General features: G+C 67.9%; 45 protein-coding genes (1 of these 45 cut by a window edge). 22 read left to right on the top strand and 23 right to left on the bottom strand.

The window, feature by feature from the left end; all coding sequences use genetic code 11:
• A protein-coding gene (locus tag KDK82_RS16805; protein ID WP_034397412.1) for a DUF421 domain-containing protein crosses the window boundary here: on the bottom strand, positions 1-276 show its 5' portion. It extends 222 nt beyond the left edge of the window; 276 of the gene's 498 nt are visible here — the first part of the coding sequence; it begins with the start codon at positions 274-276; the stop codon falls past the left edge of the window.
• Between the two features lie 157 nt (positions 277-433).
• On the opposite strand from KDK82_RS16805, the gene KDK82_RS16800 reads away from it, so the two are divergent.
• Together KDK82_RS16800 and KDK82_RS16795 are read left to right on the top strand one after the other, a co-directional pair.
• Entirely contained in the window at positions 434-847 is a 414-nt protein-coding gene (locus KDK82_RS16800; RefSeq protein ID WP_088165667.1) for a YchJ family protein, read from the top strand.
• The gene (locus tag KDK82_RS16795; RefSeq protein ID WP_088165666.1) at positions 831-2690 is read left to right on the top strand and encodes a hybrid sensor histidine kinase/response regulator; all 1860 of its coding nucleotides are present in this window, start codon (positions 831-833) and stop codon (positions 2688-2690) included. The genes KDK82_RS16800 and KDK82_RS16795 overlap by 17 nt, the downstream gene beginning before the upstream one ends.
• On the opposite strand, the gene KDK82_RS16790 is transcribed toward KDK82_RS16795, so the two are convergent.
• Positions 2660-3397, bottom strand: a complete 738-nt coding sequence (locus tag KDK82_RS16790; protein WP_013800389.1) for a response regulator transcription factor — start codon at positions 3395-3397, stop codon at positions 2660-2662. The genes KDK82_RS16795 and KDK82_RS16790 overlap by 31 nt on opposite strands.
• A gap of 187 nt (positions 3398-3584) precedes the next feature.
• Between KDK82_RS16790 and KDK82_RS16785 the strand changes: the two genes are divergently transcribed.
• Together KDK82_RS16785 and KDK82_RS16780 are read left to right on the top strand one after the other, a co-directional pair.
• Positions 3585-4637: a hypothetical protein gene (locus KDK82_RS16785; protein ID WP_088165665.1), complete on the top strand. Its 1053-nt coding sequence runs from the start codon at positions 3585-3587 to the stop codon at positions 4635-4637.
• 99 nt (positions 4638-4736) lie between these two features.
• Entirely contained in the window at positions 4737-5429 is a 693-nt protein-coding gene (locus KDK82_RS16780; protein ID WP_012207775.1) for an HAD family phosphatase, read from the top strand.
• A gap of 19 nt (positions 5430-5448) precedes the next feature.
• On the opposite strand, the gene KDK82_RS16775 is transcribed toward KDK82_RS16780, so the two are convergent.
• Positions 5449-6114 carry a glutathione S-transferase family protein gene (locus tag KDK82_RS16775; protein WP_013800391.1) on the bottom strand — a complete coding sequence of 222 codons (666 nt, stop codon included), beginning with the start codon at positions 6112-6114 and terminating at the stop codon, positions 5449-5451.
• 75 nt (positions 6115-6189) lie between these two features.
• Entirely contained in the window at positions 6190-7266 is a 1077-nt protein-coding gene (locus KDK82_RS16770) for an AraC family transcriptional regulator (RefSeq protein WP_088165664.1), read from the bottom strand.
• A 136-nt stretch (positions 7267-7402) separates the two neighbouring features.
• Between KDK82_RS16770 and KDK82_RS16765 the strand changes: the two genes are divergently transcribed.
• The gene (locus KDK82_RS16765) at positions 7403-9121 is read left to right on the top strand and encodes an AMP-binding protein (protein WP_071956984.1); all 1719 of its coding nucleotides are present in this window, start codon (positions 7403-7405) and stop codon (positions 9119-9121) included.
• 44 nt (positions 9122-9165) lie between these two features.
• Here the strand turns inward: KDK82_RS16765 and KDK82_RS16760 are convergent, their stop codons facing one another.
• Complete coding sequence (locus tag KDK82_RS16760) at positions 9166-10899, bottom strand: Na+/H+ antiporter (RefSeq protein WP_013800394.1); 1734 nt, start codon at positions 10897-10899, stop codon at positions 9166-9168.
• A 92-nt stretch (positions 10900-10991) separates the two neighbouring features.
• Between KDK82_RS16760 and KDK82_RS16755 the strand changes: the two genes are divergently transcribed.
• The 5 genes from KDK82_RS16755 (at position 10992) to KDK82_RS16735 (ending at position 17296) form a co-directional block, all read left to right on the top strand.
• On the top strand, positions 10992-12599 hold the full coding sequence (locus KDK82_RS16755; RefSeq protein WP_088165663.1) for a carboxyl transferase domain-containing protein: 1608 nt from the start codon (positions 10992-10994) through the stop codon (positions 12597-12599).
• A gap of 34 nt (positions 12600-12633) precedes the next feature.
• The gene (locus KDK82_RS16750) at positions 12634-13419 is read left to right on the top strand and encodes an enoyl-CoA hydratase/isomerase family protein (RefSeq protein ID WP_012207769.1); all 786 of its coding nucleotides are present in this window, start codon (positions 12634-12636) and stop codon (positions 13417-13419) included.
• 66 nt (positions 13420-13485) lie between these two features.
• Complete coding sequence (locus KDK82_RS16745) at positions 13486-14235, top strand: DUF4126 domain-containing protein (RefSeq protein ID WP_043820273.1); 750 nt, start codon at positions 13486-13488, stop codon at positions 14233-14235.
• Between the two features lie 51 nt (positions 14236-14286).
• Entirely contained in the window at positions 14287-16305 is a 2019-nt protein-coding gene (locus KDK82_RS16740; RefSeq protein ID WP_065346949.1) for an acetyl/propionyl/methylcrotonyl-CoA carboxylase subunit alpha, read from the top strand.
• A gap of 70 nt (positions 16306-16375) precedes the next feature.
• Positions 16376-17296 (top strand): glyoxylate/hydroxypyruvate reductase A, encoded by a 921-nt coding sequence (locus KDK82_RS16735; RefSeq protein WP_088165662.1) that lies wholly within the window; start codon positions 16376-16378, stop codon positions 17294-17296.
• A 9-nt stretch (positions 17297-17305) separates the two neighbouring features.
• Here KDK82_RS16735 and KDK82_RS16730 read toward each other — a convergent pair whose 3' ends face one another.
• The 3 genes from KDK82_RS16730 to KDK82_RS16720 form a co-directional block, all read right to left on the bottom strand.
• A complete protein-coding gene (locus tag KDK82_RS16730) occupies positions 17306-18340 on the bottom strand; it encodes a tripartite tricarboxylate transporter substrate binding protein (RefSeq protein ID WP_088165661.1) in 1035 nt (344 codons plus the stop codon).
• Between the two features lie 116 nt (positions 18341-18456).
• On the bottom strand, positions 18457-19329 hold the full coding sequence (locus tag KDK82_RS16725) for a 3-keto-5-aminohexanoate cleavage protein (protein ID WP_088165660.1): 873 nt from the start codon (positions 19327-19329) through the stop codon (positions 18457-18459).
• Complete coding sequence (locus tag KDK82_RS16720; protein ID WP_047474196.1) at positions 19326-20288, bottom strand: 3-hydroxyacyl-CoA dehydrogenase family protein; 963 nt, start codon at positions 20286-20288, stop codon at positions 19326-19328. Before KDK82_RS16720 ends, KDK82_RS16725 begins: the two co-directional genes overlap by 4 nt.
• A 91-nt stretch (positions 20289-20379) precedes the next feature.
• Here KDK82_RS16720 and KDK82_RS16715 point away from each other — a divergent pair, with 91 nt between their 5' ends.
• The 7 genes from KDK82_RS16715 (at position 20380) to KDK82_RS16685 (ending at position 26250) form a co-directional block, all read left to right on the top strand.
• Positions 20380-21288 (top strand): LysR family transcriptional regulator, encoded by a 909-nt coding sequence (locus KDK82_RS16715; RefSeq protein WP_088165659.1) that lies wholly within the window; start codon positions 20380-20382, stop codon positions 21286-21288.
• Positions 21289-21397: 109 nt separating this feature from the next.
• Positions 21398-22339 (top strand): hydroxymethylglutaryl-CoA lyase, encoded by a 942-nt coding sequence (locus KDK82_RS16710; RefSeq protein ID WP_043820259.1) that lies wholly within the window; start codon positions 21398-21400, stop codon positions 22337-22339.
• A gap of 2 nt (positions 22340-22341) precedes the next feature.
• Positions 22342-22845 (top strand): YbaK/EbsC family protein, encoded by a 504-nt coding sequence (locus KDK82_RS16705; RefSeq protein ID WP_013800403.1) that lies wholly within the window; start codon positions 22342-22344, stop codon positions 22843-22845.
• Positions 22845-23087: a DUF1289 domain-containing protein gene (locus KDK82_RS16700; protein ID WP_049801477.1), complete on the top strand. Its 243-nt coding sequence runs from the start codon at positions 22845-22847 to the stop codon at positions 23085-23087. Before KDK82_RS16705 ends, KDK82_RS16700 begins: the two co-directional genes overlap by 1 nt.
• Before the next feature lie 23 nt (positions 23088-23110).
• Positions 23111-23746, top strand: coding sequence for a DsbA family protein (locus KDK82_RS16695; RefSeq protein ID WP_088165658.1), 636 nt, complete (start codon positions 23111-23113; stop codon positions 23744-23746).
• On the top strand, positions 23747-25600 hold the full coding sequence (locus KDK82_RS16690; RefSeq protein ID WP_071956978.1) for a DUF294 nucleotidyltransferase-like domain-containing protein: 1854 nt from the start codon (positions 23747-23749) through the stop codon (positions 25598-25600).
• Complete coding sequence (locus tag KDK82_RS16685; RefSeq protein ID WP_088165657.1) at positions 25597-26250, top strand: 3'-5' exonuclease; 654 nt, start codon at positions 25597-25599, stop codon at positions 26248-26250. The genes KDK82_RS16690 and KDK82_RS16685 overlap by 4 nt, the downstream gene beginning before the upstream one ends.
• 21 nt (positions 26251-26271) lie before the next feature.
• Here KDK82_RS16685 and KDK82_RS16680 read toward each other — a convergent pair whose 3' ends face one another.
• The 3 genes from KDK82_RS16680 to KDK82_RS16670 all read right to left on the bottom strand — a co-directional run bounded on the left by KDK82_RS16680 (position 26272) and on the right by KDK82_RS16670 (position 29163).
• Positions 26272-26907 (bottom strand): YbhB/YbcL family Raf kinase inhibitor-like protein, encoded by a 636-nt coding sequence (locus KDK82_RS16680; protein WP_088165656.1) that lies wholly within the window; start codon positions 26905-26907, stop codon positions 26272-26274.
• A 217-nt stretch (positions 26908-27124) separates the two neighbouring features.
• Complete coding sequence (locus KDK82_RS16675; RefSeq protein ID WP_012207754.1) at positions 27125-28858, bottom strand: cation acetate symporter; 1734 nt, start codon at positions 28856-28858, stop codon at positions 27125-27127.
• Positions 28855-29163 (bottom strand): DUF485 domain-containing protein, encoded by a 309-nt coding sequence (locus KDK82_RS16670; protein WP_013800408.1) that lies wholly within the window; start codon positions 29161-29163, stop codon positions 28855-28857. The genes KDK82_RS16675 and KDK82_RS16670 overlap by 4 nt, the downstream gene beginning before the upstream one ends.
• A gap of 303 nt (positions 29164-29466) precedes the next feature.
• Here KDK82_RS16670 and KDK82_RS16665 point away from each other — a divergent pair, with 303 nt between their 5' ends.
• The 3 genes from KDK82_RS16665 to uvrA all read left to right on the top strand — a co-directional run bounded on the left by KDK82_RS16665 (position 29467) and on the right by uvrA (position 38926).
• Positions 29467-31149 (top strand): MFS transporter, encoded by a 1683-nt coding sequence (locus KDK82_RS16665; protein ID WP_034397371.1) that lies wholly within the window; start codon positions 29467-29469, stop codon positions 31147-31149.
• Between the two features lie 396 nt (positions 31150-31545).
• Positions 31546-32535, top strand: coding sequence for a porin (locus KDK82_RS16655; protein ID WP_016450048.1), 990 nt, complete (start codon positions 31546-31548; stop codon positions 32533-32535).
• A gap of 433 nt (positions 32536-32968) precedes the next feature.
• Entirely contained in the window at positions 32969-38926 is a 5958-nt protein-coding gene (gene uvrA / locus KDK82_RS16650) for an excinuclease ABC subunit UvrA (protein WP_088165654.1), read from the top strand.
• A gap of 3 nt (positions 38927-38929) precedes the next feature.
• Here uvrA and KDK82_RS16645 read toward each other — a convergent pair whose 3' ends face one another.
• Positions 38930-40108 (bottom strand): MFS transporter, encoded by a 1179-nt coding sequence (locus tag KDK82_RS16645; RefSeq protein ID WP_012207748.1) that lies wholly within the window; start codon positions 40106-40108, stop codon positions 38930-38932.
• A 129-nt stretch (positions 40109-40237) separates the two neighbouring features.
• Here KDK82_RS16645 and KDK82_RS16640 point away from each other — a divergent pair, with 129 nt between their 5' ends.
• Complete coding sequence (locus KDK82_RS16640; RefSeq protein WP_088165653.1) at positions 40238-41203, top strand: LysR family transcriptional regulator; 966 nt, start codon at positions 40238-40240, stop codon at positions 41201-41203.
• A 21-nt stretch (positions 41204-41224) separates the two neighbouring features.
• Here KDK82_RS16640 and KDK82_RS16635 read toward each other — a convergent pair whose 3' ends face one another.
• From KDK82_RS16635 to KDK82_RS16625, 3 genes are all read right to left on the bottom strand, one after another.
• Complete coding sequence (locus KDK82_RS16635) at positions 41225-42085, bottom strand: hypothetical protein (RefSeq protein WP_088165652.1); 861 nt, start codon at positions 42083-42085, stop codon at positions 41225-41227.
• 181 nt (positions 42086-42266) lie between these two features.
• A complete protein-coding gene (locus tag KDK82_RS16630; protein WP_016450054.1) occupies positions 42267-43595 on the bottom strand; it encodes an MFS transporter in 1329 nt (442 codons plus the stop codon).
• Positions 43596-43643: 48 nt separating this feature from the next.
• Positions 43644-45296: a GMC family oxidoreductase gene (locus KDK82_RS16625; RefSeq protein WP_034397359.1), complete on the bottom strand. Its 1653-nt coding sequence runs from the start codon at positions 45294-45296 to the stop codon at positions 43644-43646.
• A gap of 165 nt (positions 45297-45461) precedes the next feature.
• Here KDK82_RS16625 and KDK82_RS16620 point away from each other — a divergent pair, with 165 nt between their 5' ends.
• Entirely contained in the window at positions 45462-46262 is an 801-nt protein-coding gene (locus KDK82_RS16620; RefSeq protein WP_034397356.1) for an IclR family transcriptional regulator, read from the top strand.
• A gap of 132 nt (positions 46263-46394) precedes the next feature.
• Here KDK82_RS16620 and KDK82_RS16615 read toward each other — a convergent pair whose 3' ends face one another.
• The 8 genes from KDK82_RS16615 to KDK82_RS16580 all read right to left on the bottom strand — a co-directional run bounded on the left by KDK82_RS16615 (position 46395) and on the right by KDK82_RS16580 (position 57220).
• Complete coding sequence (locus KDK82_RS16615; protein ID WP_047327929.1) at positions 46395-47681, bottom strand: TRAP transporter large permease; 1287 nt, start codon at positions 47679-47681, stop codon at positions 46395-46397.
• A gap of 19 nt (positions 47682-47700) precedes the next feature.
• Positions 47701-48216, bottom strand: coding sequence for a TRAP transporter small permease (locus KDK82_RS16610; protein ID WP_088165651.1), 516 nt, complete (start codon positions 48214-48216; stop codon positions 47701-47703).
• Positions 48217-48366: 150 nt separating this feature from the next.
• Complete coding sequence (locus KDK82_RS16605) at positions 48367-49353, bottom strand: TRAP transporter substrate-binding protein (protein WP_016450058.1); 987 nt, start codon at positions 49351-49353, stop codon at positions 48367-48369.
• A 231-nt stretch (positions 49354-49584) separates the two neighbouring features.
• Complete coding sequence (locus tag KDK82_RS16600; RefSeq protein WP_013800421.1) at positions 49585-49917, bottom strand: helix-turn-helix domain-containing protein; 333 nt, start codon at positions 49915-49917, stop codon at positions 49585-49587.
• Complete coding sequence (locus KDK82_RS16595; protein WP_013800422.1) at positions 49914-50258, bottom strand: type II toxin-antitoxin system RelE/ParE family toxin; 345 nt, start codon at positions 50256-50258, stop codon at positions 49914-49916. Before KDK82_RS16595 ends, KDK82_RS16600 begins: the two co-directional genes overlap by 4 nt.
• A gap of 152 nt (positions 50259-50410) precedes the next feature.
• On the bottom strand, positions 50411-51913 hold the full coding sequence (putP, locus tag KDK82_RS16590; RefSeq protein WP_012207739.1) for a sodium/proline symporter PutP: 1503 nt from the start codon (positions 51911-51913) through the stop codon (positions 50411-50413).
• Positions 51914-51992: 79 nt separating this feature from the next.
• The gene (gene putA, locus KDK82_RS16585) at positions 51993-56030 is read right to left on the bottom strand and encodes a trifunctional transcriptional regulator/proline dehydrogenase/L-glutamate gamma-semialdehyde dehydrogenase (RefSeq protein ID WP_088165650.1); all 4038 of its coding nucleotides are present in this window, start codon (positions 56028-56030) and stop codon (positions 51993-51995) included.
• 182 nt (positions 56031-56212) lie between these two features.
• Complete coding sequence (locus KDK82_RS16580) at positions 56213-57220, bottom strand: fimbrial protein (RefSeq protein WP_088165649.1); 1008 nt, start codon at positions 57218-57220, stop codon at positions 56213-56215.
• Positions 57221-57311 lie beyond the last annotated feature (91 nt).

Raw genomic sequence — 57311 nt, 5'->3', positions numbered from 1 at the left:
CCGCTCCAGCACCGGGAAGTGAAAGGTCAGCCAGGACAGCAGCAGATGGCACAGGATCAGCGTGGAGGCCGAAACCATGCCGCCGATCAGCGAGTTGTCCCCGGCATTCATGGAGTTCTGCACCGCATTCGACAGGATGAGCAGCAGTACCAGGTCGAACGGCGCGTACTGCCCCGTCTGGCGCCGCCCCGTCAGCCGAAGGAACACCAGCAAGAACAGGTAGACGGCCACGCCGCGCACCACGAACTCCCACCACGGGACCGACATTGAAAACATGGGCTCTCCTTACAGGCCCGAGGGCCCGCGGTCAGTATCATGGCCCGCCTGTCCTCCATCAAGAACCCGGTCGCAGCAAGGCGGCCGTGACTGACATGCATTCCTGCTCCCGCGCCGTCCTCCCCCAAGTTCCGCAAGTTCCGCAGGGCCAGCCGCTATGAGCGCTGCCGCCACCTCCCCGGCCTGTCCCTGCGGCCAGCACGATGCCAAGGGCCGTCCCCTGGTATTCGATGCCTGCTGCGGCCGCTACCTGGACCATTTCGACGACTGCCCTGCGCCCGACGCCCAGGCGTTGATGCGCTCGCGCTACAGCGCCTTCGTGCGCGAGGACACCGCCTATCTGCTGGCCACCTGGCACGCCAGCCAGCGGCCTGCCACGCTGGACTTCGAGCCTTCGGCACGCTGGCTGGGGCTGGCGGTCAAGGACTTCCGAAGCACCGGCGAGGACAGCGCCGAAGTGGAATTCGTCGCGCGCTACCGCGTGGGCGGCCGCGCCGTGCGCCTGCATGAGCGCAGCCGTTTTGTGCGCGAAGCCGGGCGCTGGCTCTACGTGGATGGCGACCAGTTCTGAGCACGGCGGCGGCCCTGCGGAGCCGCTGTGGAAACTGCAGCAGCGCCAGAGGCTGCTGCTGTCCATCGCATCGCGGGGCTCGTCCGAGGCGGCGGCCCTCATCATCCCCGGCATCGTGGTCTGGCTGCAGCGGCACGAAACGGGTGCCTTCCAGGTGCCGCTGCTGCTGTGGTGGCTGGGCATGGCTTTCATGGCCTGCGTCTTTGTCGGGTTGCGACGCCAGTTGCGCCGGGACCTGGGTGCTGCCGTGCCATCGGCCGAGTTGCCAGCGCGGCTGCAGCGCTGGGAGCACGTGATGGGCCGCATGGCCCTGCTCAACGCCGGTTCCTGGGCGCTGGCGATACCGCTGACCCATGGCAGCGGCCATGAATTCCGGCTTTTCATCTACCTGGTGCTGTGCGGCGTCGTGGCCTCGGCCGCCACCTTCCTGGCGCCGGCGGCTGCCGTGTTCAAGCGCTTCTTCGGCGTGCTGTACGGCGCCATGCTGCTAGCCGTGGTCTGGTACTTCCCGAACAGGGGCCTGTACCTGCTGCCGCTGCTCATGCTGTATGGCGCCACCATCGCGCGCCATGCCTGGGGGGCGCGCCAGCTCATGCTGCAGCAATGGGCGCAGGAGCGCGACCGCCAGCTGCTGGCCGAACGCTACCTGGCCGCCAAGGAGCAGGCCGAACAGGCGCTGGAGGCCAAGAGCCGCTTCCTGTCGGCCGCCAGCCATGACCTGCGCCAACCGCTGCATGCCCTGGGCCTGCTGGTGGAAACCGCCCGCCAGCGCAATGCCGACGGCGCACTGGCAGGCGTGCTTGACGATGCCCAGGCCTGTGCCCAGTCGCTGGGCACCATGTGCAACGACCTGCTGGACCTGTCGCGGCTGGAGAACGGCACCTGGGAGCTGCGCGCCCAGGTGATGGACCTGCGCATTCTGCTGGGCGATGCCACGCGCCTGTTCGCGGCCGAGGCGCGCCAGCGCGGGCTGGTGCTGCGCTGGCGCGTGGCGCGCGGCATGGACAGCCGGGTGCGTGCCGACGAGGCCCTGCTGCGCCAGATGGTGTTCAACCTGCTGCACAACGCCCTGCGCTACACCCAGCGCGGCGGGGTGCTGCTGGCCGCCCGCGTGCACGGCGGGGGCTGGCGCATCGAGGTCTGGGACACGGGCCTGGGCATTGCGGCCGAAGACCGGCCCCATGTCTTCGCACCGCACTTTCGCGCGCGCTCAGGCCAGGCGGCCCGGCGCGCGGCCCAGCCTGCGGCCGACCACCTGCCCGGCGTGAGCAGCCAGGGCCTGGGCCTGGCCGTCGTGGCCGCAGCCGCGCGGCGCATGGGCGTGGACCACGGCCTGCTGTCCACGCCGGGGCGGGGGTCCTGCTTCTGGCTGCAATTGCCGTCCAGCCTGAATGTGCAGGCGGCCTTGCCGCAGTCCGAGGGATCGTCCGAAGGATCGCAGGCGCAGGCGCAGGCCCGGCCGCCCCTGCTCCATGGCCGGTGCTGGGTGGTCGATGACGATGCGCAGGTGGCGCGGGCCCTGGCCGGCCTGCTGCGCGATTGGGGGCTGCAGGTGGATGTGGCTGCCACGGGCCGCGAGGTGGCCGACTGGCTGGCGGCGGGGCAGCACCCCGATTTCGTGCTGTGCGACCACCATCTGGCCCGGGGCGAGAACGGCTTTGCGCTGCTGCAGAACGTGCTGGCGCAAGCGCCGCAGGCGGCGGGTGCCCTGCTCAGCGGCGAGCCGTCACCGGCGCTGGAGCAGGAGGCGCAGGAACTGGGCTATCTGCTGCTGCGCAAGCCCGTGGACCCGCTGGCGCTGCTGGCCCTGCTTCAGCGCAGGCTGGCCGTGGCCGGCGCCTGAACCGTATCGGTCGGCGGGACGGAGGGCGGCAGCTCCAGCGCAATGCCCTGCATGCGCGTGATGGCGTCGATGCGGCTGTGCACGCCCAGGCGCTGCAGGGCGCCGGCCACATGCTCCTTGACCGTGTGGGGCGACAGGTGCAGCAACTGCGCAATGCTGGGATTGGGCAGGCCGCGCAGCACCAGGTCCAGCACCTGGGCCTGGCGCGGGGTGAGGCCCAGCTCGGCCGCCGTCATGCGGATGGCATGGGCGCCGCCGGGCGCCTGCGGCGCCAGCGGGGCGGCGGGGAACCAGGTCTCGCCGCGCAGCAGGGCCGCCACGGCCTGCTGCAGCACCTGCGGCGGCTGCGACTTGAGCACAAAGCCATGGGCCCCCGCCGCGCGTGCCTTCAGGGCAATCGCGCCATGCGTGTCGCCGCTGGTCATGAGCACGCGGCAGGCGGGCGCCAGCGTGCGGATTTCGCGCACCACGTCCGTGCCCGCGCTGGCACCCAGCCAGAAATCCACGATGGCCAGATGCGGCGATCCCCTGCCGGCCATGCACTGCAGGCCTTCGCCCGCATCGGCCACGGCATGGACTTCGGACAGGCCGAATTGTTTCAGGAACTCGGACACGCCCATGGCCGTCAGCGGGTGGTCGTCGATCACCAGGGCATAGCGCCCCGATTGGAGACAGGAGGAATCGGTCAGGAGGGGATGACTGTGCATGGTCCGCGCGAAGGCATGTCGAAAGGGCTGGAGCGCCAGGGCGCGCCCGGATACACCTTGCGCACATCGTAACGATTACCCCCCGGCCGGGGGGTGACCGGATGTCGGCCAACTCCCCAAAATCGCCGCCGATGCCCTGAGATTCCGCATGGAACGGGCACGTATTCAACGAGAAGGGGAGATAGTCATGAAGATGGTACAGCTCACGCGCCGCAGTGCGGCATTGATGCTTCTGGGAACCCTGGCCGCCTGTGGCGGCGGCGGTGGTGGTGGATTGGGAGAACCGGGCGGCGGAGATCCCGGCAATGGCGGAAATCCCGGCAACCCCGGCACGCCCGGCAACCCCGGCGGCGGCACGACGACCCCGGTGACCGGCCAGTACCGCATGGAGACGGCTGCCGAGAACTTCGACGCGGCCCTGTCCGCCATGAACACGCTGGGGGCGCAAGGCTATGCCTTCACCTACAGCCTGGCCTCGGGCGGCACGACCTTCCCCGTTCCCATCGGTGACTTCTACGTCACCGACACGGCCCACACCGGCACGCGCCTGGACTACCGCATGGTGCCCGACGTGGCTGGCGTCTCGGCCCTGGTGGCCCAGCTCAATGCGCAGGGTGCGCAGGGCTACCTGTACAAGTCGGGCATGGCGTTCCCCAGCAGCACGCAGGACCTGCGCAACCTCTATGTGCGCAGCAGCAGCGCCGCCGCCACCTACAGCTACGAGACGCGCCCCGCCGTGGGTGCGCTGGACACGTCCGGCTTCACGCAGCAACTGGCCGAGATGAGCGGCCGGGGTTTCCGCTACATGGGCCCGCTGATCTCGGGCGACGAGATGTTCAACCTCTACGTCAAGGACTCCAAGGCACCGGCCTTCGAGTACGCGGTGTTCGCCCTCGCCGCGCCCTTCGGCATGGCCAACGGCACGGCGCTGAAGCAGCGCCTGGACGAGATGGGTGCCAAGGGCCACCTGCTGCGTGGCGCCCTGGTGCTGCGCGGCAATACCGAAGGCGTGCAGCTGTACGAAAAGAGCGGCGACCAGCAGGGCGCCATCGAGTACCGCCTCGAATCCGTGTCCAACAACGCCAGCCTCGCGCAGCGCCTGGAGCAGTTCAACCGCAACGCGGCCGAAGGCTTTTTCGCCTTCGGCGATGTGGTCACCGACGATGGCCAGTTCCATTCCATCTCGGTGCGCAACGTCAAGCGCATGGTGCATCCGCTGGCCGGTGCCTCCTTCCCCTGAGCAAGGAACAGGCATGCGCGGCCGGCGCATAATCCGGCCATTTTCCGCAGCAAGGGCGCCCCAGGGCGCCCTTGCTCAGTTTGTTTCGAGAATCCATCCATGACTGCTTTCGAGGCCGTGCTCTTCGACTGTGACGGCGTGCTCGTCGACAGTGAATCCATCACCAACCGCGTGCTGTGCACCATGCTCAATGAATCGGGCTGGCCCATCAGCACCGAGGAATGCCTGCGCGAATTCATCGGCAAGACCGTGCGCAGCCAGGCCGCGCTGATCGAGGCGCGCACCGGCAAGCCGCTGACCGACGCATGGATGGCCGCCTTCTACGAGCGCCGCAATGCCGCGCTGCGTGCCGAGCTGGTGGCCATAGACGGCGCGCTGTCCGCCGTCAGCGAATCCCATGCGCTGTGCGCTGGCCGCATCGCCTGCGCCTCGGGCGCGGACCGCGCCAAGGTGGAGATGCAGCTGGCCCAGGTTGGCATGGCCCCGTATTTCGAGGGCCGCGTCTTCAGCGGCCATGAGCTGCCGCGCAGCAAGCCCTTTCCCGATGTGTACCTGGCCGCCGCCGCCGCCCTGGGCGTGGAGCCGGCGCGCTGCCTGGTCATCGAGGACACGGTGACCGGCGTCACCGCCGGCGTGGCCGCAGGCGCCACGGTCTGGGGCTACTTCCCGGCCGACCAGGGCCACGCATCGGCCGAGCAACTGCTCGAAGCCGGCGCCAGCTGCGTATTCGGCGACATGGGCGAGCTGCCTGCCATGCTGCGCGCCATCGGGCAGGCCAGCGCCAGCGCTTGAGCTTGGGCTTGAGCCGGCCCTAGCGCAGCCGCGGCGAAGGCGTCTCGTCCACGGCCTGCGCACGCGCGGCCTGCTGCTCGGCCTGCAGCGCCCGCTGGAAGGCGGGCCGCTGCTGCAGGCGCTGCCAGTAGGCCTGGGTGGCAGGCCCCCATTGCGGCTCCATCTCCAGGTGCGCCGACAGCATCAGCGCATAGCCCACGGCCACGTCGGCAGCGGTGAAGCGGTCTGCCGTGAGCCAGTCGCGCTGTTCCACGGCCTGCTCCACGGCGCGCAGCCGCGCGAGGAACCAGCGCTGGTAGTCCTGGGCCACCTGGGGCTGGCGCCGTTCGGCTGGCTCGAAGTGCGCATAGCGCAGCACCAGGGTCTGCGGGAAGGTCAGCGTGGCATCGCTCATGTGCAGCCAGTTGAGGTAGGCCGCAAAGCCCGCCTCCTGAGGCTGCACGGACAGGCCCGCCCCGGGGTGCAGGGCGGCCAGGTATTCGCAGATGGCGGCTGACTCGGTCAGCCTGGCCTCGCCGTGGCGCAGCAGCGGCACCGTGCCCAGCGGGTTGAGCTCCAGGTAGCTGCGCTGCAGCACGCGCGGCGGAAACGGCAGCATGTGCAGCGTGTAGGGAAGCTGCAGTTCTTCGAGCATCCACAGCGCGCGGAAGGAGCGCGCGCTGACGCAATGGTGGAGATGGTGCATGCGCAAAGCCTAGGCCAGATGCGCGGACGGCGGCAGTCGCGCAGGATGCAAATCGCGCCAGGATGCGCGCGGCCCTCACTCGGGCCGGACTCGCGCGCTCTTGCGGAATTCGGAAGGCGACAGCCCCGTCCACAGCCTGAAGGCGCGGATGAAGCTCTTGTCGTTGAGAAAGCCGCAGGACTGCGCGATGCGCTTGATGGGCCGGCTGGTGCGCAGCAGCAGGGCCACGGCACGCTCGCGCCGCACCTCGTCCTTGAGCGCCTGCAGCGAGGCGCCTTCTTCCTTGAGCTGGCGGTGCAGGCTGCGCTGGGACAGGTGCAGCTGGCGCGCCAGCGTGTCGGCCGTCTGCAGGCATTCGGCGTCGGCCGCCAGCAGCTGGCGCACGCGCTGCACCAGCTGGCGCTCGCGCCGGTAGGGGCGCACCTGCAGCGGCAGGGCGCGCTGCAGCATGCGCTGCAGGGCAGGCTCGTCGCGCGTCAGCGGCATATCCAGAAAACGCGCGTCGAACTGGAGGCAGGCCCGGGCCGCGCCAAACTCCACCTCGCCCGGCGGGAACAGCAGCGCATACACGCCCGCATGCGGCGGGGGATCGAAGGGAAAGCAGGCGCGCCGCAGCGGCAGCGGCTCATCGATGAACCAGCTGGCCAGGCCGTGGATATTGCGCAGCACCGACAGCAGGCAGAACTCGCGCATGGCGCCCAGCGTGGACAGCTCCTCGATGGCCAGCGTGGCCAAGCCGTCTTCCTGCGTCAGCGTGAGCCGGATGTCATCGGCCAGCAGGCCATGGTGGCGGCACCAGCGCGCCAGCGCCAGGCCCAGCTGCTCGCTGCCCATGCTGGCGCGCGCCAGCATGCCGTAGCTGCCCCAGGGCAGGCGCCGGGAGAACCAGCCCAGGGCCTCGTCGTCGAGTTCGCGCATGGCGGCATCGGACAGTGCCTCCATCTGCAGCGCCGTGATGCACTCGTTGCGCTCTTTGACGGAGTCTGGCGCGATTTGTGCCTTCTCCAGGGCGGACAGGGCGCTGATGCCCCGGCGTTCGTAGGCCAGCATAATGGCCTGCACAAAGGCCATGGGCGTGACTGCAGGGTGTGCGGAGGCCATGGTGGCGGCCGCCTGGGGCAGGGGGGTCTTGACCAGCGAGGGGGTGAACATGCTGGCAATTATTGCAACCTTCGTGGCCTGTTCTGCTCGGGGTTGGCCCTTATGCTGCCACGCAATAGCTGCCGTGACGGGGCAGGCCACTGCATTTGCCCGTCCCAGGCGCCGCCGACGACACAGGAGACAACGCATGCCCGCCCAGAACGCCCCGCTCGCTTCCAGCCATGCCCAAGGCCGCACCGATGTGCCGCTGATCGAGCAGACCATCGGCGATTTCTTTGCCGACATGGCGGCCCGCCAGCCCGATCGCGAGGCCCTGGTCAGCCGCCACCAGGGCCTGCGCTACAGCTATGCCGGCCTGCACACCGAGGCGCGCCGCCTGGCCAGCGCGCTGCTGGGCCTGGGGCTGGACAAGGGCGACCGCGTCGGCATCTGGTCGCACAACAACGCCGAATGGGTGCTGATGCAGCTGGCCACGGCCCAGGTCGGCCTGGTGCTGGTCAACATCAACCCGGCCTACCGCACCTCCGAGGTGGAGTACGCGCTCAACAAGGTCGGCTGCAAGGCCCTGGTGACCATGGCGCAGTTCAAGACCAGCGACTACCTGGGCATGCTGCGCGAACTGGCCCCCGAGCTGGCCACGGCCGAGCCCGGCCGCCTGCATTGCGCGCGCCTGCCCCAGCTGCGCAGCGTGGTCTGGATCGACGTCGCAGGGCAGGGCGAAGAGCAGCCCGGCATGCTGCGCTTTTCCAGCCTGCTGGCGCGCGGTGATGCGCAGGATGCGCGCATCGACGCCGTGGCCGCCACGCTCAAGAACACCGACCCCATCAACATCCAGTTCACCAGCGGCACGACGGGCTTTCCCAAGGGCGCCACGCTGACCCACCGCAACATCCTGAACAACGGCTTTTTCATCGGCGAGTGCATGCGGCTGACGCCCGAGGACCGGCTGTGCATTCCCGTGCCGCTGTACCACTGCTTCGGCATGGTGCTGGGCAACCTGGCCTGCTTCACGCATGGCTCGGCCATCGTCTACCCGAATGACGGATTCGATCCGCTGCTGGTGCTGGAGACCGTGCAGGCCGAGCGCTGCACGGGCCTGCACGGCGTGCCCACGATGTTCATCGCCGAGCTGGACCACCCGCGCTTCAAGGAGTTCGACCTGAGCACGCTGCGCACCGGCATCATGGCCGGCTCGCCCTGCCCCATCGAGGTGATGAAGCGCGTGGTCAGCGACATGCACCTGTCCGAGATCACCATCGCCTACGGCATGACCGAGACCAGCCCCGTCAGCTGCCAGAGCGATGCCGACACGCCGCTGGAGCGCCGCGTGTCCACCGTGGGCAAGGTGCAGCCGCACCTGGAGGTGAAGATCGTCGACCCGGCCACGGGCGAGGTGGTGGCGCCTGGTGTCTCGGGCGAGCTGTGCACGCGCGGCTACTCGGTCATGCACGGCTACTGGGGGGACGAGGCCCGCACGCGCGAGGCCATCGACGACGAGGCCTGGATGCACACGGGCGACCTGGCCACCATGGATGAGCAGGGCTACGTGAACATCGTCGGCCGCATCAAGGACATGGTGATCCGCGGCGGCGAGAACATCTACCCGCGCGAGATCGAAGAATTCCTCTACCGCCATCCCCAGGTGCAGGACGTGCAGGTCGTCGGCGTGCCCGACGTGCGCTATGGCGAGGAGCTGTGTGCCTGGATCATCGTCAAGCCCGGCCAGGCGCTGACCGAAGACGGCGTGCGCGACTTCTGCAAGGGCCAGATCGCCCACTACAAGGTGCCGCGCTACATCCGCTTCGTCGAGGCCTTCCCGATGACGGTGACCGGCAAGATCCAGAAATTCAAGATCCGCGACGAGATGATCGCCATGCTGGATCTGCGCCCGGCCAGGACCGCCTGAGGGCTGCTTTCATGCACTGCCGCCAGCTGTCCACCGCGTGCCGCCTAGTGCGTGCCGCCTTCGGGCGCGGCCACGGCCGAGGCTGCAGCGCGGCGCGCCACGACCAGGCGCTTGCGCAGCGAGATCTCCTGCATGTCCAGCTCGCTGACCAGGCGGCGCAGCGACTCGTCGTTGATGCGGTGGGCCTGGCGCTCGGCGTAGAGCGCGTCGCGCTCCTGGTGGATGCAGCGCAGGCGCAGCTCGATCTCCAGCAGGTAGCGCAGCTTGCGCTGGCGCACGACTTCGGGCGCCTCGCGCTGGATCTCGATGCTGGAGGCCGTGCCGCTGCCGTCGTCCAGCAGCTGGACGCGGTTGCGGTACTCCTGCGTCAGGTGGCCCATGACTTCCTGGTGCATGGCCACCCATTCGGGCGTGTGGCCCTGGATCTCTTCCTCGCTCAGCGTCAGCCCGCCAATGGCGGACTGGCAGGCGGCCACGCGCGCCAGGCGCTCCTCGCGCACCGTGGGCGATTCGCCGGGCTGGGGCATGCGGCGCAGGATCAGCGGCAGGGCGATGCTGCCCAGCACCAGGGTGAACAAGATGGTGCCGGTGGCCAGGAAGATCAGCATCTCGCGGCCCGGAAAGGGCTGGCCGTTGTTCAGCAGCATGGGCACGGACAGCGCGCCAGCCAGCGTCACGGCGCCGCGTATGCCGGCCATGGTGGTGGCCAGGTTCAGCAGGTGCGACGGGCGCTCTGCCATCTTTCCCTGGAAGTGGGCGCGAGCCAGGCTGCGCTGCACGCCCAGGGTCAGCCAGATCCAGCGCATCAGCAGCAGCGCGCTGGAGATGATCACCACATAGCCCACCAGCACCCACCATTCGCTGCCCGCATCGTGCAGCGTCACGCCGATGATGGAGGGCAGCTGCAGGCCCAGCAGCAGGAAGATGGCGCCGTTGAACGAGGCTTCCACCATGCTCCAGGTGCCCTCGGTCTGCAGCCGCTCGCTGATGTAGCTGCTGCGCTCCAGGTCGGCGAAGTTGGTGGCAATGCCCGCGGCCACGGCCGACAGGATGCCCGACACGCCGATCTTTTCGCCCACGATGTAGGCGGCGAAGGGCAGCAGGATCAGCAGCAGCACCATCTGCGTGGCCGCCACGTCGCCCAGGCGGCGCGTGATGGTGCTGCGTGCATAGGAAAAGCCCCAGCCGATCAGCGTGCCCACGCCCAGGCCGCCCAGGGCCATCCACATGAATTCCTTGGCCACCTCGGTCCACGAGAACAGGCCGGTCAGCGTGGCGGCAATGGCGAACTTCAGCGCCACCAGGCCCGAGGCATCGTTGAGCAGGGACTCGCCTTCGAGGATGTGCATGGTCTTCTCGGGCATGCCCAGGTTGCGCGTGATGGCCGAGACGGCCACGGCATCGGTGGGCGAGACCACGGCGGCCAGCGCGAAGGCCACGGTCAGCGGCATGCCGGGCACCAGCCAGTGGATCAGCCAGCCCAGCCCCACCACCGTGAACAGCACCAGGCCCAGCGCCAGGCGCAGGATGGGGCGGTACAGCGAGAAGAACTCGCGCTTGGGGATGCGCCAGCCGTCGGCGAACAGCAGCGGCGGGATGAACAGCAGCAGGAACAGCTCGGGATCGAAGGCGATGTGCAGGCCCTTTTGCGGCCAGGCGATCAGCGCTCCCAGGGCGATCTGTATCAGCGGCAGCGGGATGGCGCGCACATAGCGCGCGGCAATGCCGGTCAGTGCCCCCAGCAGCAAAACGAGCAAGACGATTTCAACGGTGTGCATACGGCATTTTCCCCAGCCCGGGCCGCCGTTCTTTGCAGCACATTCGAAAAAACCAAGCGCCCGCATCGGGCAAACACAAGAAGAGGCCACACATGAGCATTCTGGGCACCCAACTCAATCCGCGTTCGGCGGACTTCCTGGCCAATGCCGCCGCCATGCGCGCCGTGGTCGAAGACCTGCAGGCCCAGGTGGCCAAGGTCGCCGAGGGCGGCGGCGAGGCCGCGCGCGCCAAGCACGTGGCGCGCGGCAAGCTGCTGCCGCGCGACCGCGTGGCCATGCTGCTGGACCCGGGCACGCCCTTTCTGGAGATCGCCCCGCTGGCCGCGCTCAACATGTACCGCAACGATGCACCCGGCGCGGGCCTGATCGCCGGCATCGGCCGCGTCAGCGGCGTGGACTGCATGATCGTGTGCAACGACGCCACGGTGAAGGGCGGCACCTACTACCCGATGACGGTGAAGAAGCACCTGCGCGCCCAGGAGATCGCCGCGCAGAACCGCCTGCCCTGCATCTACCTGGTGGACTCGGGCGGCGCCAACCTGCCCAACCAGGACGATGTGTTTCCCGACCGCGAGCACTTCGGCCGCATCTTCTTCAACCAGGCCAACATGAGCGCCGAGGGCATTGCCCAGATCGCCGTGGTCATGGGCTCGTGCACGGCCGGCGGCGCCTATGTGCCGGCCATGAGCGACGAGTCCATCATCGTCAAGAACCAGGGCACCATCTTCCTGGGCGGCCCGCCGCTGGTGAAGGCCGCCACGGGCGAGGTGGTCAGCGCCGAGGACCTGGGCGGCGGCGACGTGCACACGCGCCTGTCGGGCGTGGCCGACCACCTGGCTCACAACGACACCCACGCGCTGGCGCTGGCGCGCCAGTCCGTGGCCAACCTCAACCATGCCAAGCAGCCGGCGGCTGGCGACCTGCCCCCCGAGGCGCCGCTGTTCGACGGCGGCGAGCTGTACGGCGTGATCCCCGTGGACACGCGCAAGCCCTTCGATGTGCGCGAGATCATCGCCCGCGTGGTGGACGGCAGCCGCTTCGACGAGTTCAAGGCCCGCTTCGGCGCCACCCTGGTCTGCGGCTTTGCGCGCATCGAGGGCATGCAGGTGGGCATCATCGCCAACAACGGCATCCTGTTCAGCGAATCGGCGGTCAAGGGCGCGCACTTCATCGAGCTGTGCTGCCAGCGCAAGATCCCGCTGGTCTTCCTGCAGAACATCACGGGTTTCATGGTGGGCCGCAAGTACGAGAACGAAGGCATTGCCCGCCACGGCGCCAAGCTGGTCACGGCCGTGGCCACGGCGGCCGTGCCGAAGTTCACCATCATCATCGGCGGCTCCTTCGGCGCGGGCAACTACGGCATGTGCGGCCGCGCCTACTCGCCGCGCTTCCTGTGGATGTGGCCCAACGCGCGCATCTCGGTCATGGGCGGCGAGCAGGCGGCCAGCGTGCTGGCCACCGTCAAGCGCGACGGCATCGAGGCCAAGGGCGGCCAGTGGACGGCCGAGGAGGAAGAGGCCTTCAAGGCCCCCATCCGCCAGCAGTACGAGGATCAGGGCCACCCCTATTACGCGACGGCGCGCCTGTGGGACGATGGCGTCATCGACCCTGCCGACACGCGCCGCGTGCTGGCGCTGGGCCTGGCGGCCACGCGCAACGCTCCCATAGAGGACACGCGCTTCGGCGTGTTCCGCATGTGACGGCGGCCCCTCTTTCCTTGCAGCGAGGTACTTCATGAAAACCACCGCACTGACCCTCGAATTCCAGGGCCCCCTGGCCACCATCACGCTGACCCAGCCCGAAGTGCGCAATGCCTTCAGCGACGAGGTCATCGCCGACATCACCCAGGCCTTCCACTCCGTGGGCAAGCGCAGCGACGTGCGCGCCGTGGTGCTGGCCGCCGAGGGCCCGGCCTTTTGCGCAGGCGCCAACCTCAACTGGATGCGCCGCATGGCCGACTACTCGCGCGACGAGAACCGCGAGGACGCCGGCCTGCTGGCCGAAATGCTGCGCGTGATCTACGAATGCCCGCAGCCCACCATCGCGCGCGTGCAGGGCGATGTCTATGCGGGCGGCATGGGCCTGGTCGCTGCCTGCGACATGGCCGTGGCCGCCGAGGGCGCGGGCTTTTGCCTGTCCGAGGTGAAGATCGGCCTGATCCCCGCCACCATCAGCCCCTACGTGATCCGCGCCATGGGCGCGCGCGCCGCCCACCGCTACTTCCTGACCGGTGAGCGCTTCGACGCGGCCGAGGCGCTGCGCATCGGCTTCGTGCACCGCGTGGTGGCGGCAGACGAGCTGGACAACGCCGTGGACGGCCTGCTCAAGCACCTGGTCAGCGCCGGTCCCGCCGCCGCCCGCGCCTGCAAGCGCCTGGTGATCGACGTGGCCGAGCGCGAGATCAACGAGCAACTGATCGCCGCCACCGTCGAAGGCATCGCCGACATCCGCGCCAGCGCCGAGGGCAAGGAGGGCGTGCAGGCCTTCCTGCAAAAGCGCAAGCCGGCTTGGCTGGCCTGACACGCGCGGGCCGCCCATTCATCGCGCGACCACCGAGCAACGCCGAGCCAACGCCGAGCCAACACCATGAGCACCCTGACCGACTCCCTCGTCCAGTGGCTGCAGTCCGTGGGCCTGTACCCGGGCCCGGCCGTGCACCACACGGTCAGCGAGGCGGCTGGCGAAGTGGCCGAGCGCGTGGGCCAGGCCACCAGCGGCATGGACATGGCCGGCCTGCTGGCGCTGGCCGCCGCACTGGGCTGGGCCAGCGGCTTTAGGCTCTACGCCGTGGTCTTCGTGACCGGGCTGCTGGGGGCGCTGGGCTGGGTGGCGCTGCCGGGCGGGCTGCATGTGCTGGAGCATCCGGCCCTGCTGTTCGCCAGCGGCGCGCTGCTGTTCGTGGAGTTCTTCGCCGACAAGATCCCCGGCGTGGACTCGGTCTGGGACCTGCTGCAAAGCGTGATCCGCATCCCGGCGGGCGCGGCGCTGGCGGCCGGCGTCTTCGGCGCCGACAGCGCGACCATGGCCACCATGGCGGCCCTGATGGGCGGCTCGCTGGCCCTGTCCAGCCAGGTGGCCAAGAGCACGGCGCGCGCGGCCATCAACACTTCGCCCGAGCCGTTCTCCAACGTGGGCGCGAGCCTGGTGGAGGACGGTGCCTCGGTGGGCGCGATCTGGCTGGCGCTCACGCATCCGCTGGCCTTCGCCGCCGTGCTGCTGGTCGTGGTCATCGCCCTGTGGCTGCTGACCTGGGCGCTGTGGCGCTTTCTCAAGGCCGTGGTGCAGCGCCTGCGCTCGCTGTTGGGCGGGTCTCCCGCGATGAATCAAAAACCATAGCCGCCGGTCGCCGAATGACCGGGGCTGCAGAGAAAACACTGGAGATAACGCATGTTCAAGAAGATCCTGATCGCCAATCGCGGTGAAATCGCCTGCCGCGTCGCGGCTTCCGCCCGCCGCATGGGCGTGCGCACCGTGGCCGTGTACTCGGACGCCGATGCCCGCGCCAAGCATGTGCAGGCCTGCGACGAGGCCGTGCACATCGGCGGCAGCGCCCCCAAGGACAGCTATCTGCGCTGGGAACGCATCCTGGAGGCCGCCAAGGCCACGGGCGCCCAGGCCATCCACCCCGGCTACGGCTTTCTCAGCGAGAACGAGGAATTCGCCCAGGCCTGTGCCGATGCCGGCCTGGTCTTCATCGGCCCGCCGCCCTCGGCCATCCGCGCCATGGGCCTGAAGGCGGCCTCCAAGCAGCTCATGGAAAAGGCCGGCGTGCCCCTGGTGCCCGGCTACCACGGGGCCGACCAGGACCCGCAGCTGCTGCAGCGCGAGGCCGACCGCATCGGCTACCCGGTGCTGATCAAGGCCAGCGCGGGCGGCGGTGGCAAGGGCATGCGCCTGGTCGAGCGCAGCGAGGACTTCGCCGCCGCCCTGGCCAGCTGCCAGCGCGAGGCCATCAACAGCTTTGGTGACGACGCCGTGCTGGTCGAGAAATACGTGCTGCGCCCGCGCCACATCGAAATCCAGGTCTTTGGCGACACCCAGGGCAACTGCGTCTACCTGTTCGAGCGCGACTGCTCGGTGCAGCGCCGCCACCAGAAGGTGCTGGAGGAGTCCCCCGCGCCCGGCATGACGCCTGCGCTGCGCCAGAAGATGGGCGAGGCCGCCGTGGCCGCCGCCCAGGCCGTGAACTACGTGGGCGCGGGCACGGTGGAATTCATCGTCGAGCAGCCCGGCGGCTACGACCAGCCCGAGGCCATGAAGTTCTACTTCATGGAGATGAACACCCGCCTGCAGGTCGAGCACCCGGTGACCGAGGCCATCACGGGCGAGGACCTGGTGGACTGGCAGCTGCGCGTGGCCAGCGGCCTGCCCCTGCCCAAGCGCCAGGACGAGCTGCGCATCACCGGCCACGCCATCGAGGCGCGCATCTGCGCAGAGAACCCCGACAACGGCTTCCTGCCCGCCACCGGCACCCTGCACGTCTACCGCAAGCCCGACTGCGCCAGCTTCCGTGTCGGCGACGTGCGCGTGGACGATGGCGTGCGCGAGGGCGATGCCATCAGCCCCTTCTACGACTCCATGATCGCCAAGCTCATCGTGCATGGCGACACGCGCGAACAGGCGCTGGCGCGGCTCGATGCCGCCCTGGCCGAGACACGCATCGTGGGCCTGGCCACCAATGTGCAGTTCCTGCGCCTGGTCATCGCCAGCGATGCCTTTGCAACCGCCAAGCTGGACACGGCGCTGATCGAGCGCGAGAAGCAGCATCTGTTCCACCAGCAGCGCCTGCCGCAGGCCCAGGCCGTGGCCGCCGCCGTGGCCCAGGTGCTGCAGGCCGAGCGCGCACAGGAAACCGCCGACCCCTTCAGCCGCCGCGACGGCTGGCGCTCGCACGGCGTGGCCGAGCGGCGCTGGGACTTCCGCCAGGGCGAGGCCGCCGTGCCCGCGCGCCTGCGCTACCTGCATGACGGCGCGCTGCAACTGGCCGTGGGCGAGGGCGAGTCCCTCGCCGAGGGCCTGCTGTCCTGGCAACAGGCCGGGGACGGCGCCTTCGACGTGCAGTTCGCGGGCCAGCGCCTGCGCGCCCAGGTCCACGTGCTGGGCGAGCAATGCCATGTGTTCGCTCCCCAGGGCGCAGCCGTGCTGGGCCTGGCCGATCCGCTGGCCCATGCGGGCGAGGTGCAGTCCGAAGGCGGCCGCCTGACGGCGCCCATGCCGGGCAAGGTGGTCTCCTTTGCCGTCAAGGCCGGCGACAAGGTCAGCAAGGGCCAGCCGCTGGCCGTGATGGAGGCCATGAAGATGGAGCACACCATCGCCGCGCCCGGCGACGGCGTGGTGGCCGAGCTGCTGTATGCGCCCGGCGACCAGGTTACCGAAGGCTCCGAGCTGCTGCGCCTGGAAAGCTGAGACCGCAGGCAAGACAGTTTTGCGCAAAAGTAGCGCGTGGGCGTCGCCAGGCCGTTAGGCTTGGCCACCTATGCGAGTGACTTTCTGCTGCGAAGACACCAGGCCCGATGCCTGGCTGCAAGGACTGCGCGCGGCCCTGCCGGGCGCCGAGGTGGACATCTGGTCGCCGGGCGCGCCGCAGGCCGACTACGCCCTGGTCTGGGCGCCACCCCAGCGCTTCATCGACGAGCAGCCGGGCCTCAAGGCCGTGTTCAACATCGGCGCGGGTGTCGATGCGCTGCTGCCGCTGCGCCTGCCGGCCGGGCTGCCCGTCTACCGCCTGGAGGACGCCGGCATGGCCGTGCAGATGGCCGAATACGTCAGCCAGGCCGTGATCCGCTTCTTCCGCGGTCTGGACGGTTACGAGGCCGACATGGCCGCCGGCCTGTGGCAGCACCGGCCCAATCCCCGGCGTGCCGACTACCCCGTGGGCGTCATGGGGCTGGGCCGCATGGGCGAGCGCGTGGCGCGCGCGCTGACGGTGTTCGATTTCCCCGTCAACGGCTGGAGCCGTACGCCGCATGCCATCGACGGCGTGCGTGGCTTCTGCGGCCCGCAGGACTTCGACGCCTTTCTGCGTGCCACCCGCATCCTCGTCAACCTGCTGCCGCTGACACCCGAGACCGACAGCATCATCAACGCGCGCAGCCTGGCCCTGCTGCAGCCGGGCGCCTATGTCATCAACGTGGGACGCGGCGGCCATGTGGCGGACGAGGACCTCATCGCCGCCATCGACGGGGGCCATGTGTCCGGCGCGTTGCTCGATGTGTTCCGCACCGAGCCGCTGCCCGACGGCCATGCCTTCTGGCGGCATCCGCGCATCACGCTCACGCCCCACACTTCGGCCCGCACCCTGGCGCGCGACAGCGTGGAGCAGATCGTGGGCAAGGTCGCCGCGCTGAGCCGGGGCGAGGCCGTGAGCGGCCGCGTGGACCTGCGGCGCGGCTACTGACGGGCGCGCTCAGTCCAGCGTCACGCCTGTGCTGCGCACCAGGGCACCCAGGCGCTGGGAGTCGCTCCTGATCAAGGCGCCGAATTCGGCCGCCGTGCCGCCCACGGCCGGCGTGCCGATGGCTTCCCAGCGCGTGCGAAAGGCCGGGTCCTTGAAGATGGCGTTGACCGTGGCATTGAGTTTGTCGATGGCGGCGGGCGGCGTGCCCGCGCGCACGGCAATGCCATGCCAGCCCGTGATCTGGTAGCCGGGCACGCCGGCCTGGGCCATGGTGGGCACATCGGGCAGCACCTTGCTGCGCTCGGCCGAGGTGACGGCCAGCGGGATCAGGCGCCCGCCCTGGATGTGCTGCAGCGAGCTGCCCACGATGTCGAACATCACGCCCACCTGGCCGCCGATCAGGTCGTTGAGTGCCGGTCCCGCACCCCGGTAGGGCACATGGCCCAGCTTGACCTGCTCCATGGAGTTGAACAGCTCGCCCGCCAGGTGCTGGGGCGTGCCGTTGCCGGCCGAGGCAAAGCTCAGCGTCTTGCCCGTTTTGGCCAGGGCCAGCAGCTCGGCCACGGTCTTGACGCCCAGCGAGGGATGCACTTCCAGTACCAGCGGGAAGGCCGACAGCTGCACCACGGGCTCCAGGTCCTTGAGCGGGTTGAAGGGCATGCTCTTGTACAGCGAGGAATTCACGGCCATGGGGCCGCTGGCGGCCAGCAGCAGGGTGTGGCCGTCGGCCGGTGCCTGGCGGGCCACCTCGGCGCTGCCCAGGTTGCCGCCCGCGCCGCTCTTGTTCTCCACGATGACGGTCACGCCCAGGCGCTGCTGCAGCTCGGGCTGCAGCATGCGTGCCATCAGGTCGGTGGGGCCGCCGGGCGGATAGGGCACGACGAAGCGGATGGTCTGGCTGGGGAACGCCGGCGACGGGGTCTGGGCCGAGGCCTGGCCCGCCAGGCCCAGGGCCATGAAGGCCAGGGGAAGCGCCGTGAATGCGGTGGCTGCCTTGATTTTGGCGATGGCGTCACGCCGCGTGCCGTGGGTGGGCTGTTGCATGGTTGTGTCTCCTGCCTGTGGTTGGAATGGAAGGCCCGTCTTGTGCGGGCTCATGGGCCTATCGGCTTATGGGCTTATGGGCTTATCGGCTTATGGGCCTGTAAGGCGCCTGGTGCTCAGCCCGGTGTGAAGCGCCGGCGTATGTCATCGGCCGTGGCCAGGGGGCGGCCCAGCGCCTGTGCGGACACCACGGCCTGGCGGACCAGGGCGGCGTTGTCGGGCGCGGTGTGGCCGTCCTTGGCCAGCAGGTTGTTCTCGAAGCCCACGCGCGCATGGCCGCCAAACGCGGCGGCTGCCGCGATGCAGGTGTTTTCCGTGGCGCCGAAGGCGCACACGGCCCAGGGCTCGCCCCCGTCATGCGCCGCAAGAAAGGGCAGCAGGTCCTGCGGCCGCGAGGTCTGGCCCGCGCTGTAGCGGCCCAGCACGAAGAGCAGGAACCACGGCGCCTCGGGCACCACGCCCTGGGCGCGCAGCGCCTGCCAGCGGCGCAGGTCGGCCACGTCGTAGAGGATGACCTGCACCATGACCTGGTCGCGCACCAGGCCCGTGAAAAAGTGCGCCAGTCCCGCATCGCCGATCTCGGGCTGGTCGATCTCGCGCAGGCCGATGGAGACGGCCTCGGGCCGCAGCGCCTGCACCATGGCGATCTGCTCGGGCGCGCGGTAGACGCCGGCCGCCTCGCTGGTGATCTGCACCACCATGTCCGTGCCCACGGCCTCGCGCACCACGCGCCAGGCTTCGCGGTAGCCGTCCACATCCAGGCTGTGGCGCCCCTGGGCGTCGCGGATGTGCATGTGGATCATGGCCGCGCCGGCATCCAGGCAGGCGCGTGCCGTGGCGGCCAGCGCCTGCGGTGTGACCGGCAGGGCTTGGTGGTCGGCCGGCTGCTTGTAGGCGCCGTTGGGGGCCACGGTGACGATCAGCGGGTCGCTCCACTGCGAGGTGGGTGACGTGGGCGACGCGGTTGACGTGGGGGCCGGCGTGCTCATGGCGTGTCCTGTGCCTGCTCCGGCACCGGCAGCTCGCTGGCCAGCAGGGCCAGGCCCTGGCGCAGCAGCGCGTCGTAGCGGGCACGCTCGGCCAGGCGGCGGTCCTCGGGCCAGTCGAAGAAGCCCTTGCCGGTCTTCATGCCCAGATCGCCCCGCGCCACGCGATCGCGCAGGGCCTGGGCCGGCACATCGGTGTTGGACAGCGTGGGGTACATGGTGGCGGCGGCCGCGCAATGCACCTCGATGCCCGCATGGTCGCGCTGCAGCACGGGACCGGCCGCCAGGAAGCGGAAGCCGAAGCCGAAGCGCACGGCGGCATCCACGTCCTCGGGCGAGGCAATGCCCTCGTCGATGAGGGCGAAGGCCTCGCGCGACAGCGCGTGCTGCATGCGGTTGGCCAGAAAGCCGGGCTTGTCCTTCTTCACCAGCACCGGCACGCTGCCGCAGCCGCGCATGAAGGCGTGCAGCCACTGGCCCAGGGCCGGGTCGCTGCGCTCGCCCAGCACCACTTCCACCAGTGGCACCAGGTGGGCTGGCATGAAAAAGTGCAGGCCCAGCATGCGCTGCGCCGTGGGCAGGCCGCTGGCGATGGCGCTGATGGGAAAGCCCGAGCTGTTGCTGGCCAGCACAGCGTCGGCCGGCGCATGCGCCTCAAGTTCGGCGAACAGTGCCTGCTTGGCATCCAGCCGCTCGGTGATGCATTCCACCACGAGGGCGACGCCGTCCCAGGCCACATCCTCCAGCGCCGCGCAGACCGAGACCTGGGATGCGCACCGGGCAAAGCCGGCCGTCGCCAGCTCGATGGCAATGTGCTGCAGCAGCAGCTCGCGCCGGGCCGCGCCGGGGTCGACCACGGTCACCAGGGCGCCGCCCCGGGCCAGGACCACGGCCACATCGGCACCCATGGTGCCTCCCCCGACGACCACCGTGCGCGCGTTGCGCGGCGAACTGCTGTGCATGCTGTCTCCTGCTGATTTCATGGATTTGAGGCGCAGTCTAGGCAGCCGTCATTGAACGGTAAAGACGCATTTTTCGATAAACTGATCGGCCATGAAGATCAATTGGTCGGCCCGCGAGGTCGATGTCTTTCTGGCGCTGGCCGATTCGCTGAGCTTTCGGCGCACGGCGCTGCAGATGCACCTGTCGCAGTCGGCCGTCTCGGGCACGCTGGCGCGGCTGGAAGAGATGCTGGGCGCGCGCCTGTTCGAGCGCACCACGCGCGCCGTGGAACTGACCCAGGCTGGCGAGGTCTTCGCCGAGCAGGCGCGCATCCTGCGCCACCAGATGGACGAGACCGTGCGCCGCGTGCAGGAGGTGGCCCAGGTGCAGGTGGGGCGACTGGCGCTGGCGGCCCTGCCTTCGCTGGCCGCGGGCCTGCTGCCCCGCGTGCTGGCGCGCTTTGCGGCCGAGCATCCGGGCGTGCACCTGGAGCTGTTCGACAGCCTGGCCGGGCCGGCCTTCGACATGGTGCGCGCGGGCCGCGTGGACTTTGCGCTCACGGCGGCCAACCCCGCCTATGCCGACCTGGACTACCTGCCGCTGGCCTCCGACCGCTTCGTGCTGCTGCTGGGCCGCGGCCATGCGCTGGCGCGCGGGCGCGGCGATCTGGGCTGGGCCGACGTGGCCCATCTGCCCCACATCTCCATGCCGGCCGGCACCAGCGTGCGCCAGTACGCCGACGAGGCCCTGCTGACCCACGGCATACGCTTTGCGCCCCAGTACGCCGTGGAGCACCTGGCCACCATCGCGGCCATGGTGGCCGCCGATCTGGGCGTGAGCGCGCTGCCGCTGCTGGCCGCGCAGGTGGTGCAGCGGCTGGAGGTGGTGGCGCGCCCGCTGGCACGGCCGGTGCTGCGCCGCCCCATCGGCCTGGTGCGCCTGAGCGGCCGCCGCCTGTCGCCGGCTGCCGCGCGCATGGTGGAGATGCTGCGCGAGGAAATGGCGGCCCTGCCGGGCTGAAGGGGGCGCTGGCAGCCGTTGTGCATGGCCCGGCAGGATATGGGGTGGTGCCCGGGCCTGCAAGCCTGGACAATAGGGGCCGTACCCGTCATCCCGGTGAGAACACCCCATGAGCATTCCTTCCCGCGTCAAACTCGTCGATGTAGGCCCCCGCGACGGCCTGCAGAATGAAAAACAGCCCGTGCCCGCCGCCGTCAAGATCGAGCTGGTGCACCGCCTGCAGGAAGCCGGCCTCAAGGAAATCGAGGTCACCAGCTACGTCAGCCCCAAATGGGTGCCGCAGATGGCCGACAACGCCGAAGTCATGGCCGGCATCGTCCGCCGCCCCGGCGTGCGCTACAGCGTGCTCACGCCCAACATGAAGGGCCTGGAGGCCGCGCTGTCGGCGCCGCGCGAACTGTGGCCCGACGAGATCGTGGTCTTCGGCGCGGCCAGCGAGGCCTTCAGCCAGAAGAACATCAACTGCTCCATTGCCGAAAGCATCGAGCGCTTCGCTCCCGTGGCCGAGGCCGCACGCGCCCAGGGCATCTACGTGCGCGGCGCCATGAGCTGCACCGTGGGCTGCCCCTACGAAGGCGAGATCGCCCCCGAGCGCGTGGCCTACCTGGCCGGCCTCATGAAGGGCATCGGCGTGCAGCATGTGGGCGTGGCCGACACCATCGGCGTGGGCACGCCCGTCAAGGTGCGCAAGGCCATCGAGGCCACGCTGCAGCACTTCGCCATCGACGATGTCTCGGGCCACTTCCACGACACCTACGGCCAGGCCGTGTCCAACACGCTGGCCGCGCTGTCGCTGGGCGTGTGGCAGTTCGACACCTCGGTGGCAGGACTGGGCGGCTGCCCCTACGCCAAGGGCGCCACGGGCAATGTGGCCACGGAGGACGTGGTCTACATGCTGCAGGGCATGGGCATAGAGACCGGCATCGACCTGGACAAGCTGATTGACGCCGGCCAGTTCATCAGCGACCACCTGGGCCGCCCCACGCAATCGCGCGTGGCCAAGGCACTGCTCACCAAGCGCGCCAGCGCGGCTGCATGCGAGGCGGTGTGAGCATGTGCGGATCTGAACTCCACCATCTTCCCGAAGGCGTGCAGCGCGTGGCGGCCTTCCTGCAGCAGGCCGGCCACGGCGACGGACCGCGCATGCTGGACGGCGCCGCGCGCACGGCCCAGGAGGCGGCCGACCAGCTGGGCATCCTCGTGGGCCAGGTGGCCAAGAGCATCATCTTCCGCCGCCGCAGCGACGGCGTGGCCGTGCTGGTCGTGGCATCGGGCGACCGCCGCGTGGACGAAAAAAAGGTCGCTGCCCTGGTCGGCCCCGTGGGCCGTGCCGATGCCGACTTCGTCAAGGCGCAGACGGGCTTTTCCATCGGCGGCGTCAGCCCCGTGGCCCATGCCAACACGCCCGTGACCCTGGTGGACAGGGAACTGCAGCGTTTCGACACGGTCTGGGCGGCAGCAGGCCATCCGCATGCGGTGTTCGCGGCCACGCCGGCCGCGCTGCAACTGCTGGCCGGCGCGCCCTGGGCCGACGTGGTGCAGGAGGTGGCGGCATGATGGGCCCCAAGGAAATGCTGGCCCAGAAGGCCCGCGCCGCATACGCTCCGCGTGCCGAAGAGGAGCCCGTGCTCTCGCCCTGCATCTCGGTCTGCCGCATGACGCCCGACCGCAGCCATTGCGAGGGGTGCTTTCGCACCATCGACGAGATCCGTGCCTGGTCCAAGTCCGATGCGCCGCAGCGCCTGGCCATCTGGAACGCGCTGCTGGAGCGCGCAGGCATCGCGGCCACCGCACCCTAGATCCCCATCACGACGCACCCGCCATGAAGCAGATCACCTTCCATCTCGACTTCATCTCGCCCTATGCCTGGCTGGCGTTCGCGCAACTGCCGCAGGCGCTGCAGGGCATCAGCCACCACATGCAGTACCGCCCCGTGCTGCTGGGCGCGCTGCTGCAGCGCCACGCCAACCCGGGACCGGCCGGCATCGCGGGCAAGCGCGAATGGACCTACCGCCATGTGAGCTGGCTGGGCCATGCCACGGGCGTGGGGCTGGACATGCCGGCCCGCCATCCGTTCAACCCGCTGCCGCTGCTGCGCCTGGCGCTGGAGTGCAGCGACGACGGCACCATCAACCGCTTTGTGGCGGACGCCGTGCTGCGCCATGTCTGGCTGGGCGGCGCCGACGCGCTGGACCCCGCGCGGCTCGACGCACTGCGCGCCACGCTGGCGCCGCAGCTGCGCACGGATGCGGCGGACAACGCCAAGCGCCTGCTGCGAGAGAACACCGACGCCGCGGCCGCGCAAGGCCTGTTCGGCGTGCCGGCCTGGGAGGTCGACGGCCGCCTCTTCTGGGGCCTGGACAGCCTGCCCATGCTGCGCGCCTACCTGGAAGGCGATGGCTGGTTCGACAGCGGCTGGGACGCGGCTGCAAGCGTGGAGCAAGGCCTGAAGGTTTGAATGGCGGGGCTGGAACAACGGCCCCGCCCCATGCCCAACGCCTTCAACTTCGCCGCCTCTCCCTTCGACTGCCTCACGCCCGACGAACAGGCGCTGGTGCGCGATGGCGTGGACATCGCCTACTTCCCCGAGGGCGCCGTGGTGCTCGACGCCGGCTCTGCGCCCACCCACCTCTTCGTCATCATCAAGGGCCATGTGGTGCAGACCGAGGGCGACGAGGTCCTGGCCAGCTACGGCCCCGACGACAGCTTCGACGGCCGCGCCCTGGTGGCCGGCCGCACGGGCAGCCGCTTCACCGTGGCCGAGGAACTCATCGCCTACCAGCTTGCGCGCGAAACCGTGGGCGAGCTGATCGCGCGCAACACGGCCTTTGGCGCCCTGCTGTTCTCCGACCTGGGCCACAAGCTGGGCACATTGGCCCAGCGCGCCGACCGGCACGAATTGCAGTCGCTGACGCTGGCGCGCGTGGACCAGGCCTATCTGCGTGCCGCCCATGTGGTGGACGCGGCCACCGACATCGTCTCTGTCGTGCGCCTGTTCCATGCAGAGCGCACAACCTGCGTGCTGGTCTCGGGACTGCCGCAGGGCGGCCTGGGCATCTTCACGGGCACCACGCTGCAGCGCGCCATCCTCGACGGCCGCCCGCTGGACCGGCTGGCCGTGGGCGAATTCGCCAGCCAGCCCGTGTTCACCGTGCGCGCCGACGACCAGCTGGGCGATGCCCTGGTCGTGCTGCTGCGTGCACGCGTGCACCGGCTGGCCGTGCTCGATGCACAGGGCCAGGTGCTGGGCATCCTGGAGGCGCTGGACCTGTTCAGCTTCCTGGCCAACCACTCCCACCTGATCACCGTGCAGATCGAGCAGGCCACCGACCTGCAGGCGCTGGAGCAGGCCGCCGCCCAGATCACGCGCCTGGTGGCCGCCCTGCACCGGGGCGGCACGCGGGTGGCACTGATGGCGCGGCTGGTGCAGCAGCTCAATGCGCGCCTGTTCGAGCGTGCCTGGCAGATGCTGGCGCCGCCGGACCTGGTGGCCCACAGCTGCCTCTTCGTCATGGGCAGCGAGGGGCGCGGCGAGCAATTGCTCAAGACCGACCAGGACAACGGCCTGCTGCTGCGCGACGGCTATGCGCCGCCCCAGGACCTCGATGCCATCTGCGCGCGCTTTTCCGCGCAGCTGCAGCGCTTCGGCTACCCCGAATGCCCGGGCGGCATCATGCTCAGCAATCCTCAATGGCGCGGCACGGTGGCCAGCTTCGGCAGGCAGGTGCGCGAATGGCTGATCCTTCCCGGCCCCGAGGGCCTCATGCACCTGGCGATCTTCCTGGACGCCCATGCGGTGGCGGGCGATGCCGCGCTGCTGGCCACGGTGCGGCGCGACCTGATGGCGCTGGCCCTGGACAGCGATGCTCAGGTGGCGCGCTTCGCCTCGGCCGTCGACGCCTTTGCGCACGAGCCGGGCAGCTGGTGGGAGCGGCTGCTGGGCCGCGGCGGCGAGGGCGCGCCCGTGCACCTCAAGAAGGCCGGCATTTTCCCCATCGTGCATGGCGTGCGCAGCCTGGCGCTGTCCCAGCGCATCGCCGCCACCGGCACGGCCGAGCGCATCGCGGCCCTGGTGGACAAGGGCGTGCTCGACGGCGCCCAGGGGCAGGAGCTGCTTCAGGGCCTGCATTTCCTCATGGGCCTGCGCCTGCAGGCGGGACTGGCCGAGATCGACCTGGGCCGCCCCGTTACCGGCCATGTGGACCCGGCTCGCCTGAGCAGCCTGGAGCGCGACCTGCTCAAGGACACGCTGGCCGTGGTGCGGCGCTTCCGCGAACTGCTGCGCCAGCGCCTGCGGCTGGACGCCGTATGAGCGCGGCGCCCTTGCAGCGCTGGGTGGCGGGCCTGCGGCGCAATTGGCAGCGGCGCAGGCTGGCGGACCCCGCCTATGCCTTTCTCTTCGACGCGCCGCCGCCCGGCGAATGGGTGGCGCTGGACTGCGAGACCACGGGCCTGGATGTGCGCTGCGACGAGATCATCTCCATCGGCGCCGTGCGCATCGTGGGCGAGCGCATCCTGTCCAGCGAACGCCTGGAACTGCTGGTGCGCCCCTCGCGCAGCGTGCCCGGCGACAGCGTGCGCATCCACCGCCTGCGCGAGCGGGACCTGGCCCGGGGCCTGGCCATCGAGGACGCGCTGGCGCAGCTGCTGCGCTTCATCGGCAGCCGGCCGCTGGTCGGCTACTACCTGGAATTCGACGTGGCCATGATCGAGCGCGTGCTGCGCCCCTGGCTGGGCACGGGCCTGCCCAACGAGCGCATCGAGGTCTCGGCCCTGTACTACGACCACCGCTTCCGGCAACTGCTGCCCTGGCAGCAGCAGGCGCCCGAGATCGACCTGCGCTTTGCCACGCTGATGGCCGGCCTGGGCCTGCCGCAGCGCGAGGCCCACGACGCGCTCAACGACGCCGTGATGGCGGCGCTGGCCTTCATCAAGCTGCGCAGGCTGGCCGGCGCGACGTAGGGCGCCCGGAAAGGCGTTCGCTCAACCGGCGGAGACCGCAGGGTTCAGGCTGTACAGGCCGGTGATGCTGGCCTTGCCCAGCACCTGGCCGGCTTGCAGCGCCGCGCGCACATTGGCGCCGGTCAGCTCGCCGGAGACCGCCAGCGTGGGCGTGGCCAGCGCATAGACGGTGAAGACGTAGTGGTGGACGATGCTGTCGTTCCACGGAGGGCAGGGGCCGTCGTAGCCGAAGTAGTCGCCCTTCATCTGCTCGTCGCCCGCGAACCAGCCCGTGTAGTCGTTGATGCCGTGGCGCAGGCCGCCGGGGGCGGCCGGGCCGCTCTTGCCGCGCGGCGTGACGCCGTCGGACTGGGCGCCTGCCGCGATCTCGGTGGTGGCGGCCGGAATGTCCAGCAGCAGCCAGTGGAAGAAGTCCACGCGCGGCAGGCTGGCCGGCACTTCGCGGCCTTCCTGGTTCACATCGTCGCCGCGGCTGGGCACGTCGGGGTCATGGCAGACCACGACGAAGGACTGCGTGCCTGCGGGCGCGCCGCTCCAGGCCAGGTGCGGGTTGCGGTTGGACGACAGCGCCACGTGCGAGGCCGCATCGGGCACCGCGAACGCGAATTCGCCGGGAATCGCCTGGCCGTCCTGGAAGCTTTGGCTGATGAGTTGCATGTCGGATCTGTCCTGTGCGTTGAAGAGGGAAGCGGTGCTGCACAGGCGAAGCTGCGCAGACCCCGCAAGTCTAGAGGCCTGGACGGCGCCGGCCATCGCAGATCCGATCAGGCGCCTTCTCCAGCCGATCAAGCTGAGGGCGGCTGCTGCCACGCCAACGAAAAAGCCGGGCGCTGGGCCCGGCTTTTCATGGTGGGTGCCTGAGGGGCTCGGTGGCTCAGTGGCCCGAAGCACCCGAGGCGCCAAGGCCTGTTTCCGAGCGCACCTGCTGCGCGGGGAAGATGGCGCGTTCCTTGGCGGCCTGGGCGCTCTTGTCGAGCACCGAGAACAGCCACACGCCCACGAAGCCGATGGTCATGGAGAACAGCGCGGGCGAGGCGTAGGGGAACCAGGCCGAGCCTGCGGGGTTGCCCAGCGTGGCCTCCCACACCGGGGGCGAGACCACGGTCAGGCCCACGGAGGAGATCAGGCCCATGAAGCCGCCGATCACCGCGCCCTTGGTGGTGCAGTCCTTCCACAGCACCGACAGCAGCAGCGGGGGGAAGTTGGCCGAGGCCGCGACCGCGAAGGCCAGCGACACCATGAAGGCGATGTTCTGCTTCTCGAACACGATGCCCAGCAGCACGGCGATGGCGCCCAGCGTCAGCGTGGTGATGCGCGAGACGCGCAGCTCGGCGGCGCTGTCGGCCTTGCCCTTCTTGATCACGGTGGCGTACAGGTCATGCGACACGGCCGAGGCGCCCGACAGCGTCAGGCCCGCGACCACGGCCAGGATGGTGGCGAAGGCCACGGCCGAGATGAAGCCGTAGAACACGTCGCCGCCCACGCTCTTGGCCACCAGCACGGCCGCCATGTTGGCCGTGCCCGCGCCGCCGTGGATCACGCCCTTGACCGTATCGGCCATCTCGGGATTGGTCAGCACCAGGGTGATGGCGCCGAAGCCGATGATGAAGATCAGCACGTAGAAGTAGCCGATCCAGGTCGTGGCCCAGAACACGCTCTTGCGTGCTTCCTTGGCGTCTGGCACGGTGAAGAAGCGCATCAGGATGTGGGGCAGGCCCAGCGTGCCGAACATCAGCGCCATGCCGAAGCTGATGGCCGAGATCGGGTCCTTGATGAAGCCGCCCGGGCCCATGATGGCCAGGCCCGCCTTGGCGGCGGCCGAGGGGTCGGCGCCGTTGTTGGCAGCGATCTCGGAGCGCACGCGCACGCCTTCGGCGAACAGCGCCTCGGGGCTGAAGCCGTACTTGGCCAGCACCATGAAGCCCATGAAGGTCACGCCGGCCAGCAGCATGCAGGCCTTGATGATCTGCACCCAGGTCGTGGCCGTCATGCCGCCGAACAGCACATAGATCATCATCAGGCCGCCCACCAGCACCACGGCGATCCAGTAGTCCAGGCCGAACAGCAGCTTGATCAGCTGGCCCGCGCCCACCATCTGCGCGATCAGGTAGAAGGCCACCACCACCAGCGTGCCGCTGGCCGCGAAGGCGCGGAACGGCGTCTGGGAGAAGCGGTAGCCTGCCACGTCGGCGAAGGTGAACTTGCCCAGGTTGCGCAGGCGCTCGGCCAGCAGGAAGGTCAGGATGGGCCAGCCCACCAGGAAGCCGATGGAGTAGATCAGGCCGTCATAGCCGCTGGCCATGACCGAGGCCGAGATGCCCAGGAAGGAGGCGGCCGACATGTAGTCGCCCGCAATCGCCAGTCCGTTCTGAAAGCCCGTGATGCCGCCGCCAGCCGTATAGAAATCGGCCGCCGACTTGGTGCGGCCCGCGGCCCACTTGGTGATCCACAGCGTGGCCACGACGAAGGCCGTGAAGAGAATGATGGCGGTCCAGTTGGTGGCCTGCTTGGCGGCCACGCCGACATCTCCGCCGGCGGCCAGCACGGGCCCCGTCAGGGCCAGCGCCACGGCGGGCGCCAGCAGCATGCGTTGTGCGGAATTCTTCATTTCGTGGCGTCCTTCAGGATGTCCTGGGTGAGCTTGTCGTACTCGCCATTGGCGCGGCGCACGTAGAGGCCGGTGATGATCACCGAGAAGACGATCACGCCCATGGCGATCGGGATGCCCAGCGAGGTCACGCCCGCGCCAATGGGCTGGGCCAGAAATGATTTGTCGAAGGCAATCAGCGCGATATAGCCGTAATAAACGACCAGCATCAGCAGCGTCAGAAAAAGGCCCAGGCGATTGCGTCTGGATCGCAACTCCTGGTATTTGGGATGGCGCTGTATTTTGTCTACCACCGGGTCGGTCATGGTTTGTCTCCTGAAGTTGGAATCGCGGCGGCAGCCCCATGGATCTGCAGCCTTGCGGCGCATTCTGGAAAGCGCTTCTGACCGAGTGCTTACGCAGTGCAGCATGGTTTGGCAGGGTTTTTACGGTGCTTTTCACATGGAAAAAGACGGCATCAGGGTTGCTGCTGAGTTAGTAAGAAATCGTTCAGTTCGCCGTCAATTTCTGTAAGAGGTGAGTCAGATTCGCGTCAGCAGGCAGGCGGATAGTGAATCGGCGGGCCAATGTCAAACCCGCTGCAAATTCAATAAATCAAGGAGACAGACATGGCTATCAACGCATCGCAAGGCGCGGGGGTCAAGGCGACCCCGCGGCCCATGACTCCGGAAGAACGCAAGGTGATCTTTGCCTCGTCGCTAGGCACGGTTTTCGAGTGGTACGACTTCTATCTCTACGGATCGCTGGCGGCCATCATCGCCAAGCAATTCTTCAGCGGGCTCGATGCGGGATCGGCCTTCATCTTCGCGCTGCTGGCCTTCGCGGCCGGCTTCATCGTGCGGCCCTTCGGCGCACTGGTGTTCGGGCGGCTGGGCGACATGATCGGGCGCAAGTACACCTTCCTCGTGACCATCCTGATCATGGGCCTGTCGACCTTCATCGTCGGCATCCTGCCCACCTACGCCAGCATCGGCGTGGCGGCGCCGGTGATCCTCATCGGCCTGCGCATGCTGCAGGGCCTGGCCCTGGGCGGCGAGTACGGCGGTGCGGCCACCTACGTGGCCGAGCATGCGCCGCACGGCAAGCGCGGCGCCTACACCTCATGGATCCAGACCACGGCAACGCTGGGCCTGTTCCTGTCGCTGCTGGTGATCCTGGGCGTGCGCACCTCCATCGGCGAGCAGGCCTTTGCGGACTGGGGCTGGCGCATTCCCTTCCTGCTGTCCATCGTGCTGCTGGGCATCTCGGTGTGGATCCGCATGACGCTGTCCGAGTCGCCGGCCTTCCAGAAGATGAAGGCCGAGGGTAAGGTCTCCAAGTCCCCGCTGACCGAGTCCTTCGGCCAATGGCGCAACCTCAAGATCGTGATCCTGGCGCTGATCGGCCTGACCGCCGGCCAGGCCGTGGTCTGGTACACGGGGCAGTTCTATGCGCTGTTCTTCCTGACGCAGCAACTCAAGGTCGATGCGGTGACGGCCAATCTGCTGATCGCGGCGGCGCTGATCATCGGCACGCCGTTCTTCGTGATCTTCGGCTCGCTGTCCGACAAGATAGGCCGCAAGCCCATCATCATGCTGGGCTGCGTGCTGGCCGTGGTGACCTACTTCCCCGTGTTCAAGGCGCTGACCGAAGCGGCCAACCCCGACCTGGCTGCGGCACAGGCCAAGAGCAAGGTGGTCATCGTCGCCGATCCCAAGGAATGCTCGTTCCAGTTCAATCCCACGGGCACCTCCAAGTTCACCAGCTCTTGCGACGTGGCCAAGCAGTTGCTGGCCGCAGGCTCGGTCAGCTATGACTCCGAGGACGCAGCGCCCGGCAAGACGGCCTTCATCCGCATCGGCAGCACCGAGATCCCCTCGTTCTCCATCAAGGGCCTGAGCCCCGAGGAAGCCAAGGCCAAGGACGCCGAGTTCAAGAAGACCGTGGCCAAGGTGCTGGCCGAGGACGGCTACCCCACCAAGGCCGACCCCGCGAAGATGAACAAGGTGATGATGGTCGCCATCCTGACCTACCTGGTCATCCTCGTGACCATGGTCTACGGCCCCATCGCCGCCATGCTGGTGGAGCTGTTCCCCACGCGCATCCGCTATACCTCGATGAGCCTGCCGTATCACATCGGCAATGGATGGTTCGGCGGCCTGCTGCCCACCATGTCCTTCGCCATCGTGGCCCAGACCGGCAACATGTACAGCGGTCTCTGGTATCCCATCGTCATTGCAGGCGCCACGGCCATCATCGGCACGCTGTTCCTGCGTGAGACCAAGGATGTGGATATCTACGCGAATGATTGAGGGCTCCCCCTGAGGCGCTGACGCGCCTTCCCCCTCTCTCGCTTCGCGGGAGGGGGACGACGCCATCGCCGCGAGGCGGCTCTTGCTCGGCGTCTCTGAGTTGGGCCGCGTCGGTTGCATGCGGTGTGCGCAGTATCCGGCGGTGTTTTGCGGCTCTGCATTGATGAAAGCCCATGGCGGTTTGCCGTGGGCTTTTTCTTTGGGTGCTTCTAATGGTTTTCCATGTCATGCCTGTGGCAGCAAAGCATCAGATGGCGCATTTTCAGAGGCGGGCATACATTTTTTGACATGCCCGCACCTAGAATCCGCAGCAGCCGCAAATGGCACTGATCTAGAGCCGGAGTCGGCCCTGAGATTTCAAGAATACCCACTCAACAATCCCAAGGAGATGCCGAGATGATCAAGATGAACCGCGTTGCCCTGGCCGTGCTGGCCGTGCTGGGTTCCACCACCGTGATGGCGCAAAGCAGCGTCACGATCTATGGCCGTATCAACACCACGATCGAGCGCCAGAAGATCGGTGACGAAAGCGTCAGCAAGATGGAGAACAACTCCTCGCGTTGGGGCATGCGCGGTGTCGAAGATCTGGGCGGCGGCCTGAAGGCCGGCTTCGTGCTGGAAAGCGGTTTCGCTTCCGACACCGGCATGGGTTCCTCCTCCACCGGCGCGCTGACCTTCGGCCGCCAGAGCGAAGTGAACCTGTCGGGCAACTTCGGTATGCTGCGCCTGGGCAACTTCTTCCCCGGCTCGTACTTCGCCACGGCCGACTACGTGAGCATGCACAACCATGACACGGGTTCGTCCTCCGACGCGCTGTACTTCGATCCCGTCTGGTTCGCCAGCGGCCTGGGCACCGCCAACAAGATCTCCTACACCACGCCCAACTTCGGCGGCCTGACGGTGGAAGGCTCGGTCTCCATGCACGAGAAGGCCACCGCCCTGGCCAAGAAGAAGAACGGCTACGACCTGGCCGCCAACTACAACGTGGGCCCCCTGGCCCTGGGCGCCGGCTACAGCCAGTTCGACGAAGACAAGCAGCTGGCCTTCCGCGCTGCCTACACTCTCGGCCAGTTCGTGCTGGGCGGCTACTACCAGCGCAACGACGAAGAAATCCGCGGCACGCGCAACAACTTCCGTCTGTCGGGCATGTACACCCTGGGCGCTTCCGAGTTCCACGTGAACCTGGGCCACGCCAACAAGTGGAGCAACATTGCCGACTCCGGTGCCAACCAGTGGACCCTGGGCTACAACTACAACCTGAGCAAGCGCACCAAGGTCTACGGCTACTACACCAAGGTGGACAACAAGGCCGGCGCCAACTACATGACCGGCGTGAAGGGCGCGGACTTCTCGTCCTTCGCCGTCGGCGTGCGCCACGCATTCTGATCGCCGCGCGGCGTAAGCCGCGAGCAAAGCAGGTCTGTTCCAATCAGCACCTGCCTGCCATCAGGCCTCGTACCGAAAGGTGCGGGGCCTTTTTGTATGGGCTCGTCTTTTCACAGCCTGATCAAGGAAATACCCATGAGGATCATCGCGGCCGGTTGCCTGGCCTTTGTTGTCGTGTCGCTGCTTGCCATCACCCAGGTGAAGGGCGTGCCGGACGGGCAGGCCATGCCTGCCTCCGTGCAGATGGCCAAGTAAGCCCTCGGCAAGAGGCACGAGCCCCGGACTGGTTCCGGGGTTTTTTTATGGTCGCGCGGATGCGTCGAGGCGGTGTCTTTTTGTTTAACCTGTATGAAAATACAGGTATTGAGAAGCGTCTGATGCCTGACGCATGGACTGCCTAGAATGTTTGGCTCCCACTGACCACAGAACACCCATGACGCACGGTCTGATTCGAATTCGCGGCGCACGCCAGCACAATCTCCAGAACCTGGATCTCGACATCCGTACCGGCGAGCTGACCGTGGTCACGGGGCCCAGCGGCTCGGGCAAGTCCAGCCTGGTGTTCGATACCCTGTATGCCGAAGGCCAGCGCCGCTATGTCGAGACCTTCTCGGCCTATGCGCGCCAGTTCCTGGACCGCATGGACAAGCCGGCCGTGGACCGTGTGGAGGGGGTGCCGCCGGCCATCGCCATCGACCAGACCAATCCCGTCCGCAACTCGCGCTCCACCGTGGGCACGATGACCGAGCTCAACGATCACCTGAAGCTGCTGTTCGCGCGTGCGGCCCAGCTGTTCGACCGCGACACCGCCGTGCCCGTGCGCCACGACACGCCCGACAGCGTGCTGGAGGAGCTGGCCGAGCGTTGCCGGCAGGCCGGTGATCCGCGCATCGCCATCACCTTCCCCGTCGAGCTGCCCGCCAACACCACGGCTGCCGAAGTCGAGCAATGGCTGTCGGCCAGCGGCTTCACCAAGGTCCAGGCCGAGCGCGAGGCGGAGAAGGCGGGCGCCGTGGAGCCCGCCGCAGACGCCAAGGGCAAGAAGGCCAAGGCGGCGGCGCCGCTCAAGGTCAAGATGCTGGACGTGGTGGCCGACCGCTTCCGCCTGGGCAATGTGGAGCGGGCCCGTGTCTACGAGGCCATCGAGGTCGCGCTCAAGCGCGGCAGCGGCCACATGACGGTCTATGTGCTGCCTGAATCCGCCGTGGAAGCCGCAGGTGCCCAGCCCACCGAGCCCCAGCTGTGGAAGTTCTCGCTGGGCCTGCACTGCCCCGAAAGCGGCCTGAGCTACCAGGAGCCGATTCCCTCGCTGTTCTCCTTCAACTCCGCCGTGGGTGCCTGCGAGGCCTGCCGTGGCTTTGGCCGCGTGATCGGCGTGGACTGGGGGCTGGTCATCCCCAACGACAAGCTCACCCTGCGCACGGGCGCCATCAAGCCCGTGCAGACGCCGGCCTGGAAGGAGATCCAGGATGACCTGATGCGCCACGCCGAGGCCGAAGGCATCCCGCGCGACACGGCCTGGGCCAAGCTCACCGATGCGCAGAAAAGCTGGGTGCTGGACGGCTCGCCCAACTGGAACGGCAAGTGGACCCAGACCTGGTACGGCATCAAGCGCTTCTTCGAATACCTGGAGAGCAAGGCCTACAAGATGCACATCCGGGTGCTGCTGTCCAAGTACCGCAGCTATACCGAATGCCCCACCTGCGGCGGCGCGCGCCTGAAGACCGAAAGCCTGCTGTGGCGCCTGGGCGGCAAGCAGGCCGCCGATGCCGTGCTGCCGCCCGGCGACGAAGGCCGCTACCGCCGCTTCATGCCGAAGGGCGTGGCCTGGAGCCGTGAGCAACTGGACGCGCTGCCGGGCCTGTGCCTGCACGACCTGATGCAGCTGCCCCTGGTGCGGCTGCGCGACTTCTTCCAGCAGCTGGCGCCGGCAGTCGATGCCCCGCTGCATGACGGCGAGGCCCAGGCGCTCAAGATGCTGCACGCCGAAATCATGGCGCGCGTGCAGTACCTGTGCGACGTGGGCATCGGCTACCTCACGCTGGACCGCCAGAGCCGCACGCTGTCGGGCGGCGAGGTGCAGCGCATCAACCTGACCACGGCCCTGGGCACCTCGCTGGTCAACACCCTGTTCGTGCTCGACGAGCCGAGCATCGGCCTGCACCCGCGCGACATGGAACGCATCACCGAGGCCATGCAGCGCCTGCGCGATGCGGGCAACACCCTGGTCGTGGTCGAGCACGACCCGGCCGTGATGTTCGCGGCCGACCGCATGATCGACATGGGCCCCGGCCCCGGCGCGCGCGGCGGCCAGATCGTGTTCGACGGCACGCCCGAGGACCTGCGCCATGCCGACACGCTGACCGGCGCCTACCTGGGCGGCCGCAAGCAGGTGGGCTTCGGCCTCAAGCGCATGGTGACCGAGTCCACGCCGCGCCTCATCCTCGAAGGCGCGCGCGAGCACAACCTGCGCAGCATCGACGTGGACTTTCCGCTGCAGCGCCTGGTCACCATCACCGGCGTCAGCGGCTCGGGCAAGTCCACGCTGATCCAGGACGTGCTGGTGCCCGCGCTGATGCGCCACTTCGGCAAGCCCACGGATGCGGCCGGCGCCTTCGAGCGCCTGCTGGGCGCCGACCACCTGAGCGACGTGATGTTCGTGGACCAGTCGCCCATCGGCAAGACGGCGCGCTCCAACCCGGCCAGCTACGTGGGCGCCTGGGACTCCATTCGCGAGCTGTTCGCCATTGCGCCGCTGTCGCGCCAGCGCGGCTACACGGCCGCCAAGTTCAGCTTCAACAGCGGCGACGGCCGCTGCCCCACCTGCGGCGGCTCGGGCTTCGAGCATGTGGAGATGCAGTTCCTCTCCGATGTCTACCTGCGCTGCCCCGACTGCAACGGCACGCGCTACCGCCCCGAGATCCTGGAAGTCACGATCGAGCGCCACGCGGCCGGCGAGCTGCAGCCGCGCAAGCTCAACGTGGCCGATGTGCTGGAACTCACCGTGGCCGAGGCGGCCCTGCTGTTCGCGCAGGACCGCGAGGTCATCCGCGCCCTGCAGCCCATCGTCGATGTGGGCCTTGAATACGTGAAGCTGGGCCAGCCCGTGCCCACGCTGTCGGGCGGCGAGGCCCAGCGCCTCAAGCTCGCGGGCTTCCTGGCCGAGGCGGCCAAGTCCCAGGCCAAGTCGAAGCAGGCGCTTGCCAAGAAGGGCACATTGTTCCTGTTCGACGAGCCCACCACGGGCCTGCACTTCGACGACATCGCCAAGCTCATGCGCGCGCTGCGCAAGCTGCTGGAGGCTGGGCACTCGCTGATCGTCATCGAGCACAACCTCGACGTGATCCGCGCCAGCGACTGGCTGATCGACCTCGGCCCCGAAGGCGGCGACGGCGGCGGCGCCATCGTGGCCCAGGGCACGCCCGAGGAAGTGCGCCAGATTCCCGGCTCGCACACGGCCCAGGCGCTGCGCGAGTACGACCTGGCCATGGGCGTGGGCGGCGAGGCCGTGCGCGAGGTCGCTCCCATGCTCTACAAGAGCCAGCGCAAGGCGCATGCCATGTCGGGCGCCGCAGCCAGGAATGCCATCGAGATCGTCAACGCCAAGGAGCACAACCTCAAGCAGCTGTCGGTGGAGATCCCGCGCGGCAAGTTCAACGTGGTGACGGGCGTCTCGGGCTCGGGCAAGTCCACGCTGGCCTTCGACATCCTGTTCAACGAAGGCCAGCGCCGCTACCTGGAGTCGCTCAACGCCTATGCGCGCTCCATCGTCCAGCCTGCGGGCCGGCCCGAGGTGGATGCGGTCTACGGCATTCCGCCCACCGTGGCCATCGAGCAGCGCCTGTCGCGCGGCGGGCGCAAGTCCACTGTGGGCACGACCACCGAGGTCTGGCACTTCCTGCGCCTGCTGTACGTCAAGCTGGGCACGCAGCACTGCATCCACGACGGCGCCGCCGTGCAGCCGCAGACGGCGGAAAGCATCGCGGCCCAATTGCTCACTCAGTTCAGGGGCCAGACCATCGGCCTGCTGGCGCCGCTGGTGGTCAACCGCAAGGGCGTTTACACCGAGCTGGCCGACTGGGCACGGCCGCGCGGCTACACCCATCTGCGCGTGGACGGCGAATTCCTGCCCACCACGGGATTCCCGCGCATCGACCGTTTCAAGGAGCACACCATCGAACTGCCCGTGGCCAGCGTCACCGTCACGGCGGCCAACGAGCGCGAACTGCGCGGCCACCTGGCGCAGGCGCTGGAAACAGGCAAGGGCGTGCTGCATGTGCTGTCCGGCCTGGACAACCTGGCCGATGCCATGGCCGGCGGCCGGAGCACGGCCGGCATCGGCAGCCTGCAGGTGTTCTCCACCCAGCGCGCCTGCCCGGTCTGCGCCACCAGCTATGCCGAGCTGGACCCGCGTCTGTTTTCCTACAACAGCAAGCATGGCTGGTGCCCCGACTGCGTGGGCACGGGCGTCAAGCTCACCAAGGATCAGCGCAAGGTCTATGACGACACCCTGCTGGTCGAGGACAACCGGGGCCGCGAGGTCAAGTTCGAAGGCCAGGAAATCGAAGACTTGGCCGAAGTGACCTGCCCCACCTGCCAGGGCACACGCCTGAACGCCACGGCACGCGCCGTGCGCTTCCATGGCGTGGGCATTGCCGAGATCGCCCAGCTGTCGGTCAACGACGTGCGCCAATGGGTGCAGGCGCTGGCCCTCTCCGGACGCGAGTCCGACATTGCCCGCGACCTCATCCCCGAGATCCAGAGCCGCCTCGAATTCCTCGAGGAAGTGGGCCTGGGCTACCTGACGCTGGACCGTGGCGCGCCCACGCTGTCGGGCGGCGAGGCCCAGCGCATCCGCCTGGCCGCGCAACTGGGCAGCAACCTGCAGGGCGTCTGCTATGTGCTGGACGAACCCACCATCGGCCTGCATGCGCGCGACAACCAGATCCTGCTCAACGCCCTGCACAAGCTGGGCGACAAGGGCAACACCCTGGTCGTGGTCGAGCATGACGAGGACACCATCCGCCGCGCCGACCACATCATCGACATCGGCCCCAGCGCCGGCATACGCGGCGGCCGCCTGGTGGCCCAGGGCACGGCGGCCGACATCATGGCGGCCGAGGACTCCATCACGGGCCGCTACCTGCTCCATGCCATGCGCCACCCGTTCCAGCCGCGCCGCTGGGTGGGCGAAGGCCAGCCGCCGCAGGCGGCCGCCGAGCTTGCAGCAGTGGCCGAACCGGTGCCGGAACCCGCGCCTGTCAAGGTATCCAAATCCAAAAAGAAGGCCGCGCCTGTCGTTGTCGACGCCGAACCCGCGTCCGACGCACTGGGCTGGCTGACCGTGCGCGGCGCCTACTTGCACAACCTGCAGAACGTCGATGCGCGCGTGCCGCTCAAGCGCCTGGTGGCCGTCACGGGCGTCAGCGGCTCGGGCAAGTCCACGCTGGCGCGCGACGTGATGCTGGCCAATGTGGCCGCCTGGGTGGGCCAGCGCGCCACCAAGGCCGGGCGCGATGCCATGGACGCGGGCAAGGCGCCGCCGCTGTCCGGCTGCAAGGGCCTGCAGGGCTTCGAGGGCATTGACCGCGTGCTCGAGGTCGACCAGACGCCCATCGGCAAGACCCCGCGCAGCTGCCCTGCCACCTACATCGGCTTCTGGGACACCATCCGCAAGCTCTATGCCGAAACGCTGGAGGCCAAGGCCCGCGGCTACGCGGCCGGCCGCTTCTCGTTCAACACCGGCGAAGGCCGCTGCCCGGCCTGCGAGGGCCAGGGCATGCGCACCATCGAGATGAGCTTCCTGCCCGACGTGAAGGTACCCTGCGAGGTCTGCCACGGCGCGCGCTTCAACCCCGAGACCCTGGCCGTCTCCTGGCGCGGCAAGAGCATTGGCGACGTGCTGCAGATGGAGGTGGACGAGGCCGTCGAGTTCTTCGCCAGCATGCCCAGCATCGCCCATCCGCTGCAGCTGCTCAAGGACGTGGGCCTGGGCTATCTCACGCTGGGCCAGCCCTCGCCCACGCTGTCGGGCGGCGAAGCCCAGCGCATCAAGCTCGTCACCGAGCTGACCAAGGTGCGCGACGACGTGACCCGGCGCGGCAACAAGGCGCCGCACACGCTATATGTGCTGGACGAACCCACGGTGGGCCTGCACATGGCCGATGTGGACAAGCTCATCCGCGTGCTGCACCGCCTGGTCGATGCGGGCCACAGCGTGGTCGTCATCGAGCATGACCTGGACGTGATCGCCGAGGCCGACTGGATCATCGACCTCGGCCCCGAAGGCGGCAAGGACGGCGGCCGCATCATTGCGGCCGGCACGCCCGAGGATCTGGTGGCTGCGGGCACGCACACGGGCAAGGCGCTCAAGCCCGTGCTTGCCCGTTGAGCCTCAGGCGCAGGCCACGCCTGCGCTGCGTGCGGAGCCGGCGGGCAGGCGACTGCTCCAGAAGACCAGCACCAGGCCCACGGCCGTCAGCGCGGCGGCGGCCCAGCCCAGGTTGACCAGGCCCAGGCCACCGGCCAGGGCCAGGCCGCCAACCCAGGCACCCAGGGCATTGCCCAGGTTGAAGGCCGCAATGTTCAGGCTGGAGACCAGGTTGGCGCCCTGGGGGCCGGCCTGGTCCAGCACGCGCATCTGCATGGGTGCCACCGTGGCGAAGGCCACGACGCCCAGCACGATCACATAGGCCATGGCCACGGCCTGGTTCCCGAAGGCCCAGCGGCCTGCCGCCAGCACCACCATCAGCGCCGCAATGCTCCACACCAGTGCGCGCATCACGCCCCGGTCGGCCAGCTTGCCGCCCAGCAGATTGCCTGCGGCCAGGCCCGCGCCGAACAGCAGCAGGGTCAGCGCCACCAGGCTGTCGCCCATGCGGGTCACCTGGGTCAGCAGCGGCTCCACATAGGTGTAGAGCGCAAACACACCCGCAAAGCCGAAGGCCGTGATGCCCAGTCCCAGCCAGACCTGGCCGTTGGCCAGCACGGCCAGCTCCTGCGCCAGCGGCGTGACCTCGGGGCGGCCCTGGTCGCGCGGCACGAAGGCGGCCAGGATGGCAAAGGCCAGCACGCCGATCGCGGCCACGGCCAGGAAAGCGCTGCGCCAGCCGAACATCTGGCCGATCCATGCGCCGGCAGGCACGCCCAGCAGGGTGGCCAGCGTCAGGCCCGAGAACATCAGCGCAATCGCCGACGCCTTCTTGTCTACCGGCACCAGGCCCGTGGCCACCACGGCGCCCACGCCGAAGAAGGTGCCGTGGGTCAGCGAGGTCAGCACGCGTGCCGACATCAGCCATTCATAGCTGGGCGCGAACGCGGCGGCCAGGTTGCCGGCGATGAAGATCAGCATCAGCGCCAGCAGCAGGCGCTTGCGCGGCCATTGGCGCGTCAGCAGCGTGAGCACCGGCGCGCCCACGGCCACGCCGATGGCGTAGCCCGAAATCAGCGAGCCCGCCGTGGGAATGCTGATGTGAAGATCCTGGCTGACCTGTGTCAGCAGGCCCATGATGATGAATTCCGTGGTGCCGATGCCAAAGGCACCGGCCGCCAGGGCGAGTAGGGAAAGAGGCATGGACGGATTCCTTGTGATCCTTGGTGTGATGTCCATTAATGTCGCACTGCAACATACCTTTGTGTAGATGGAATAATGGAAACGGATCTGTTCCTGTGTGGAATAGATAACCTCTTTTCAGGAGACGCCATGCCCGCACTTGCCCCACCCACGGCCACCGATACAGGCAGCGCCGATGCCAACCGCTTTGCCGAGCTGGAGATGCTGATCCTGGTGGCCGAGCGCGGCAGCCTCTCGGCCGCTGCGCGCCACTTGGGCATCTCGCCCTCGGCCGTCAGCAAGAGCATGTCGCGGCTGGAGGCGCGCTTGGGCGTGCAGCTGCTCCAGCGCAGCACGCGCCGCCTGCACCTCACGCCCGAAGGCTGCCAGCTGTTCGAGCGCGGCAAGCGCGTGCTGGCCGACCTGGAGGAACTGGAGGCCTGCGTGGCCGTGCGCAGCGAACCACGCGGCCTGGTGCGCATCAACACCAGCTCATCGACCGGAAAAATGCTGCTCGTCCCGCTGGTGCCGCAATTGCTGCAGCGCCATCCCGGGCTGAGCCTGGACCTGAGCTTCACGGACCAGATCGTGGACCTGGTCGAGGCCGGCACGGATATCGCCGTGCGCTGGGGCCAGCTTCCGCCCTCGGACATGGTCGCGCGGCTGCTGGGCCACACGCGGCAGGTCATCCTGGCCTCACCGGAGTACCTGACCCGCATGGGCAGGCCGCTGCATCCAGACGAGCTGGGCCACCATGTGCGCCTGGGCTGGAGCTGCCAGCGCGCCATACCGCACTGGCCATTTCTGGTGGACGGCCAGCGCGTGGCCATCGATATCGGGGAGGTGGTGCGCGTCAACGACGGCGATGTGATGCGCGAGCTGGCGCTGCACGGCACGGGCCTGGCCCGCCTGTCGCTGTACCACGCCTGGGCCGACGTGCTCGCCGGCCGGCTGGTGCCCGTGCTGGAGGAATTCAACACGGGCGACTTGGAACCCATCCACGCCGTCTACCTGGGCAAGCCCGACCGCCTGCCCCCGCGCACGCGTGCCGTGCTCGACTTTCTGCAGGCGCATGTGGACCTGCGGCATGCTGAGCAGCTGCCGGCACTGCCCTGAGGGGTAGCCGGCAGCGGGGCGTCACTCCTGCTCGGCTGGCAGAGGTGCGGCGTTGAAGGACAGGTTTTCGATGATGTCGTGCAGCACGGTGGGCACTGGGTCCACGGGTGCATCGGCCGCGTAGACGATGCCTGTGCCCACGCCCTTCGGGTCAAGCAGGCGCTTGACAACCAGCACCTGTTCGGGGCGGGTTCCATTGGTGCGGGAACTGCCTTCACCCTCGTTCACGCTGTACACGAAGTAGTAGGAACGCAGCAACTGGCCAGAGCTGGTGATCTTCACGCACAGCACGCCGCCCGCCAGATTGCCCCGGATCTGGTGTTCGCAGCCAAACAGCCGGTCTGCAGTTTCCATCAGGCCATTTCCGTTCGCCGTGGCAGGCGTTTGCAGCTGCATATTCACCACTTCGGAAGCAACGCCTTCGCTGCCGAACGAAGTCAGCGCCCACATTCCGCGCAGGCTGGATGCCACGGCGGGGTAGCCGAAGTTGAAACGAGATATGGCGACCTCAGGCTCGCCTGGAAATGTGATGAAGCCAGAGATACCGCTGGTAAAGCGAACACTGACCTGGCCCGGGCTACCGGCTTCTACGCCTGAACGCGGTCCGCTGCCGAAATACCGACCGCCGCTGTACCGCGTCAAGGGTCCGGAAAAACGGTTCGAGACCAGAGGACCTGCAGCCAGAAAGAAAGTAGGGCGGCCGTCGTTTTCATAGGCATACATCTGTAGCGCCACAGTGCCATTTTGTGCGTCTACCACCATTCCGCGGCCAGGCTTGCCGTCTAGCTCCGAATTCACGACCCACGAACCGCTTTGGGGCATAAATGCCTGCGCCAGGCCGCAGCCCAGCAAGATGGCTGCTGCCAATGTTTTCTTGAACATGATCCCTCTCTGTCTGAATAAGAAAATGCATGGGCATTCTAGCCATCGTCTTTACAAAGAGAAACAGTGCGATGGTTGTGAGTGGTTTTTTGCTGGAGTCCTTGAAATGGGGTCGTACGCCGGCAATGTGTTTTCCGGCGTGCGTATTCAACTTTCTTGAAAGCGCCCGAGTTCCATCCATTCACAGGCCTGCCCTGGCATTGCCCACGGGCCGAAAGGCGCGGGCACCCTGTCCATCCCGACCAATCGCCCAGGCACACCAGGCCGATACCGCGCCCGCAAACACCACATACAGGCACACCAGCCACGGGCTGCCACCGGCTGTCTTGACCAGCGCCGTCGCAATGATGGGCGTGATGCCGGACGCGAAAATGCCCGAGAACTGGTAGACGAAGGAAATGCCGGTGTAGCGCACCTTGGCGTCGAACAGGTCGCAGAAGAGGGCGGCTTCGGGACCGTAGACCGCTGCGTAGAGAATGCCGAAGGGCACGACGATGGCGATCCATATCAGCAGCACATTGCCGCCGCTGTGGGCCATGAGCCAGAAGGCCGGGAAGGCAGAGACCGCGGTGATCAGCGATCCCCACAGATACACGCGGCTGCGGCCCAGGCGGTCGGACAGGCGGCCGAACAGCGGAATCGTGAAGCACATCACCACGGCGGCGACCATCACGCCGATCAATGCGTCGGTGCGGCTGATCTGCAGGGTGGAGGTCAGGTAGCTGATCGAGAACACGCCGAAGACGTTGAAGAAAACGCCGTCGATATAGCGTGCGCCCATGCCCTTGAGCACATTGCCGGGGTAGCGCCGCATCATGTCCATGAAGGGAATCGCGGTCTCGGCATTGCGTGCCTTGACGGCTGCGAATTCGGGCGTCTCCTTCACATGCAGGCGGATGTACATGCCCACGGCCACCATGAGTCCCGAGATCAGGAACGCGACGCGCCAGCCCCAGGCCATGAATTGCTCTTCGGTACACAGCCAGGACAGCAGGGCCACCACGCCCGAGGCCATGAACAGGCCGATGGCCAGGCCCACCTGGGGCAGGGAGGCGTAGAAGCCCCGCTTTTCCTTGGGCGCGTATTCGTAGGCCATGAGCACGGCACCGCCCCATTCGCCGCCCAGGCCTATGCCCTGGGCCACGCGCAACAGCAGCAGCAGGATGGGAGCGGCCACTCCGATCTGCGCATGCGTGGGCAGCAGGCCGATCAGGAAGGTGGAGACGCCCATGATCATCAGCGTGACCACCAGGATGCTCTTGCGCCCCACGCGGTCGCCGAAGTGCCCGAAGATCACCCCGCCCAGCGGCCGCGTGACGAAGCCCACGGCAAAGGTGGTGTAGGCCAGCAGGGTGGAGATCAGCGGATCATCGCTGGGAAAGTACAGCTTGCTGAACACGATGCCGGCGACCACGCCGTACAGGAAGAAGTCATACCACTCGATGGTTGCGCCGATGAGCGCGGAGGTCACCACCTTGCGGATGACCCTGGGATCGGTTGCCGTCGTCATGCTGTCTCCTGGTTGTCTGTCGCATTGCCGGGATGCAGGAACGGGCAGTCATGCGACCTTGAGCTGCCCTGTCTCTCCGTGCCTGTCTTCGCGAACCATGTCGGCGGCCTTCTCGGCCATCATCACCACGGGCGCGTTGGTGTTGCCCGAGACCAGGGTGGGCATGACCGAGCAATCGACCACGCGCAGGCCGGCCATGCCGTGCACGCGCAGCCGCGCATCGACCACGGCCTGGGCGTCGCTGCCCATGCGGCAGGTGCCGCTGGGGTGGAAGATGGTGGCGCCGTGGTTGCGGCAGAACTCCAGCAGTTCCGCATCGCTGTGCGCATCGGGGCCGGGCTTGACCTCGCGCTTCACGAAGGGGCGCATGGCCGGCGTGTCGGCAATGGCGCGTGCCGCGCGCACGGCCGCCACGTTGGTGCGGCGGTCCAGGTCGGTGGCCAGGTAGTTGGGCTGGATGGAAGGCGGCTCGAAGGCATCGCGCGAGCGGATGCGCAACTGCCCGCGTGACTCGGGCCGCAGCTGGCAGACCGACATGGTGAAGCCCGAGTACGGATGGACCTGCCCGCCTGCCATGTCGGCCGACAGCGTGGAGACGTGGAACTGGATGTCGGGCGTGGCCGCCACGGGCCGGCCCTGCTCGTCCCTGAGCGCACGCATGAAGCAGCCGCCCTGGTTGATGCCCACGGCCAGCGCGCCCGAGCGGAACAGCAGCCATTCCAGCCCCAGCTTTGTCCTGCCCACCCAGGAATTGAGCTGGTCATTGGTGGTGATGCGCTGGCTGCATTCGTAGCCCAGGCGGATCTGAAGATGGTCCTGCAGGTTCTCGCCCACGCCCGGCAGATCGTGCACCACGGGAATCCCCAGGGACTGCGACAGCGCGGCCGGGCCTATGCCCGACAGTTGCAGCAGCTGCGGCGACTGGATGGCTCCTGCCGACAGAATCACCTCGGCCCGCGCCTGGGCCTGGCGCTCCTGCCCGCCTTGCCGGTAGCGGATGCCGACGGCGCGCCGGCCGCGCAGCACCAGCTGCGTGGCCATGGCATCGGTCTCTATGCGCAGATTGGGGCGGCGCCGGGCCTCGCCCAGATAGGCCTTGGCCGTACTGCAGCGCAGGCCCTTGTGGGTGGTGAGCTGGTAGTAGCCCGCGCCCTCCTGGTCGCGGCCGTTGAAATCCTCGGTGCGGGGCACGCCGACCTGGCCTGCACCGGCAATGAAGGCCTCGATCAGCGGATGCTGTGCGCCGATGTCCGAGACCTTGAGCGGCCCGTCCGCGCCATGGCCCGGGAAGGCGCCGCGCGCATTGCCTTCGGACTTCACAAAGTAGGGCAGCACCTCCTCATACGACCAGCCCGCATTGCCCAGCGCCGCCCAATGGTCGTAGTCCTCGCGCTGGCCGCGCACGTAGATCAGGCCGTTGATGGAGCTGCTGCCGCCCAGCGTGCGGCCGCGCGGCCAGTAGATGCGCCGGCCGTTCATGTTGGGGTCCGGGTCGGTCTCGAACTTCCAGTTGTAGACGGGGCTCCACATGGTCTTGCCGTAGCCGATGGGCAGGTGGATCCAGGGCGAGCGGTCCGGCGGGCCTGCCTCCAGCAGCAGCACCCGCGTGGCCGGGTCCTCGGACAGGCGCGCGGCCAGCACGCAGCCGGCAGAGCCTGCTCCCACGATCACGTAGTCATAGCTGTCGATGGGGTCCGGCATGCAGTGGCTCCTTTTGAGTTTCTTTTGAAGGAACTATTTGTTCCTTTGAGTGAAACTTATTCGTTGCCGCCGTGGACTGCAACCCCGCGCAAACCCTTGCCGCCTCCTGGCGATCAGGCATGATCGAAAGCGTTTCCGGCCTTCCACACGACACGACACCGCCCCATGCCGCCATCCCTTGCCAGCGCTGCCCCGGACCCCACCCCTGCACGGCAGGACGAAGCGAACTCGGTCTCCGATCGCTCCCTGGCCGTGCTCGATTTCGTGACCCAGGCCGAGGCCCCGCCGGGCCTCATGGACATCGCAGCCGCGCTCAACCTGCCCAAGGCCACGGCCTCGCGCCTGTGCTCCCACCTGGAGGCGCGGCAATGGCTGCTGCGCCATGAGGGTGACCGCAGCTTCTCCCCCGGCCCCAAGCTGCTGAGCCTGGCCGTGCGCGCCCTGCAAGCCGACCCGCGCCAGGCCCTTCGCCATGAGCTGCTGTCCCAGCTGGTGGCCCGTCTGGGCGAGACCTGCAACCTCACCGTGCTGGACGGCACGCGCGTGCGCTACCTGGACCGTGTCGAGACCCACTGGCCGCTGCGCATCCAGCTGGAGGCCGGATCGATGGTGCCCATCCATGCCACGGCCAGCGGCAAGCTGTTCCTGGCCCATATGCCTGCGGCCCGGCGCGCCGCCATTCTGGACAGCGTGGAACTCACCGCCTGCACGGCCAACACGCTGACCACGACCGAGGCGCTGGCCGATGAATGCGCGCGCATCGTGCGCGAAGGCCACTCCTGCGATCGCGAGGAATTCATGCGCGGCATGATTGCCGTGGCCGTGCCCGTGCGCGATGCCAAGGGCCAGTGCCGCGCCACGTTGGCCGTGCATGCGCCCGAGGCGCGCATGCCGCTGGCGCAGGCGCTGGAGGGCCTGCCGCACCTGAAGGAAACGGCCCAGCGCATGGCCGGCCTGCTCTTCTGAGGCGCTGGGCACCCCAGAAAAAAGGCCCCACTACCCTTGCTGCGCAAGGTCCGTTGCCCCCCGAGGGGGCCGCTTTTTGCCTTGGGGCGGCCCGGCGGCAAAAAAAAGGGCCTCACTCGGAGGCCCTTGTCGTCACTGGAAGCCCAGCGTGTGCGGCAACCAGGTGGACAGCGCGGGGATGAAGGTCAGCAGGCACAGCACCACGAAGTGGGCCAGCAGGAACAGCGGCATCTCGCGCGTGAGATCGGTGATGGACACGCGCGTGGCCACCGAGGTCACGAACAGCAGCCCGCCCACGGGCGGCGTGATCATGCCCAGCGTCAGGTTCACGATCACCACCATGGCGAAGTGCGTGGGATCGATGCCCAGGCTGAACGCAATGGGCGCCAGGATGGGCACCAGGATCATCACGCCGGGCAGCGGCTCCATGAAGATGCCGAACACCAGCAGCAGGATGTTCACCGCGATCAGGAACAGGGTGGGCGACAGCTCCCAGCTCACGATCAGCTCGGACAGGTACTGCGGAATGCCCTCCACCGTCAGCACCCAGGCGAAGGCGGCCGAAGTCGCCATCACCAGCAGCACCGAGGCCGTCAGCATGGCCGAGCGCGCCGCAATGCCCGGCAGCGCCGACCACTGCAGCGTGCGGTACACCCACTTGCCGCAGACCAGGGCGTAGAACACGGCCACCACCGACGCCTCGGTGGGCGTGAAGATGCCGAAGCGGATGCCCACCACGATGAGCACGATCAGCATCAGCGCGGGAATCGCCTTGAAGCTGTTGATCCACATCGTGCGGCCGTCGGGGCGCGGCTCGGTGGAGCGGTAGTCGCGCTTCCTGCACACCCACCAGTTCACGGCGGCCATGGCCAGCGCGATCAGGATGCCGGGGATGAAGCCGGCCATGAACAGCCCGCCCACCGACACGTTCTCATCCTGCAACGCGTAGATGATCATGCTCACCGACGGCGGAATGATGGGCCCCACGATGGCCGTGCTGGCCGTCAGCGCCGCCGCGTAGGAGCGTGCATAGCCTGCCTTGTCCATCATCTTGACCATCATCGAGCCGGGGCCGGCCGCATCGGCCAGGGCCGAGCCCGAAATGCCCGAGAACAGCGTCAGCGACAGCACATTGGCATAGCCCAGGCCGCCGCGCAGATGGCCCACGAACTGCGCGGCAAAGCGCAGCAGCACATGCGTGAGCGCGCCGCCCGACATCAGCTCGGCGGCCAGGATGAAGAAGGGCACGGCCATCAGCGGAAAGCTGTCTATGCCCGTGAACATCTCCTTGAACACGATGAGCTGCGGATAGCGGCCCCCCACGAAGACGGCCAGCGCGGCGGAGATCGCCAGCGCGAAGGCCACCGGAAAGCCCAGCGTGAGCAGGACGATGATGGCGATGAAAAGCGTGATACCCATGATGTGTCTGCCTGGTGGATCAGATCGATGCGGCTGCGTCGGCATCCATCTCATCCGACTCCGCGAACGAGCCGTCTGCGATATACCCGCGCGCAATGAACAGCAGATGCACCAGCATCAGCACGAAGCCCACGGGCATGGCCGCGTAGACGAAGGAGATCGGAATGTCCGTGGCCGCCGTGGTCTGGAAGCGCGTGGCCCAGACGTACTGCGACGAGGCCACCGCCATCACCGCGCAGAACAGGCTCACGCCCAGCACCACGAGGCGGCGAAGCCATTGCGCCTTGCGCGTGCCCACCGAGCGGTGCAGGTTGTCGATGGCCACATGGCCGCCGAAGCGCAGCACCAGGCCCGCGCCCAGGAAGGTGACCCAGATCATCATGTGCCGGGCCACTTCCTCGGCCCAGACAATGGAGTCGCCCGTGGTGTAGCGCAGCACCACATTGGCAAACACGATGCAGGCCATGGCCAGCAGCAGCACGATCAGCAGCCAGCGGTTGCAGGCCACAAGGGCGCGTTCGATTCGGTTGAGCATAGGAGTGGGCGAGGGCAGGAGGGGAGTGGCGCAAGGGCCGGGCTGCCGCCGGATGTCAGATCATCGGCGCGGGCGCCGTGCGGGGCCACAGGTGTTGCCCGCAGCGGGGCACCCTGCATTGCGGGCCGCAGCCCGCAATGCGTCAGGGGATTACTTGGCGTTGGCGATGGTGTCCAGCGTCTTCTGGCCGAACTTCTTCGCGTATTCCTTGTAGGCCGGCTCCAGCGCGGTGCGGAAGGCGGCCTGGTCCACCTTCTCCACCACCTGCATGCCATGGCTCTTGGCCTCTTCCACGCCCTTCTTCTCCACCGTGTCCACGAACACGCGCGAAGCGATGGCACCCGACTTGGCGCCCTGCGTGAAGGCCGCCTTCTGGCTGTCGTTCAGCGTGCCCCAGAACGAGGGCGACACCAGCAGGGCCATGGGCGCGTACACATGGGCGGTCAGCGTCAGGTGCTTTTGCACCTGCCACAGCTTGGCCGAGGCCAGCACCGAGATCGGGTTCTCCTGGCCGTCGATCGTGCCCTGCTGCAGCGCACCGATCACCTCGGGCCAGGACATGGGCGTGGGCGATGCGCCCAGCGTGCGGAAGGCCGTGATGTGCACGGGGTTCTCGGTCACGCGGATCTTCAGGCCTTTGAGATCGGCCACGCCGTTGACGGCGTGCTTGTTGTTGGACAGGTGGCGAAAGCCCTGCTCGCCCCAGGCCAGCGCGACCAGGCCGCGCTTGCTGAACTTGGCCAGCAGCTCCTGGCCGAAGGCGCCGTCCAGCACGGCGCGCGCATGCTGCGTGTCGCGGAACAGGAAGGGAATGTCCACCACGCCCACATCGGGCACGAAGTTGCTGATGGCGCCCGTGGAGACGATGGCCGCCTCCACCGTGCCCAGCTGCAGGCCCTCGATCAGCTCGCGCTCGCCGCCCAGGGCGGACGCGGGGAACTGCTTGAACTTGTAGGCGCCGTTCGTGCCCTTTTCCACCGCATCGGCCCAGGCCTGGGCGGCCGCGCCGTAGTGCGAATTCACGGCCAGGGCGTAGCCCACCTTGACCTCTTTGGTCTGGGCCAGTACGGCGCCAGCCGAAGCAGCCGCCATGGCGGCCACGCAGGTCGAAAGAAGGGTGCGGCGGATCATTTGCATAGCGGCAGTCTCACTTGTTGTGTGTTGAAAAATGGCCCCCACGCTCCCCTTGCAGGGCAAGGCCTGCGGCCCCCGCAGGGGGCCGCTTTTCATCCTGGGGCCGCCCGGCGATGAAAAAAAGAGCCCATGGATTGTAGTGACCACTCCCCTTGTGGCGACCACGTACAAAGCGCTCGTCATGTGCGTTGAGGTGCATCTGATTTGGCGATGTCGTGGGCAGCGACCGGCATATCAACCAATGGACAGACGCACCGGCTTTCCCACGCGGCTCAACATTTCAACCAGGGCGTCAATGGTGAACTTTGCAGTCTTTCTGTTCACCACATCCGAGATGCGCGGGCGGGACACCATCAGGATCTCTGCCGCGTCTGACTGCTTCAGGTGATGCTGTGCAATCCATTGCGCCAGCTCCGCCATCAGTTGCTCCTTGAGAAGATGGGTGTCGTTGATCTGCTGGCGCGATGCAGCTTGCAGCTTCAATGCCTCGTCTTCAGGAAAGCCCAGCTCCAGAAAGAGGTTTGCCTTCGCCTTGGTCACATGGCGGATTTCTGTATCGATCTTCATTTGTTGGCCTTTCTCATGTGGACCACGGCACGGTAGCGCGCCGATGCGATGTCCTTGTCGTGCCGGCTTGTCACCTGTGATTTCTTCTGGAAGCAGTGCAATACATAGACCGCTTCCTCGAACTTGGCCACATACATCACCCGGAACGCTCCGCTGGCGTCCCTCACGCGGATCTCCCGCGTCCCGGCGCCCACGTCGTCGAAGGGTTTCCAGTCCTCCGGTTCCTGGCCTGCCTGAACCTTGCTCAACTGAAAGCCCGCATCTCGCCTGGGGCCTGCGGGAAAGTCCCGCAGGTCGTCGTATGAGGATCCGACCCAGCGGATGTCTTTGTCCTGCTCCATGGAAGATCCTTGTATAAAATTTTATACAGGCATGCCGAAGGCGTAAAGCGGCTGTATGGCCTTTCGAGTGCGTGCATCAAAGCAAAAACGCCCGAGGCGCAGGCATCGGGCGTTTTGCGTCATGGCAGGGGTGCCGTCTTCGTGCGCACGGCTCAGCGTGCCCCGATCCGCTCGAACTCGCTCTCCACCGCCGCATGCGCCTTCAGGATGCTTTGCGAAGGCGCAGGGCCCATGCGGCTGACGACCACCGTGGCCAGCCAGGCCAGGATGAAGCCGGGGATGATCTCGTACAGGCCCAGCCAGCCGAACTGCTTCCACACCAGCACCGTCACGGCGCCGGTGATGATGCCGGCCAGCGCGCCGCCGCGCGTCATGCGGCTCCAGAACAGCGACAGGATGATCACCGGGCCGAAGGCGGCGCCGAAGCCAGCCCAGGCGTAGCTGACCATGCCCAGCACCTTGGAGTCGGGGTTGCTGGCGATGGCGATGGCGATCAAGGCCACCAGCAGCACCATGGCACGGCCGATCCAGACCAGTTCGATCTGGCTGGCGTTCTTGCGCAGGAAGGTGCGGTAGATGTCCTCGGTCAGCGCGCTGGAGCACACCAGCAGCTGGCACGACAGCGTGCTCATCACGGCCGCCAGGATGGCCGCCAGCAGCGCGCCCGAGATCCAGGGGTTGAACAGCTGCTTGGTGATCTCCATGAACACCGTCTCGGCATTGGCGTTCACGGCGGCGGCGCCACCGGGGTTGGCCGCGAAGTAGGGGATGCCGATGAAGCCCACGGCCACGGCGCCGGCCAGGCACAGGATCATCCAGGTCATGCTGATGCGACGGGCCGAGGGAATGGTCTGCACCGATGATGCCGCCATGAAGCGCACCAGGATGTGCGGCTGGCCGAAGTAGCCCAGGCCCCAGGCCAGCAGCGAGACCACACCCACGAAGCTGGCGCCACGGAACAGGTCGAACTTCTCTGCCGCCACGATGGCGTGCAGGTCCTGGCCCGGCTGCAGATGGCCCTGCACGGCCAGCCAGGCGATCACGGGCGCCAGGATCAGCGCCGTGATCATCATCGAGGCCTGGATGGTGTCCGTCCAGCTCACGGCCAGGAAGCCGCCGATGAACACATAGGCGATGGTGCACAGCGCGCCCACCCACAGGGCCGTGCTGTAGGGCATGCCGAACATGTTTTCGAACAGGCGCGCGCCCGCCACTACGCCCGAGGCGCAGTACAGCGTGAAGAACACCAGAATCACCACGGCCGTCACGATGCGCAGCACGTTGGAGTGGTCCTCGAAGCGGTTGGCCAGGTAGTCGGGCAGGGTCAGCGCATTGCCTGCACGCTCGGTGTACAGGCGCAGCCGCGCCGCCACCAGGCGCCAGTTCAGGTAGGCGCCCAGGATCAGGCCGATGGCGATCCAGGCTTCCGACAGGCCGGACAGGTAGATGGCGCCGGGCAGGCCCATCAGCAGCCAGCCGCTCATGTCCGAGGCGCCGGCCGACAGCGCCGTCACGAAGCTGCCCAGGCTGCGGCCGCCCAGGATGTAGTCGGAAAGATTCTTGGTGCTGAAGTAGCCGATGGCGCCGATGCCGAGCATGGCGACCAGGTAGATGGCGAACATGATCGCCGTCGGGTCGTTCCAGTTGAATTGCATTGAAGTGTCCTGCGTTGGTCGTGTTTTTTCGGGTTGTGCGGGGCGCTTGCCAGGGGCCGGTTGTGCCGGCCCCGGCGGTTCAAGCCATGGTCATGAGCTGTGCATTGCCGCCTGCGGCGGCGGTATTGGTGCTGATGGATTGCTCGTGGAACAGCGCGGCCAGGTCATAGCCGCGGCCCGCATGCAGCTCGTCGCTGTTGCGGCTTTCCACGCGCACCAGGGCACCGTCGCGCGCGGCGACCTGGGCGCAGACCTGCAGCAGGGCGTCGCCGTCGCCCTCGAACAGCAAGGCCGCCATGGGCGCTTGTGCATCAGCCAGCGAGTCGGCGCTGGCGCTGTGCAGCCATGGCACACCGGCATCGCCCGCAGCGGCGCGCAGCGCCTGCCAGGTGGCGGCGCAGCCGCTGTCGGCGCCTGTTCCGTTGTCGGGCAGCACCGCATGGCAGGCGTTGCCGCTGGCCAGGGCTGCTGCCACCTGGGCCACCAGGCCCAGCGGCGTGCGCGGCAGTGCCCAGACGGGGCCGCGCGGCAGCAGGCGGTAGCGGTTGGATTCGCCCGTGGGGCCGGGCAGCAGCATGGCGGCGTCCAGGCGCGAGGCGGCCAGGGCCTCGTCGCAGGCGGCCAGGGCCTGCACCTGTTCATCGGCGGACATGTCCTGGGGCGGGGCCTTGGACAGCATCTCGCGCAGCAGGCCCAGCAATTGCAGCGGTGCCTGGGCGGACGACTCGGCCCGCGCAAAGACGGACAGCGCCGCGCTGGCCGGCCCCTGAGCCAGTCGGTGCAGGTACAGCGGGCCGCCGGCCTTGGGGCCGGTGCCGGACAGGCCCATGCCGCCAAAGGGCTGCACGCCCACCATGGCGCCGATCACATTGCGGTTCACATAGATGTTGCCCGCATGCACGCGCTGGGTGAGGTGGGCAATGGTCTCGTCGATGCGGCTGTGCACGCCGAAGGTCAGGCCGTAGCCGGTGGCGTTGATGCCATCGACCAGCGCGTCCAGCTGCTCGCGCTTGAAGCGGATCACATGCAGCACGGGGCCGAAGACCTCGCGCTGCAGGCGCGTGGTGCTGTCGATCTCGATGAGGGCCGGGGCCACGTAGTGGCCATTGAGCACGCCGTCCTTGCGTTCCACGCGGGTGACCTTCTGGCCCGCTGCGGCCATCTGCTCTATGTGCTGCTCGATCTGGCGGCGCGCCGCGTCGTCGATCACGGGGCCCACATCGGTGCTCAGGCGGTCGGGGTTGCCCAGATTCCACTCCTGCAGCGCATCGCGCAGCATGGTCAGCGTGCGGTCGGCCACCTCGTCCTGCAGGCACAGCAGGCGCAGGGCAGAGCAGCGCTGGCCGGCCGAATCGAAGGCCGAGGCCAGCACATCGGCCACCACCTGCTCGACCAGGGCCGAGGAGTCCACCACCATGGCGTTCTGGCCGCCGGTCTCGGCAATCAGCGGAATGGTGCGGCCCGCAGGCGACAGGCGGCGGGACAGCTGGCGTGCAATCAGGCGCGCCACCTCGGTGGAACCCGTGAACATCACGCCCGCCACCTGGGCATGGGCCACCAGGGCTGCGCCCACGGTCTCGCCCGTGCCCGGCACCAGTTGCAGCGCGTCGCGCGGCACGCCAGCCTCGTGCAGCAGGGCCACCATGGCGGCGGCCGTCAGCGGTGTCTGCTCGGCTGGCTTGGCCAGCACCGTGTTGCCGGCGGCCAGGGCCGCAGCCACCTGTCCGCAGAAGATGGCCAGGGGGAAATTCCAAGGACTGATGGCCAGCACCACGCCCAGAGGGCGCTGCGCGGCGTTGTCGAAATGCGCGGTCGCCTGGGCGCCGTAGTAGCGCAGGAAGTCCACGGCCTCGCGGACTTCGGCCACGGCGTTGGAAAGGGTCTTGCCCGCCTCCCGCATGATCAGGCCCATCAGCGGCTGGCTGCGTTGCTCCAGCAGGTCGGCGGCGCGGGCCAGCGCGTCGGCACGGGCGGCGGGCGGTGTGCCGGCCCAAATGGGCGCGGCCTGCGCGGCGCGCGCGGCGGCGGCTTCGGCCTCGGCCGCCGTGGCCTCGCGCACCCAGCCCACGATGTCGGACAGCTCGGCCGGGTTGCGCATGGGCTGCCAGCCTTCGGTACGCGCCGGGTCGGCCGGCAGGTCGGCATCCGCGGGCGCGGCCAGATAGGTCTGGCGCGTGCTGTGCAGCAGCGCGGCGGCCAGCGAGGCCAGTTGCTGCTCGTGCGCCAGGTTCAGGCCCTGGGAATTGGCGCGGGCCTGCCCTGGCTTGTCTCCCTGCTGCGCGAACAGATCGGCCGGCAGCGCAATGCGCGGGTGGGGGGCGCCCAGCCGGCCTTCGTTGCGCGCGATCTTCATCACCTCGTCCACCGGGTCGGCCACCAGGTCGGAGACCGGCACGGAGGCGTCGCCGATGCGGTTCACGAACGAGGTATTGGCACCGTTCTCCAGCAGGCGGCGCACCAGATAGGCCAGCAGCGTCTCATGGCTGCCCACGGGCGCATAGATGCGGCAGGGGCGGGCCAGCTTGCCTTCGGAGGCCGGGCCCGTCACCTGTGCGTACAGCGGCTCGCCCATGCCGTGCAGGCACTGGAACTCGTACTGGCCGCTGTAGTAGCTGCCGCCCACGGCCTGGGCCAGGTGGTAGATGCTGGCCAGGGTCTGCGCGTTGTGCGTGGCGAACTGGGGATAGATGGCATCGGGTGCATCCAGCAGCTTGCGCGCGCAGGCCAGGTAGCTCACATCGGTATAGACCTTGCGCGTATAGACGGGGTAGCCGGCCTGGCCGCCTTCCTGGGCGCGCTTGATCTCGCTGTCCCAGTAGGCGCCCTTGACCAGGCGCACCATCAGGCGGCGGCGGCTGCGGCGGGCCAGGTCCACCAGGTAGTCCAGCACCTGCGGGCAGCGCTTCTGGTAGGCCTGGACCACAAAGCCTATGCCGTTCCAGCCCTTGAGCGAGGGCGCGGCACACAAGGCCTCCAGCAGGTCCAGCGACAGCTCCAGCCGGTCGGCCTCTTCGGCATCGATGTTCATGCCGATGTCGTACTGCTTGGCCAGCTCGGCCAGCTGCAGCACGCGCGGCAGCAGCTCTGCCATCACGCGCTCGTACTGCGCGCGGCTGTAGCGCGGGTGCAGGGCCGACAGCTTGATGGAGATGCCCGGCCCCTCGAAGATGCCGCGCCCGTTGGATGCCGCGTCAATCGCGTGGATGGCCTGCTCGTAGGCCTGCAGGTAGCGCTGTGCGTCGGAATCGGTGGCGGCCGCCTCGCCCAGCATGTCGTAGCTGTAGCGAAAGCCCTGCTTTTCATAGGCGCGGCTGTTGGCCAGCGCCTCGGCAATGTCCTGGCCCGTCACGAACTGCTCGCCCATCAGCTTCATGGCGCGGTGCACGCCCTGGCGGATCAGCGGCTCGCCGCCCTTGCCGATCACGCGCGTCAGCGCCGACGACAGGTTCTTCTCGCTGCTGGTGGACGTGAGCTTGCCCGTCAGCACCAGGCCCCAGGCCGCCGCGTTCACGAACAGCGAGGGCGAGCGACCCACATGGGCACGCCAGTCGCCCTTGCTGATCTTGTCGCGTATCAGCGCATCGCGCGTGGCGCGGTCGGGAATGCGCAGCAGCGCCTCGGCCAGGCACATTAGCGCCACGCCTTCCTGGCTGGACAGCGAGAACTCCTGCACCAGCGCCGCCACGCCGCTGCCGGCCGGCGCATCGCGCAGCCCCTGCACCAGCCGGGTCGCCAGCTCGCGCACCTTGTCGGCCTGCTGGGCATCCTGGGCGCGTGCCAGCGGCAGCAGCACCGGCAGGCACTCGGGCTCGGGCCGGTGCCAGGCGGCCGTGATGGCAGCGCGCAACGGCGTCTGCGGCAGGATGGACTGGGCGAATTCCAAAAAGGGTTGCACCTCTTGCGGGCTGCTGGGTTGCGCTTCTTCCAGCGCCACATCGCCCTGGCTGTCGCCCGCGCTGGACAGCCGGATGGTGGTCGCGCCGCGCTCCAGGGCATCGACGTACTGGACAACCGCCTGCTTGATCAGCCAGTGCGGTGTGCGCCCTATCTGCTGGGCGGCGATGCGGATACGCTCGCGCAGAGCGTCATCAACCTTGATGCCTACGGTGGTGGACATGGTGTGCCAGTGAGGAATGGAAGAGGTGGGAAATGCGAATGGAGGTGCACCATGAAGAAGACATGGTGCAACCTTGCTTGGTTGAAATGTCGCAGAGGTTGCGACGTTTTTGGACTGGGGTTAACCCTTTTGTCTCGTGGCCCAAGCCGATACCGCCGTGTTGCGGCCGTGCTGCGACCGGCCTACTGGTAGTCGATGGTGAAGGTCGCCAAGGCATTGGCACTGCCACCGCCGCTCACGGTATTCCTGATCTGCCGGTAGCGCGCCTCCAGGTCGATCTGGAAATTTGCCGTGCCCTGCGAAATCGTGCCCGCCTGCCAGCCGTTGGCTGCGCCAAAGCCCTGGATCGCGCCATTTCTCAGCACCTCCACGCCAACGCCGCTGACCTGCGAGCCGGTCAGCGCCAGCACCGAGGGGACTTGCGTGTCCGTCGTGCCCGACAGCGTCACGAAAGGCTTGATCTGGGTGTTCGGGTCGCCGCCGGAGCAGCTCAGCTGGATGGAGAAGGGCACCTTGTCCGTGGTCGCACCCAAACCCGTGAAGCGTGTGTCGGGATGCGTGCCCAGCGGTACGCTGATGCTGTCCGACACCAGCGTGCAGGTGGGATTGATGGGGACCAGGGTGACACCGGAGAAAACGTATTGCGCGGCGAGTGCTCCGGCAATTTTCATTTCCATGTATGGTCCTGCCAGTTGGATATCTCCAAAAATAGTACTGATGGGTCCTGTTTTTATGAATTCTATTGTAATGATGAAATTTTCTCCTTCGGGAATGGGATACGAATTTGTTAGTATGGGCAGTTCGTTGGGAATTGTTCCAATCCCCTTCATCGATATGCGCAATCCTATTCCGGAGACGTTGCTGGGGTAGATTCTGACATCAGGTGCTCCGATTCCTGAAAATGAAGGTCTGCTGGCGCCGGAGCAAACCACTTGCGCAATTATTGATGAATGAGCCTTGTTGTCGACTACTGGTTTAATCGGAATTGTTGCAAACACTTTGCCGTTTGGTTCGGAGTTTATGTTGATGGGTAAACTCAGGACCTGATTCACGGGGTAAGATGCAATGTAATGGTTCTTTCCATCAGTGGTCGGATTGGAGTCAGCCGGCATGCAGATTGCTGCATGGGATGCGGAAATGGTGGAAAAAATGATTCCCATGGAAAATGCGAAAAGCTTGTACATATTCATTCTGGTTCTCCATCTGGAATCAAGGCGTCACTTCGAAAGAACAACGTGGCGTCTTGTACCGTGCGCCGTTAGCTGTCGCATCCCGGACGAT

Origin of the sequence: Delftia sp. K82, from assembly GCF_002193035.1 — a bacterium.
Taxonomy (GTDB): domain Bacteria; phylum Pseudomonadota; class Gammaproteobacteria; order Burkholderiales; family Burkholderiaceae_C; genus Comamonas; species Comamonas acidovorans.
The sequence above is the reverse complement of the archived record's forward strand: the minus strand, read 5'-3'. Positions and strand labels throughout refer to the sequence as shown.

Excerpts from the sequence above, each read along its gene's own strand:
- KDK82_RS16620 (WP_034397356.1), top strand. The coding sequence starts at position 45,462 with ATGCCGCCATCCCTTGCCAGCGCTGCCCCGGACCCCACCCCTGCACGG.
- KDK82_RS16615 (WP_047327929.1), bottom strand. The coding sequence starts at position 47,681 with ATGGGTATCACGCTTTTCATCGCCATCATCGTCCTGCTCACGCTGGGC.
- KDK82_RS16635 (WP_088165652.1), bottom strand. The coding sequence starts at position 42,085 with ATGTTCAAGAAAACATTGGCAGCAGCCATCTTGCTGGGCTGCGGCCTG.
- KDK82_RS16700 (WP_049801477.1), top strand. The coding sequence starts at position 22,845 with ATGGGCCCCAAGGAAATGCTGGCCCAGAAGGCCCGCGCCGCATACGCT.
- KDK82_RS16765 (WP_071956984.1), top strand. The coding sequence starts at position 7,403 with ATGCCCGCCCAGAACGCCCCGCTCGCTTCCAGCCATGCCCAAGGCCGC.
- KDK82_RS16780 (WP_012207775.1), top strand. The coding sequence starts at position 4,737 with ATGACTGCTTTCGAGGCCGTGCTCTTCGACTGTGACGGCGTGCTCGTC.
- KDK82_RS16785 (WP_088165665.1), top strand. The coding sequence starts at position 3,585 with ATGAAGATGGTACAGCTCACGCGCCGCAGTGCGGCATTGATGCTTCTG.
- KDK82_RS16740 (WP_065346949.1), top strand. The coding sequence starts at position 14,287 with ATGTTCAAGAAGATCCTGATCGCCAATCGCGGTGAAATCGCCTGCCGC.
- KDK82_RS16630 (WP_016450054.1), bottom strand. The coding sequence starts at position 43,595 with ATGACGACGGCAACCGATCCCAGGGTCATCCGCAAGGTGGTGACCTCC.
- KDK82_RS16790 (WP_013800389.1), bottom strand. The coding sequence starts at position 3,397 with ATGCACAGTCATCCCCTCCTGACCGATTCCTCCTGTCTCCAATCGGGG.
- KDK82_RS16670 (WP_013800408.1), bottom strand. The coding sequence starts at position 29,163 with ATGACCGACCCGGTGGTAGACAAAATACAGCGCCATCCCAAATACCAG.
- KDK82_RS16770 (WP_088165664.1), bottom strand. The coding sequence starts at position 7,266 with ATGTTCACCCCCTCGCTGGTCAAGACCCCCCTGCCCCAGGCGGCCGCC.
- KDK82_RS16595 (WP_013800422.1), bottom strand. The coding sequence starts at position 50,258 with ATGGAGCAGGACAAAGACATCCGCTGGGTCGGATCCTCATACGACGAC.
- KDK82_RS16665 (WP_034397371.1), top strand. The coding sequence starts at position 29,467 with ATGGCTATCAACGCATCGCAAGGCGCGGGGGTCAAGGCGACCCCGCGG.
- KDK82_RS16625 (WP_034397359.1), bottom strand. The coding sequence starts at position 45,296 with ATGCCGGACCCCATCGACAGCTATGACTACGTGATCGTGGGAGCAGGC.
- KDK82_RS16610 (WP_088165651.1), bottom strand. The coding sequence starts at position 48,216 with ATGCTCAACCGAATCGAACGCGCCCTTGTGGCCTGCAACCGCTGGCTG.
- KDK82_RS16675 (WP_012207754.1), bottom strand. The coding sequence starts at position 28,858 with ATGAAGAATTCCGCACAACGCATGCTGCTGGCGCCCGCCGTGGCGCTG.
- KDK82_RS16715 (WP_088165659.1), top strand. The coding sequence starts at position 20,380 with ATGAAGATCAATTGGTCGGCCCGCGAGGTCGATGTCTTTCTGGCGCTG.
- KDK82_RS16600 (WP_013800421.1), bottom strand. The coding sequence starts at position 49,917 with ATGAAGATCGATACAGAAATCCGCCATGTGACCAAGGCGAAGGCAAAC.
- KDK82_RS16800 (WP_088165667.1), top strand. The coding sequence starts at position 434 with ATGAGCGCTGCCGCCACCTCCCCGGCCTGTCCCTGCGGCCAGCACGAT.
- KDK82_RS16750 (WP_012207769.1), top strand. The coding sequence starts at position 12,634 with ATGAAAACCACCGCACTGACCCTCGAATTCCAGGGCCCCCTGGCCACC.
- KDK82_RS16735 (WP_088165662.1), top strand. The coding sequence starts at position 16,376 with ATGCGAGTGACTTTCTGCTGCGAAGACACCAGGCCCGATGCCTGGCTG.
- uvrA (WP_088165654.1), top strand. The coding sequence starts at position 32,969 with ATGACGCACGGTCTGATTCGAATTCGCGGCGCACGCCAGCACAATCTC.
- putP (WP_012207739.1), bottom strand. The coding sequence starts at position 51,913 with ATGCAATTCAACTGGAACGACCCGACGGCGATCATGTTCGCCATCTAC.
- KDK82_RS16725 (WP_088165660.1), bottom strand. The coding sequence starts at position 19,329 with ATGAGCACGCCGGCCCCCACGTCAACCGCGTCGCCCACGTCACCCACC.
- KDK82_RS16690 (WP_071956978.1), top strand. The coding sequence starts at position 23,747 with ATGGCGGGGCTGGAACAACGGCCCCGCCCCATGCCCAACGCCTTCAAC.
- KDK82_RS16695 (WP_088165658.1), top strand. The coding sequence starts at position 23,111 with ATGAAGCAGATCACCTTCCATCTCGACTTCATCTCGCCCTATGCCTGG.
- KDK82_RS16605 (WP_016450058.1), bottom strand. The coding sequence starts at position 49,353 with ATGCAAATGATCCGCCGCACCCTTCTTTCGACCTGCGTGGCCGCCATG.
- KDK82_RS16755 (WP_088165663.1), top strand. The coding sequence starts at position 10,992 with ATGAGCATTCTGGGCACCCAACTCAATCCGCGTTCGGCGGACTTCCTG.
- KDK82_RS16655 (WP_016450048.1), top strand. The coding sequence starts at position 31,546 with ATGATCAAGATGAACCGCGTTGCCCTGGCCGTGCTGGCCGTGCTGGGT.
- KDK82_RS16720 (WP_047474196.1), bottom strand. The coding sequence starts at position 20,288 with ATGCACAGCAGTTCGCCGCGCAACGCGCGCACGGTGGTCGTCGGGGGA.
- KDK82_RS16760 (WP_013800394.1), bottom strand. The coding sequence starts at position 10,899 with ATGCACACCGTTGAAATCGTCTTGCTCGTTTTGCTGCTGGGGGCACTG.
- putA (WP_088165650.1), bottom strand. The coding sequence starts at position 56,030 with ATGTCCACCACCGTAGGCATCAAGGTTGATGACGCTCTGCGCGAGCGT.
- KDK82_RS16645 (WP_012207748.1), bottom strand. The coding sequence starts at position 40,108 with ATGCCTCTTTCCCTACTCGCCCTGGCGGCCGGTGCCTTTGGCATCGGC.
- KDK82_RS16705 (WP_013800403.1), top strand. The coding sequence starts at position 22,342 with ATGTGCGGATCTGAACTCCACCATCTTCCCGAAGGCGTGCAGCGCGTG.
- KDK82_RS16580 (WP_088165649.1), bottom strand. The coding sequence starts at position 57,220 with ATGAATATGTACAAGCTTTTCGCATTTTCCATGGGAATCATTTTTTCC.
- KDK82_RS16730 (WP_088165661.1), bottom strand. The coding sequence starts at position 18,340 with ATGCAACAGCCCACCCACGGCACGCGGCGTGACGCCATCGCCAAAATC.
- KDK82_RS16775 (WP_013800391.1), bottom strand. The coding sequence starts at position 6,114 with ATGCACCATCTCCACCATTGCGTCAGCGCGCGCTCCTTCCGCGCGCTG.
- KDK82_RS16795 (WP_088165666.1), top strand. The coding sequence starts at position 831 with ATGGCGACCAGTTCTGAGCACGGCGGCGGCCCTGCGGAGCCGCTGTGG.
- KDK82_RS16710 (WP_043820259.1), top strand. The coding sequence starts at position 21,398 with ATGAGCATTCCTTCCCGCGTCAAACTCGTCGATGTAGGCCCCCGCGAC.
- KDK82_RS16680 (WP_088165656.1), bottom strand. The coding sequence starts at position 26,907 with ATGCAACTCATCAGCCAAAGCTTCCAGGACGGCCAGGCGATTCCCGGC.
- KDK82_RS16640 (WP_088165653.1), top strand. The coding sequence starts at position 40,238 with ATGCCCGCACTTGCCCCACCCACGGCCACCGATACAGGCAGCGCCGAT.
- KDK82_RS16745 (WP_043820273.1), top strand. The coding sequence starts at position 13,486 with ATGAGCACCCTGACCGACTCCCTCGTCCAGTGGCTGCAGTCCGTGGGC.
- KDK82_RS16685 (WP_088165657.1), top strand. The coding sequence starts at position 25,597 with ATGAGCGCGGCGCCCTTGCAGCGCTGGGTGGCGGGCCTGCGGCGCAAT.